The organism is Paraburkholderia sp. SECH2 (assembly GCF_030464795.1).
Classification (GTDB): domain Bacteria; phylum Pseudomonadota; class Gammaproteobacteria; order Burkholderiales; family Burkholderiaceae; genus Paraburkholderia; species Paraburkholderia aspalathi.
Map to the genome: position 1 here is coordinate 1 of NZ_JALPRH010000006.1, position 53,218 is coordinate 53,218.

General features: G+C 60.4%; 73 protein-coding genes, 1 tRNA gene and 1 pseudogene (1 of these 75 cut by a window edge). 49 read left to right on the forward strand and 26 right to left on the reverse strand.

Annotation, left to right across the window (positions count from 1 at the left end; all coding sequences use genetic code 11):
* Nucleotides 1-103: 103 nt before the first annotated feature.
* Nucleotides 104-1,303: an MFS transporter gene (locus tag M0D66_RS12870; RefSeq protein ID WP_266210790.1), complete on the reverse strand. Its 1,200-nt coding sequence runs from the start codon at nt 1,301-1,303 to the stop codon at nt 104-106.
* A gap of 180 nt (nt 1,304-1,483) precedes the next feature.
* Between M0D66_RS12870 and M0D66_RS12875 the strand changes: the two genes are divergently transcribed.
* A complete protein-coding gene (locus M0D66_RS12875) occupies nt 1,484-1,969 on the forward strand; it encodes a DUF2569 domain-containing protein (RefSeq protein WP_266210791.1) in 486 nt (161 codons plus the stop codon).
* Between the two features lie 18 nt (nt 1,970-1,987).
* On the opposite strand, the gene M0D66_RS12880 is transcribed toward M0D66_RS12875, so the two are convergent.
* From M0D66_RS12880 to M0D66_RS12905, 6 genes are all read right to left on the reverse strand, one after another.
* Nucleotides 1,988-2,815 (reverse strand): phosphodiesterase, encoded by an 828-nt coding sequence (locus M0D66_RS12880; protein WP_211709022.1) that lies wholly within the window; start codon nt 2,813-2,815, stop codon nt 1,988-1,990.
* 46 nt (nt 2,816-2,861) lie between these two features.
* Nucleotides 2,862-3,908 (reverse strand): ABC transporter ATP-binding protein, encoded by a 1,047-nt coding sequence (locus tag M0D66_RS12885; protein WP_266210792.1) that lies wholly within the window; start codon nt 3,906-3,908, stop codon nt 2,862-2,864.
* On the reverse strand, nt 3,905-4,819 hold the full coding sequence (locus M0D66_RS12890) for an ABC transporter permease (protein ID WP_200651134.1): 915 nt from the start codon (nt 4,817-4,819) through the stop codon (nt 3,905-3,907). Before M0D66_RS12890 ends, M0D66_RS12885 begins: the two co-directional genes overlap by 4 nt.
* Nucleotides 4,820-4,851: 32 nt before the next feature.
* On the reverse strand, nt 4,852-5,676 hold the full coding sequence (locus tag M0D66_RS12895; protein ID WP_266210793.1) for an ABC transporter permease: 825 nt from the start codon (nt 5,674-5,676) through the stop codon (nt 4,852-4,854).
* Nucleotides 5,673-6,752, reverse strand: coding sequence for an ABC transporter substrate-binding protein (locus tag M0D66_RS12900; RefSeq protein ID WP_266210794.1), 1,080 nt, complete (start codon nt 6,750-6,752; stop codon nt 5,673-5,675). The genes M0D66_RS12895 and M0D66_RS12900 overlap by 4 nt, the downstream gene beginning before the upstream one ends.
* Nucleotides 6,753-6,833: 81 nt before the next feature.
* On the reverse strand, nt 6,834-7,874 hold the full coding sequence (locus M0D66_RS12905; RefSeq protein ID WP_266210795.1) for a LacI family DNA-binding transcriptional regulator: 1,041 nt from the start codon (nt 7,872-7,874) through the stop codon (nt 6,834-6,836).
* 182 nt (nt 7,875-8,056) lie between these two features.
* Here M0D66_RS12905 and M0D66_RS12910 point away from each other — a divergent pair.
* Both M0D66_RS12910 and M0D66_RS12915 read left to right on the forward strand, forming a co-directional pair.
* Nucleotides 8,057-8,141, forward strand: a tRNA-Leu gene (locus tag M0D66_RS12910).
* Nucleotides 8,142-8,294: 153 nt separating this feature from the next.
* Nucleotides 8,295-9,344, forward strand: a complete 1,050-nt coding sequence (locus tag M0D66_RS12915) for a tyrosine-type recombinase/integrase (RefSeq protein WP_266210796.1) — start codon at nt 8,295-8,297, stop codon at nt 9,342-9,344.
* On the opposite strand, the gene M0D66_RS12920 is transcribed toward M0D66_RS12915, so the two are convergent.
* From M0D66_RS12920 to M0D66_RS12980, 13 genes are all read right to left on the reverse strand, one after another.
* Nucleotides 9,341-9,592, reverse strand: a complete 252-nt coding sequence (locus M0D66_RS12920; protein ID WP_266210797.1) for a DNA-binding protein — start codon at nt 9,590-9,592, stop codon at nt 9,341-9,343. The two genes, M0D66_RS12915 and M0D66_RS12920, sit on opposite strands and share 4 nt — an antisense overlap.
* Nucleotides 9,589-9,990, reverse strand: coding sequence for a class I SAM-dependent methyltransferase (locus tag M0D66_RS12925; protein ID WP_266210798.1), 402 nt, complete (start codon nt 9,988-9,990; stop codon nt 9,589-9,591). Before M0D66_RS12925 ends, M0D66_RS12920 begins: the two co-directional genes overlap by 4 nt.
* Before the next feature lie 95 nt (nt 9,991-10,085).
* A complete protein-coding gene (locus M0D66_RS12930) occupies nt 10,086-10,631 on the reverse strand; it encodes a hypothetical protein (RefSeq protein WP_266210799.1) in 546 nt (181 codons plus the stop codon).
* Nucleotides 10,628-11,647 (reverse strand): RNA-directed DNA polymerase, encoded by a 1,020-nt coding sequence (locus M0D66_RS12935; RefSeq protein ID WP_266210933.1) that lies wholly within the window; start codon nt 11,645-11,647, stop codon nt 10,628-10,630. Before M0D66_RS12935 ends, M0D66_RS12930 begins: the two co-directional genes overlap by 4 nt.
* Nucleotides 11,648-11,966: 319 nt before the next feature.
* Nucleotides 11,967-12,338 (reverse strand): four helix bundle protein, encoded by a 372-nt coding sequence (locus M0D66_RS12940; protein WP_266210800.1) that lies wholly within the window; start codon nt 12,336-12,338, stop codon nt 11,967-11,969.
* A 17-nt stretch (nt 12,339-12,355) separates the two neighbouring features.
* Nucleotides 12,356-12,814, reverse strand: coding sequence for a DUF1566 domain-containing protein (locus tag M0D66_RS12945; protein WP_266210801.1), 459 nt, complete (start codon nt 12,812-12,814; stop codon nt 12,356-12,358).
* Nucleotides 12,815-12,843: 29 nt separating this feature from the next.
* Nucleotides 12,844-13,209, reverse strand: coding sequence for a DUF1566 domain-containing protein (locus M0D66_RS12950; protein ID WP_266210802.1), 366 nt, complete (start codon nt 13,207-13,209; stop codon nt 12,844-12,846).
* 36 nt (nt 13,210-13,245) lie between these two features.
* Nucleotides 13,246-13,605 (reverse strand): DUF1566 domain-containing protein, encoded by a 360-nt coding sequence (locus tag M0D66_RS12955; protein WP_266210803.1) that lies wholly within the window; start codon nt 13,603-13,605, stop codon nt 13,246-13,248.
* A gap of 560 nt (nt 13,606-14,165) precedes the next feature.
* On the reverse strand, nt 14,166-14,294 hold the full coding sequence (locus M0D66_RS12960) for a hypothetical protein (protein WP_266210804.1): 129 nt from the start codon (nt 14,292-14,294) through the stop codon (nt 14,166-14,168).
* Nucleotides 14,294-14,443, reverse strand: a complete 150-nt coding sequence (locus tag M0D66_RS12965; protein ID WP_266210805.1) for a hypothetical protein — start codon at nt 14,441-14,443, stop codon at nt 14,294-14,296. Before M0D66_RS12965 ends, M0D66_RS12960 begins: the two co-directional genes overlap by 1 nt.
* A 2-nt stretch (nt 14,444-14,445) precedes the next feature.
* The gene (locus M0D66_RS12970) at nt 14,446-14,709 is read right to left on the reverse strand and encodes a hypothetical protein (protein WP_266210806.1); all 264 of its coding nucleotides are present in this window, start codon (nt 14,707-14,709) and stop codon (nt 14,446-14,448) included.
* Nucleotide 14,710: 1 nt separating this feature from the next.
* Nucleotides 14,711-14,851, reverse strand: a complete 141-nt coding sequence (locus M0D66_RS12975) for a hypothetical protein (protein ID WP_266210807.1) — start codon at nt 14,849-14,851, stop codon at nt 14,711-14,713.
* Nucleotides 14,852-15,194: 343 nt separating this feature from the next.
* Nucleotides 15,195-15,674 carry a helix-turn-helix domain-containing protein gene (locus M0D66_RS12980; RefSeq protein WP_266210808.1) on the reverse strand — a complete coding sequence of 160 codons (480 nt, stop codon included), beginning with the start codon at nt 15,672-15,674 and terminating at the stop codon, nt 15,195-15,197.
* 69 nt (nt 15,675-15,743) lie between these two features.
* Here M0D66_RS12980 and M0D66_RS12985 point away from each other — a divergent pair, with 69 nt between their 5' ends.
* From M0D66_RS12985 to M0D66_RS13205, 45 genes are all read left to right on the forward strand, one after another.
* Complete coding sequence (locus M0D66_RS12985; protein ID WP_266210809.1) at nt 15,744-16,019, forward strand: hypothetical protein; 276 nt, start codon at nt 15,744-15,746, stop codon at nt 16,017-16,019.
* Nucleotides 16,020-16,069: 50 nt separating this feature from the next.
* Nucleotides 16,070-16,294 (forward strand): hypothetical protein, encoded by a 225-nt coding sequence (locus M0D66_RS12990; protein ID WP_266210810.1) that lies wholly within the window; start codon nt 16,070-16,072, stop codon nt 16,292-16,294.
* Nucleotides 16,291-16,503 (forward strand): hypothetical protein, encoded by a 213-nt coding sequence (locus M0D66_RS12995; protein ID WP_266210811.1) that lies wholly within the window; start codon nt 16,291-16,293, stop codon nt 16,501-16,503. Before M0D66_RS12990 ends, M0D66_RS12995 begins: the two co-directional genes overlap by 4 nt.
* Before the next feature lie 3 nt (nt 16,504-16,506).
* Nucleotides 16,507-16,737 (forward strand): hypothetical protein, encoded by a 231-nt coding sequence (locus tag M0D66_RS13000; RefSeq protein ID WP_266210812.1) that lies wholly within the window; start codon nt 16,507-16,509, stop codon nt 16,735-16,737.
* Nucleotides 16,734-16,859: a hypothetical protein gene (locus tag M0D66_RS13005; RefSeq protein WP_266210813.1), complete on the forward strand. Its 126-nt coding sequence runs from the start codon at nt 16,734-16,736 to the stop codon at nt 16,857-16,859. The genes M0D66_RS13000 and M0D66_RS13005 overlap by 4 nt, the downstream gene beginning before the upstream one ends.
* Complete coding sequence (locus M0D66_RS13010; protein ID WP_266210814.1) at nt 16,856-17,119, forward strand: winged helix-turn-helix domain-containing protein; 264 nt, start codon at nt 16,856-16,858, stop codon at nt 17,117-17,119. The genes M0D66_RS13005 and M0D66_RS13010 overlap by 4 nt, the downstream gene beginning before the upstream one ends.
* A 164-nt stretch (nt 17,120-17,283) precedes the next feature.
* Nucleotides 17,284-17,547, forward strand: a complete 264-nt coding sequence (locus M0D66_RS13015; protein WP_266210815.1) for a helix-turn-helix domain-containing protein — start codon at nt 17,284-17,286, stop codon at nt 17,545-17,547.
* On the forward strand, nt 17,544-18,500 hold the full coding sequence (locus tag M0D66_RS13020; protein WP_266210816.1) for a helix-turn-helix domain-containing protein: 957 nt from the start codon (nt 17,544-17,546) through the stop codon (nt 18,498-18,500). Before M0D66_RS13015 ends, M0D66_RS13020 begins: the two co-directional genes overlap by 4 nt.
* 2 nt (nt 18,501-18,502) lie before the next feature.
* Entirely contained in the window at nt 18,503-18,940 is a 438-nt protein-coding gene (locus tag M0D66_RS13025; RefSeq protein WP_266210817.1) for a DUF1064 domain-containing protein, read from the forward strand.
* Nucleotide 18,941: 1 nt separating this feature from the next.
* On the forward strand, nt 18,942-19,328 hold the full coding sequence (locus M0D66_RS13030) for a hypothetical protein (protein ID WP_266210818.1): 387 nt from the start codon (nt 18,942-18,944) through the stop codon (nt 19,326-19,328).
* 25 nt (nt 19,329-19,353) lie between these two features.
* The gene (locus tag M0D66_RS13035; protein ID WP_266210819.1) at nt 19,354-19,647 is read left to right on the forward strand and encodes a hypothetical protein; all 294 of its coding nucleotides are present in this window, start codon (nt 19,354-19,356) and stop codon (nt 19,645-19,647) included.
* Nucleotides 19,644-19,943 (forward strand): hypothetical protein, encoded by a 300-nt coding sequence (locus tag M0D66_RS13040; protein WP_266210820.1) that lies wholly within the window; start codon nt 19,644-19,646, stop codon nt 19,941-19,943. Before M0D66_RS13035 ends, M0D66_RS13040 begins: the two co-directional genes overlap by 4 nt.
* A complete protein-coding gene (locus M0D66_RS13045) occupies nt 19,940-20,338 on the forward strand; it encodes a hypothetical protein (RefSeq protein WP_266210821.1) in 399 nt (132 codons plus the stop codon). The genes M0D66_RS13040 and M0D66_RS13045 overlap by 4 nt, the downstream gene beginning before the upstream one ends.
* On the forward strand, nt 20,335-20,547 hold the full coding sequence (locus M0D66_RS13050; RefSeq protein WP_266210822.1) for a hypothetical protein: 213 nt from the start codon (nt 20,335-20,337) through the stop codon (nt 20,545-20,547). Before M0D66_RS13045 ends, M0D66_RS13050 begins: the two co-directional genes overlap by 4 nt.
* A gap of 2 nt (nt 20,548-20,549) precedes the next feature.
* On the forward strand, nt 20,550-20,726 hold the full coding sequence (locus M0D66_RS13055; RefSeq protein ID WP_266210823.1) for a hypothetical protein: 177 nt from the start codon (nt 20,550-20,552) through the stop codon (nt 20,724-20,726).
* A gap of 34 nt (nt 20,727-20,760) precedes the next feature.
* Nucleotides 20,761-21,264 (forward strand): terminase small subunit, encoded by a 504-nt coding sequence (locus M0D66_RS13060; protein WP_266210824.1) that lies wholly within the window; start codon nt 20,761-20,763, stop codon nt 21,262-21,264.
* A 2-nt stretch (nt 21,265-21,266) separates the two neighbouring features.
* The gene (locus M0D66_RS13065; RefSeq protein ID WP_266210825.1) at nt 21,267-21,521 is read left to right on the forward strand and encodes a hypothetical protein; all 255 of its coding nucleotides are present in this window, start codon (nt 21,267-21,269) and stop codon (nt 21,519-21,521) included.
* Nucleotides 21,521-21,766, forward strand: coding sequence for a hypothetical protein (locus M0D66_RS13070; RefSeq protein WP_266210826.1), 246 nt, complete (start codon nt 21,521-21,523; stop codon nt 21,764-21,766). The genes M0D66_RS13065 and M0D66_RS13070 overlap by 1 nt, the downstream gene beginning before the upstream one ends.
* 2 nt (nt 21,767-21,768) lie before the next feature.
* Complete coding sequence (locus tag M0D66_RS13075; protein ID WP_266210827.1) at nt 21,769-23,262, forward strand: phage terminase large subunit; 1,494 nt, start codon at nt 21,769-21,771, stop codon at nt 23,260-23,262.
* Between the two features lie 11 nt (nt 23,263-23,273).
* Entirely contained in the window at nt 23,274-23,483 is a 210-nt protein-coding gene (locus tag M0D66_RS13080) for a hypothetical protein (protein WP_266210828.1), read from the forward strand.
* Nucleotide 23,484: 1 nt separating this feature from the next.
* Nucleotides 23,485-23,802 carry a hypothetical protein gene (locus M0D66_RS13085; protein WP_266210829.1) on the forward strand — a complete coding sequence of 106 codons (318 nt, stop codon included), beginning with the start codon at nt 23,485-23,487 and terminating at the stop codon, nt 23,800-23,802.
* A gap of 1 nt (nt 23,803) precedes the next feature.
* Nucleotides 23,804-25,486 (forward strand): portal protein, encoded by a 1,683-nt coding sequence (locus M0D66_RS13090; protein ID WP_266210830.1) that lies wholly within the window; start codon nt 23,804-23,806, stop codon nt 25,484-25,486.
* Nucleotides 25,486-25,935 carry a hypothetical protein gene (locus tag M0D66_RS13095; protein WP_266210831.1) on the forward strand — a complete coding sequence of 150 codons (450 nt, stop codon included), beginning with the start codon at nt 25,486-25,488 and terminating at the stop codon, nt 25,933-25,935. Before M0D66_RS13090 ends, M0D66_RS13095 begins: the two co-directional genes overlap by 1 nt.
* Nucleotides 25,932-26,207 (forward strand): hypothetical protein, encoded by a 276-nt coding sequence (locus M0D66_RS13100; RefSeq protein WP_266210832.1) that lies wholly within the window; start codon nt 25,932-25,934, stop codon nt 26,205-26,207. Before M0D66_RS13095 ends, M0D66_RS13100 begins: the two co-directional genes overlap by 4 nt.
* Nucleotides 26,197-27,138 (forward strand): hypothetical protein, encoded by a 942-nt coding sequence (locus M0D66_RS13105; protein WP_266210833.1) that lies wholly within the window; start codon nt 26,197-26,199, stop codon nt 27,136-27,138. The genes M0D66_RS13100 and M0D66_RS13105 overlap by 11 nt, the downstream gene beginning before the upstream one ends.
* Nucleotides 27,135-27,383 (forward strand): hypothetical protein, encoded by a 249-nt coding sequence (locus M0D66_RS13110; protein WP_266210834.1) that lies wholly within the window; start codon nt 27,135-27,137, stop codon nt 27,381-27,383. The genes M0D66_RS13105 and M0D66_RS13110 overlap by 4 nt, the downstream gene beginning before the upstream one ends.
* Before the next feature lie 104 nt (nt 27,384-27,487).
* Complete coding sequence (locus M0D66_RS13115; RefSeq protein ID WP_266210835.1) at nt 27,488-28,378, forward strand: phage capsid protein; 891 nt, start codon at nt 27,488-27,490, stop codon at nt 28,376-28,378.
* 65 nt (nt 28,379-28,443) lie between these two features.
* A complete protein-coding gene (locus M0D66_RS13120; RefSeq protein WP_266210836.1) occupies nt 28,444-28,950 on the forward strand; it encodes a hypothetical protein in 507 nt (168 codons plus the stop codon).
* A 69-nt stretch (nt 28,951-29,019) separates the two neighbouring features.
* A complete protein-coding gene (locus M0D66_RS13125; protein ID WP_266210837.1) occupies nt 29,020-29,250 on the forward strand; it encodes a hypothetical protein in 231 nt (76 codons plus the stop codon).
* Nucleotides 29,251-29,289: 39 nt separating this feature from the next.
* The gene (locus M0D66_RS13130; protein ID WP_266210838.1) at nt 29,290-29,862 is read left to right on the forward strand and encodes a hypothetical protein; all 573 of its coding nucleotides are present in this window, start codon (nt 29,290-29,292) and stop codon (nt 29,860-29,862) included.
* Nucleotides 29,859-32,399: a hypothetical protein gene (locus tag M0D66_RS13135; RefSeq protein WP_266210839.1), complete on the forward strand. Its 2,541-nt coding sequence runs from the start codon at nt 29,859-29,861 to the stop codon at nt 32,397-32,399. Before M0D66_RS13130 ends, M0D66_RS13135 begins: the two co-directional genes overlap by 4 nt.
* A complete protein-coding gene (locus M0D66_RS13140) occupies nt 32,396-32,818 on the forward strand; it encodes a hypothetical protein (RefSeq protein ID WP_266210840.1) in 423 nt (140 codons plus the stop codon). Before M0D66_RS13135 ends, M0D66_RS13140 begins: the two co-directional genes overlap by 4 nt.
* Nucleotides 32,818-33,387 carry a hypothetical protein gene (locus M0D66_RS13145; RefSeq protein WP_266210841.1) on the forward strand — a complete coding sequence of 190 codons (570 nt, stop codon included), beginning with the start codon at nt 32,818-32,820 and terminating at the stop codon, nt 33,385-33,387. Before M0D66_RS13140 ends, M0D66_RS13145 begins: the two co-directional genes overlap by 1 nt.
* A gap of 9 nt (nt 33,388-33,396) precedes the next feature.
* Entirely contained in the window at nt 33,397-36,078 is a 2,682-nt protein-coding gene (locus M0D66_RS13150) for a transglycosylase SLT domain-containing protein (RefSeq protein ID WP_266210842.1), read from the forward strand.
* Nucleotides 36,078-37,493: a hypothetical protein gene (locus M0D66_RS13155; RefSeq protein WP_266210843.1), complete on the forward strand. Its 1,416-nt coding sequence runs from the start codon at nt 36,078-36,080 to the stop codon at nt 37,491-37,493. Before M0D66_RS13150 ends, M0D66_RS13155 begins: the two co-directional genes overlap by 1 nt.
* A gap of 137 nt (nt 37,494-37,630) precedes the next feature.
* Nucleotides 37,631-40,756 (forward strand): hypothetical protein, encoded by a 3,126-nt coding sequence (locus tag M0D66_RS13160; RefSeq protein WP_266210844.1) that lies wholly within the window; start codon nt 37,631-37,633, stop codon nt 40,754-40,756.
* Nucleotides 40,757-40,807: 51 nt separating this feature from the next.
* A complete protein-coding gene (locus M0D66_RS13165; protein WP_266210845.1) occupies nt 40,808-43,168 on the forward strand; it encodes a right-handed parallel beta-helix repeat-containing protein in 2,361 nt (786 codons plus the stop codon).
* A gap of 10 nt (nt 43,169-43,178) precedes the next feature.
* Entirely contained in the window at nt 43,179-44,171 is a 993-nt protein-coding gene (locus tag M0D66_RS13170; protein ID WP_266210846.1) for a hypothetical protein, read from the forward strand.
* 113 nt (nt 44,172-44,284) lie between these two features.
* Nucleotides 44,285-44,473 carry a hypothetical protein gene (locus M0D66_RS13175; protein WP_266210847.1) on the forward strand — a complete coding sequence of 63 codons (189 nt, stop codon included), beginning with the start codon at nt 44,285-44,287 and terminating at the stop codon, nt 44,471-44,473.
* Nucleotides 44,470-44,757 (forward strand): hypothetical protein, encoded by a 288-nt coding sequence (locus M0D66_RS13180; protein ID WP_266210848.1) that lies wholly within the window; start codon nt 44,470-44,472, stop codon nt 44,755-44,757. The genes M0D66_RS13175 and M0D66_RS13180 overlap by 4 nt, the downstream gene beginning before the upstream one ends.
* Nucleotides 44,750-45,253, forward strand: coding sequence for a glycoside hydrolase family 108 protein (locus tag M0D66_RS13185; RefSeq protein ID WP_266210849.1), 504 nt, complete (start codon nt 44,750-44,752; stop codon nt 45,251-45,253). The genes M0D66_RS13180 and M0D66_RS13185 overlap by 8 nt, the downstream gene beginning before the upstream one ends.
* Nucleotides 45,250-45,474 (forward strand): hypothetical protein, encoded by a 225-nt coding sequence (locus M0D66_RS13190; protein WP_266210850.1) that lies wholly within the window; start codon nt 45,250-45,252, stop codon nt 45,472-45,474. The genes M0D66_RS13185 and M0D66_RS13190 overlap by 4 nt, the downstream gene beginning before the upstream one ends.
* Nucleotides 45,471-45,770 carry a hypothetical protein gene (locus M0D66_RS13195; RefSeq protein WP_266210851.1) on the forward strand — a complete coding sequence of 100 codons (300 nt, stop codon included), beginning with the start codon at nt 45,471-45,473 and terminating at the stop codon, nt 45,768-45,770. Before M0D66_RS13190 ends, M0D66_RS13195 begins: the two co-directional genes overlap by 4 nt.
* 7 nt (nt 45,771-45,777) lie before the next feature.
* Nucleotides 45,778-46,080: a hypothetical protein gene (locus tag M0D66_RS13200; protein ID WP_266210852.1), complete on the forward strand. Its 303-nt coding sequence runs from the start codon at nt 45,778-45,780 to the stop codon at nt 46,078-46,080.
* On the forward strand, nt 46,077-46,877 hold the full coding sequence (locus M0D66_RS13205; RefSeq protein ID WP_266210853.1) for a patatin-like phospholipase family protein: 801 nt from the start codon (nt 46,077-46,079) through the stop codon (nt 46,875-46,877). The genes M0D66_RS13200 and M0D66_RS13205 overlap by 4 nt, the downstream gene beginning before the upstream one ends.
* Here M0D66_RS13205 and M0D66_RS13210 read toward each other — a convergent pair.
* A complete protein-coding gene (locus tag M0D66_RS13210; RefSeq protein ID WP_266210854.1) occupies nt 46,831-47,640 on the reverse strand; it encodes a methyltransferase domain-containing protein in 810 nt (269 codons plus the stop codon). The genes M0D66_RS13205 and M0D66_RS13210 overlap by 47 nt on opposite strands.
* Nucleotides 47,641-48,431: 791 nt before the next feature.
* Between M0D66_RS13210 and M0D66_RS13215 the strand changes: the two genes are divergently transcribed.
* A complete protein-coding gene (locus M0D66_RS13215) occupies nt 48,432-49,160 on the forward strand; it encodes a cysteine hydrolase family protein (protein WP_266210855.1) in 729 nt (242 codons plus the stop codon).
* A 100-nt stretch (nt 49,161-49,260) separates the two neighbouring features.
* Here the strand turns inward: M0D66_RS13215 and M0D66_RS13220 are convergent, their stop codons facing one another.
* The 5 genes and pseudogenes from M0D66_RS13220 to M0D66_RS13240 form a co-directional block, all read right to left on the reverse strand.
* Nucleotides 49,261-50,136 carry a lipid A biosynthesis lauroyl acyltransferase gene (locus M0D66_RS13220; RefSeq protein WP_093633632.1) on the reverse strand — a complete coding sequence of 292 codons (876 nt, stop codon included), beginning with the start codon at nt 50,134-50,136 and terminating at the stop codon, nt 49,261-49,263.
* Between the two features lie 14 nt (nt 50,137-50,150).
* Nucleotides 50,151-50,492 carry a hypothetical protein gene (locus M0D66_RS13225; protein ID WP_093633631.1) on the reverse strand — a complete coding sequence of 114 codons (342 nt, stop codon included), beginning with the start codon at nt 50,490-50,492 and terminating at the stop codon, nt 50,151-50,153.
* 175 nt (nt 50,493-50,667) lie between these two features.
* Nucleotides 50,668-51,324 (reverse strand): annotated as a pseudogene (locus M0D66_RS13230) (VacJ family lipoprotein); the annotation flags it as partial.
* A gap of 375 nt (nt 51,325-51,699) precedes the next feature.
* Nucleotides 51,700-53,055 (reverse strand): HAMP domain-containing sensor histidine kinase, encoded by a 1,356-nt coding sequence (locus tag M0D66_RS13235; RefSeq protein ID WP_211701092.1) that lies wholly within the window; start codon nt 53,053-53,055, stop codon nt 51,700-51,702.
* Nucleotides 53,042-53,218, reverse strand: partial view of a response regulator transcription factor gene (locus M0D66_RS13240; protein WP_093633662.1) — the 3' end only. The gene runs 507 nt beyond the window's last position; the window shows 177 of its 684 coding nt (coding positions 508-684); the start codon falls outside the window, past its right edge; it ends in the stop codon at nt 53,042-53,044. The genes M0D66_RS13235 and M0D66_RS13240 overlap by 14 nt, the downstream gene beginning before the upstream one ends.

Below are 53,218 nucleotides of genomic sequence, written 5' to 3' on the forward strand. Positions count from 1 at the left end.
GTGCCGCCCCGCACAGGGGCAACGCTAATAGACCACTAACAAATCAAGGAAAGGCACCAAAGCCAGAACACAGACAAAAAGCGCCGCGCAGGCAAAAAAAACCTTAACCCTGAACCCCGGCTGGAAGCCTCAAATGATTCCAAGCCGCCAGCCCGGCAAAAACCATCCCCGCAACACTAACCCCGACCCACCCAAAGGTCGGCCAAACCGCAGCGCCGACCCCCGACCCGACAGCACCGCCAATAAAATAAGCCACCATATAAACCGTATTCACGCGACTCCGCGCCTCAGGCTTCAACGCATAAATCCGCGATTGATTGGAAATCTGCGCAGCCTGCACACCAATATCAAGGACGATCACGCCAATTACCAACCCGGCAATACTCTTCGCCGACAAGGCAAAAACAACAAACGACACAGCCACCAGCGCGATCGACATCGTGATAATGGCTCGCGGTCCGCGTCGATCGGAAAACTTGCCGGCGAGCGGCGCGGCCATTGCCCCCGCCGCACCGACAATACCGAACAGGCCGGCCGCCTGCGGCCCGAGGTGAAACGGTGCGCCCGCCAGCAACAAGGCCAGCACCGACCAGAAGATGCTGAAAGCGGCGAACATCGCGGCACCCGTTAGCGAGGCCTCACGCAGCGCGCGATGCTCGACCACCAGATGCCACATCGAAACCAGCAACTTGCCGTAGGGGAGCGTCGACGTCGGCTTGCTCTTCGGCAAGCGCAAGATGATCACGACGGCCAGCACCAGCAGTGCGACTACCGAAGCGAAGAATACCGTGCGCCAGCCGAAATACTCGGCGATCAGGCCCGCCGCGGTCCGCGCCAGCAGAATGCCGAGCAGCAGGCCGCTCATCACCGTGCCGACGGCTTGTCCCCGCTGCGCTGGCGGCGCGAGTTCGGCGGCGAACGGCACAGCCTGTTGCGCGATGGTGGCGAGCACGCCGATGGCGAGGCTCGCCGTGATCAACACGGGCAAGTTCTGCGCCGCAGCCGCGATCACGAGCGTGACGCACATGCCGGCAGTCTGCAGCAGGATCAGGCGGCGCCGATCGAAGCGGTCGCCGAGCGGCGCCAGCAACAGCATCCCGGCTGCGTAGCCGAGCTGCGTCACGGCAGGCACCACGCCGACCCACGATGCGCTATTCGGAAACGACTGGCGGAAATTGTCTAGCAGCGGCTGGTTGTAATAGATGTTTGCGACTGCCACACCGGCAATCGTCGCGAGCAGAAGCAGCAAGCCGCGCAACGACCGGTCGGCGGAAGCGGGAGTGGAGGCGTCGGATGTGGACATGAGAGGGGGCGATCGATGGACCGGCCCATGCGCGGTCCTCAAGCGTGCCGATCATACCGGAGCAGGGAGGATCGTGCTGACGGCCCAACATGCGCTCCCTCGCAGACAAAATGAGATGGTCGTTCGGTTTTCGTTCGTAGAATCGGCGCGCGCAACGCGATCCATTACGTGACCGATCTCATGAACACACCCTCGATACTCGAACCTCGACGCATCAGCGGCTGGCTGCTCCTCGCCTTGATCTCCCTCGCTGCATGGGCGCTTTCAACCGCATTCGCCTTGCGCGATCCGCTCAAGCTGATGCTCGAATGGGAGCTGCTGGCGGTATTCGTGCGCCCTGAAATGCACGGCTGGTATCGCACCGTGATCGCGATGGTGGGCTGCGACGTGATCATCGGGATGTTCATCGTCACCGGCGCAGGCTGGCTCGCGCTGCTCGTGCGGCGCAAATCGGCGCGTTTTCCGTTGCAGGTGCAGGCGTGGCTGTTGGCCATCCTCGTCATGCGAACCATCGCCTACCTGCTCGGCGATCACATGACCCATGCCATTGGCATTGCCATCGCCATTCCGTTCGACGGCTTCATTCAGGCCGTCGTCGCTGCCGCGCTCGGGATACCGTATTTCAGGCTGTCCCGGCGCGTCCGGCAAACTTTTGTTGCGGTCTGAACCGGTGAGGCGAAACCCTCAATCGATCAACTCGCCTTCAGGTTCGTAAAAAGGATACGGACCATCGGCTTTATCAACATACGCATGGTGCGTGACGATGCCCGTCGCCGGATCGTAGCGATGCAGCGCATACGCAGGCGGCTCCATCACGAATGCAGAGGGCGCATCTTCGCGTAGATCGAGCCCGACCTGATGCGCGGGCGCCGGCACCGCGGACGCAATCGTGCCGCCAAAACGCACGAACATCGGCCGATGCACATGGCCGCAGATCACCCGCTCCACGTTCGGATAACGCGCGATCAACGCGGCAAGCTTGTCGGCGGCAGCGGGATCGAGCCGCAATTCATCCATATGCCCGATTCCGCAGATGAACGGTGGATGATGCAACGCGACCACCGTCGGCTTGCCTTGTGCCGCATCGAGTTGCGTCTCGAGCCAGTCGAGACGTGCGTCGCATAGATTGCCGGCGCTTTCGCCCGGCACCATCGAATCGAGCGCTATTACGCGCAGCGGTCCGACATCGACCGCGTAGTGCACGAACTCGCCACCACTACGCAATTCGGCGCGATCGGGAAACGCCGCGCGCAATGCAGCACGTTCGTCGTGATTGCCCACCATCAGGAAGTAGGGGATCTCGAGCGGCGCGAGCAGCGTCTTGAGGTGTTCGTATTGTTCCGGATCGCCCTGATCGACGAGGTCGCCGGTCATGATTACGGCGGCCGGACGCGGCTCCAGTGCATTGAGCGCGGCGACAGTGCGCGCGAGATAGGCGCCGGTATCGACGCGGCGGTAAGCCAGCGCGCCGGGCCGTTTGATATGGAGGTCGCTAATTTGAGCCAGCAGCATGGGGATGTCCTTCTTTATGGCGCGCTAGAAACGCAGCGCTGTGTCATTACGATAGCGCAATCAGCGCGTCCTGCGCGATTGAAATCCCGACCGGCGTGCCGCGCGCGAGTTCGACGCGGCCCGCGACATCGATCAGTAGCGCGTCCGGTGCGGCGCCACCGATCGTCAAACGGGTGCGCTCGCCGAGAAACGCCGTGCTTTCGATGTTGCCGCGCAATTGGGCGGTGGCCGGGTCGGCGAGATACGCGTCTTCGGGGCGGAAGAAAAATTCGTGTGCCGTGCTAGCGTGCCCGGCGCTTGGCGGCAGCGGTACAGCGCCGCCGGTTGTCGCCAACAGACCATCACGCCGTTCACCAGCCAGCCGGTTGATCGTGCCGACGAACTGCGCGACCGTGCGGTTCGCCGGACGATAGTAGATGTCGCGCGGCGAGCCGATCTGCTCGATGCGCCCGGCGCTCATCACGACGATGCGGTCGCCGAGCTCCATCGCTTCGGCCTGATCGTGAGTCACGTAGACGGTCGTGATGCCCAGCTCGCGCAGCAACGTATTCATCTCGCTGCGCAAGGTGTCGCGCAAACGCGCGTCGAGCGCTGTGAGCGGTTCATCGAGCAGCAGCACACGGGGTTGCACGGCGAGTGCGCGCGCCAATGCCACGCGCTGGCGCTGGCCGCCGGAGAGCTGATCGATGGGTTTGTCCGCGTGCGCGGTGAGACGCATCATCGCGAGCAATTCGTCGACGCGTTGCCGTGCGGTTTCAGCCGGCACGCGTTTGATCTTCAGGCCGTAGCCGATGTTGCCGCGCACGGTCAGGTTCGGAAACAGCGCGTAGCTCTGGAACACCATGCCGACCTGGCGTTTTTCGATCGGCAGGGCGGTGACGTCTTCGTCGCCGAACGCGATGCTGCCGCCGGCGTCAGGTGTCTCGAGGCCCGCGATCATGCGCAGCGTCGTGGTCTTGCCGCAACCAGACGGGCCGAGCAGCACCAGCGTCTCACCGGCGCCGATGTGCAGATCGAGCGGTTCGAGCACACGCGTGCCGCGAAACGTTTTCGCGCACTGTGTGAGCGTGATGGGAACGGAGTCGAGTTTCATGGCGTGGACGTCGGTATAGGCTTGGAACGGGAGGCAGTGTTGCGCTGTTTGCCCGCGCTGCGCTGGCCGGTCGCATCGACGCCGAGCCATTGCATCGCGACGAGCAGCGGCATCGTCATGATGAAAAACAGAATCGTGTAGGCGCTGCCGATTTCGATGCGTAACGACGCATAGGTGTCGGCGAGACCGACCGGCAGCGTTTTGGTATCGGGCGTATGCAGCATCCACGTGAGATTGAATTCGCCGATCGAGAGCGTAAGCACCGCCAACGCACCGGCGACGATCCCCGGTCGCGCATTCGGCAAGACGATCGTGACGAAGCGTTGAAAGAAGCTCGCGCCGAGGCTCGCCGCGCCTTCTTCGAGTGTGCGCAGATCGCTGCTCGCGCACACGGCCGCAACCGCGCGCACCATGAACGGCAGCGTGAACACCACGTGTCCGACGACGATAAACGCGACGCTCATGCGAAACATCGTGAAGCCGCCGTAGACCACCAGCAGCGCTAGCGCGGAAGCGAGACCGGGCAGGGCGATCGGCAGCACCAGAAATTCTTCGATGATGCGTGAGAGCCGTGTCTTGCTGCGCGCTAGTACGTAGCCGGCGGGCACGCCGGTCAGCAGTGTGATCAGCAAGGTCATCGCCGCCACTTCGAGCGAGAGAAATACCGAACTGTGATACTGCGTCCATACTTCGCCGAGCCAGCGCAGCGTGAGTCCGCTCGATACACCTTTGAAGTAGTTGACTGTGAGGCCGGCCATGATCGACATCACGACCGGCACGATCAGAAAGGCGCATAGCAACAGCGTAACGAACCACTGTCCGGCTGCGAGCCACGTGCGTGATGTGAGCAACCGGCGGCGCCGCGCGCGCGGTTTTGCGGGCTGCTTGATTGGAGCACTGATGGAGTTCATCGAAGTTTTGTCATCGGGTTTGGACACGCCACTCATGCGCTTGCCGCGACAGCCGAACCGCTCACGCTGCGAGCGAACGCCAGCACGGCCCATGTGACGATGCCGAGCACGATCGAGAGGCCCGCCGCCGTCACCATGTTCGCGTTCAGCGTGAACTCGGTGTAGATGGTCATCGGCAATACGTCGATGTCGGTGGCCAGGGTGAAGGCGGTGCCGAAGGCGCCCATTGCGGTCGCGAAACATACCGCGCCGGCTGCGATCAAGCCCGGCGACAACGCGGGCAACACGATATCGCGCGTAATACGCCATGGCGATGCGCCGAGCGAACGCGCGGCTTCTTCGAGCGAGGCATCGAGCTTGGTCGCCGATGCCATCACGGTGACGATCACGCGGGGAATCGAGAAGTACAGATAGCCGAGAAAGAGCCCGCTCATCGAGTAAGCGAACACCCAGCGATCGCCGGTGAGTTTCAGCGATAACGCACCGATCAAACCTTGACGTCCCGCCAGCATAATCACCATGAAGCCGACCACGACGCCTGGGAATGCCAATGGAAACGTCAGCAGCGCGAGCAGCGTGCGCTTGAGCGGAAACTCACGGCGCGCCAGCAGCAAACCGGCGATCACGGAAAGCACAAGCGTCGTCGCCGTGACCGCTGCGGACAACATGACCGTAGCGCCGAGGCTCGACATGTAGCGCGGATTCGTCAGCATCGCGCGATAGGTCGTGAATGCGTGGCCGTCGCCGCTGATCTGTGCGAGCGCGCCCATCGGCAGCAGCCAGAACGCGATGAAAACCGCCAGCGCCGGCGCGATCAAAGCGATGCGCCAGCGCAGCGGGAACGTGACGTCGTTCAATGCATCACCTGTAGATAACGCTCGCCGAAGCTCGACTGCTTCTCGGCCATTTTGCCGAAGTCGACCGGTTTGGCGCGGGCATAGTCGCTTGCGGGCAGGAATTTGGCGGCGGTTTCCGGGCTCATTGCGTTTGCGCGCACCGGACGCAGATAGGCGTCGGCCCACAGTTTCTGGCCTTCGTCAGACAGCACGAAATCGAGCACCTTCTTGCCGTTCGCTTCATGCGGCGCGCCCTTCACGAGACTCATCACGTACGGTACCGAGATCGTGCCTTCCTTCGGAATCACGAATTCGACGTTGGCGTGATCCTTATACTTCGCGCGGTAGGCGTCGAAGTCGTAGTCGAGCAGGATCGGGATTTCGCCGGACATCACGCGCGCATAGGCGGTCTGCTTCGGCACGATCGGCGCGTTGGCCTTCAGCTTGCGGAACCAGTCGAGGCCTGGCTCGAAGTTATCGAGCGTGCCGCCGAGCGCCTGATTTACCGCGACTGCGCCCGCATAGCCGACAAACGCGCTCGACGGATCGAGGTAACCGATCATGCCTTTGTACTCAGGCTTCAGAAGGTCGGCCCACGAACGCGGGACCGGTTTGCCTTCCAGCGCGTCCTTGTTGACAAAAAAGCCCAGTGTGCCCGAGTGGATCGTGAACCAGTAGCCTTGCGGGTCCTTCATGTTGGTTGGAATGTCGTCCCAGTGCGCCGGCTTGTACGGCTGGATGACGCCTTTGTCTTTCGCCTGGAACGCCGACGAAACGCCGAGATAGACCACGTCCGCAACCGGGCTCTTCTGCTCGGCCATCAGTTGCGCAATCGATTGACCGGAGTTCTTGTTGTCGAACGGCACGCGGATGCCGGTCTTTTGCTGGATCGCCTTGATCTGGCTCGCCCAGTCGGCCCATTCGGGCGGGCAGTTGTAGCAGATCGCGGTTTCATCGGCATGGGCCGCTTGCGGTGCAAGGGCGGCGAGCGCGGCGGTGACGATCATGCCTGCCGACAGCGCGGTGGCCGTAGTGCGGGCGAGACGGCGCCAGAGCGGGTTGATCGAAGAAGCGAAACGTGTTGAAGAGCGGATCACTGCGGGTCTCCTGGAGAGGAAGAGAGCGGGTGGTTCGGGGTTCGAATTGGATGTTTATGCAAGCGACTATGCGAACGGCCTCTAGGTCGCAGCGGATGTTTCTGTGCGGTTCGAAATCGCCGCGATGGTGGCGCCTTCGCGCAAGCTGTGCGGCAAGGTCAGCTTGGGCGACGTTTCCTCATGCGTTTCGTCGGTGCCGGTTACGCGAGCTAGCAAACGCCGCCAGGCGGCGCAGCCGATCTCGCGATTTGGCGCGCAGACGCTTGCCAGCGGTGGCGACAGCAATTCGCCCATGGCGAGTCCGTCGAAGCCGAGAATCGACATGTCGTGCGGAATCTGCAGACGCGCGCGGCGCAGGCCGCGCATCACGACCATGGCGAGCAGATCGTTGCTGCAGAAGAGGGCGGTCGGGCGGTTCGGGCCGTTGGTCAGATGCGCGAGCACGGACGGCGCGAGTTCGTCCGCGTTGAAATCGACTTCGAGCGCGGGCGCAGGGGTGAGGCCGGCCTGCTGCATCGCTTGCGCGTAGCCGAGATGCCGCTGGCGCGCGCGGTCCGAAGCGGCGAGCGTGCCTGCCAGCATCAGGATGCGGCGATGGCCGTGCGCGATCAGCATGCGTACGCCATCGAACGCGGCGAGGCGGTTGTCGACCGAGACGGACGGACGCCGCACGGTGTCGTTATGCATCAGCACGTAGAGCAGACCGGAGCGGTCTAGGTCGTCGAGCAGCGGATGCGTGTCGGCATCGGCGACGGTCAGGATCAGGCCTTCCACGCGATGTTCGCGCAGCGTTTCGATGGCGTGGCGTTCGCGGTCGGCATCGTACTGGGTGGTCATCAGCATGAGCCGGTAGCCTTGCGCCGCGGCGAGTTCGTCGATGCCTTGCAGGCATTCGGCGAACACCGGGTTGGCGAGCGTCGGCAGGATCACGCCGATCAGGCGCGTGCGCTCGCCGCGCAGCTGCCGGCCGAGCGGGCTGGGGCGGAAGTTAAGGGCGTCGATGGATTGACGCACCTTGTCGAGCGTGACCGGGTTCACAGTATGCGGCGCGTTGATCGCGCGCGAGACCGTGGCGATGGAGAAGCCCGCGTGGGCGGCGACGTCTTTGATCGTTGGGATCATGATTTCCGCGCGTGATGTAAACGTTTTCGTCAGCGGATTATCGGGAACGTTTGTGACTTGCGGATGACTCCAATTTTTATGCCTGGCGGGCGAGGGTGGGGATGGGGCGCGGCTGGATTGCGCCGGTTTGGTGTGCCCGCCGGGCAATGGTAGAATTCGCGTCCAGCGTGGTTCTGACCCCTGCCGGGGTGATGAAATTGGTAAACATAGCGGACTTAAAATCCGCCGCTTCACGGCTTGCCGGTTCGAGTCCGGTCCCCGGCACCAGAGGCATTAAGCGCGCTTCAACTCTGTATGTGTATCTCTGTGGAATCAATGGCTTAGAAGTAGCGTATTGCTGTTTCCCCGCACATCTTCCCATACCGAAAGATGTAAAATGTTAGCAAAACTCCCCATTTGCTACCCACGGGACTCCCCACGATGGCATCCATCACCCCCCACAAAGACGGCTTTCGAGCACAGGTTTATGTGCCGGGAAAGAGCGGCTCTAAACCACTGCGCGACTCTAAAGTCTTTCGCGTCAAGCGAGACGCAAACACGTGGGGAGCTCGCCGCGAGGCAGAGTTAATGGCACAGCGAGATACGCCGCCGGCGGATCTGCACACTCTGGCTGAAGCGTTCGCCACCTACGCCGATCGCGTCTCGACGAAAAAGGAAGGGGCGAAGTGGGAGCAGAACCGTCTCAAGTCGTTCGTGAAAAACTTTCCGGAGTACGCAGAGCGCCCACTTTCTCGGGCCGATACGCCGATGTGGGCAGAGTGGCGAGACAGACGCCTAACTGGCTACACGGACCCGGAAGGAAAGAAGAAACGCCCGATCTCGAGCGGGTCAGTGCTGCGCGAGATCAATCTCTATCGCAACGTATTTACGATCGCACGCAAAGAGTGGAAGTGGATCGATGGGAGCCCGTTTCCTGACATGGGCATGCCGGAAGATGGGGCGCCGCGTGACCGGCGGCCGGACCCATGGAAGGAGATCCGGCCTATCGTTCGTTGGCTGGGCTATCGGACGGGCGAGGCGCCCAAAACGAAAAGCGCCGAGGTTGCGCTCGCCTGGATGGTTGCGCTGCGCAGCGGGATGCGCGCGAAGGAACTGCGCGGCCTTGGCAAAAAGACGTTGAATATGAAAACCGGCGTTGCCAAGGTTGCGCACAAGATGCAATACCTCACAAAGCGCCCGCGGGAAATCCCTCTTCCGCGAGACGCAATGCGATTGCTGGCGCCGGTTGCGCACCTTGAACAATGCTTTTCGGTGTCGGCTGAATCCATGTCAACACTGTTTCGCAAGGCAAAGACGGCGCTGCTAATCGGTGATCTAACGTTTCACGACAGCCGCGGCGAAGCGCTTACCAGGCTGTCGCGAAAATACGACGTGCTCACGCTTTCACGGATATCGGGTATCAAGGATTTGAAACTACTGCAAGAGCATTACTACCGCGAGACAGCCGAGCAGATCGCCAAGCGCCTTTAAACTGCCTCGAGCGCCGCATCAACCTGCTCAATCGGAATCAGGCCGCATTTGTTGAGCTTGAACTGACCGGCCTTGACCATCTTGCTTATCGTGTACCGACTCAGGCCGAGCATTTCGCCGGCCTGGATCATCGTCACATGCGGGGGACGCGGGTGCCGCTCCGCATAAAGCCGTACCGCGCGGATCGCGACTTGAATGTCGGTGTTCATCACTGCTCCTGCGTCGAGCTTGTTAGTGGGGGCGGTCATGGCGCTGAGGACTCCGTTTTCATGAAGCAGATCCAGTGTGTGTCGGCACGCTTGCCCGACTTGTGACCGAACAGCGGCGTACGCTCGGTCAGCGCCAAAATCTCGCCCACCTTGATCTGCGTCTCGTTCCATTTGAAGATCAGCACGCCATGCGGTTCAAGCACCCGGAAACACTCTGCAAAGCCTTTACGAATGTCCTCACGCCAGTCGGTGCCGAGCTTTCCATATTTCGCCGCGAGCCAGCTTCGCGGGCCGGCGCGCACTAGGTGCGGCGGGTCGAACACAACCAGCTTGAACGAGGCGGGCGCATACGGAAGATCTCGGAAGTCCATGAGAATGTCCGGCGCGATATTAAGCATGCGCGTGCCATCCTGATCGTGTGAGCGGTCCGTGACCACGATGGATTAAGACCGCACGTCACCGAACACCGCGTTCGGATGGCTGCGATCAAACCAGAACATGCGGCCACCGCAGCACGGGTCGAGAATCGTTTTCACGATCCCACCTCCTGATCCCCGGTAGATGAAGCGGCAAGCCGGATGATTTCCACGACCATTTCGACGCAATCGACCGGAAGGCATATTCCGTGCGCCTCGCAAATCGAGACCACGCGATCGTAATCCACCGGTACCAGAACCGGCTCTGCCTCCGTTTCGGGACTGGCGAACAGCGCTACTGGCTTGTAGTTGCACACCTCGTCGAATTCATGGTTAGGGAATTCGTCCCATGCAATGCATGCCTCGCAGTCGTTATCGCCATAGTCGTGGTCAGGATGCGCGCCGCACGGTTGCGGCTTCTTTTGAACATCGCACTGCTCGACGGTGTGCGTAACGACGCCCGAAAAAATCTGTTCGACTTCTTCGCTCCAGCCCTCGTCGCACCACGCTGCGATGGCCTCTTTCATTGCCGCATCGCGCGCGGACTCGGTACCGAAGAAACGCGATCCGTCGCCCGACGGGTCGGTATAGAAAAATCGGTTCTGCGAGCTCGGAAAAAGAGAACTGGCCTTGGTCGGCACTGCATCTGTATTAGTGGTCATTCCTTCCCTCGATAGGTTTTGGTCAGCGCATGATTAACCGCGTGTCCGCGGCGGCGCGCGGCATTCCCGAGCTGCGCCCGGTCGTGATGGCTGCTCGACGCCTGACCGACTAGGCCGAAATAGCTGTTCGACACGGCGAGGAAATCGGCCGAAGCGACGCTGCTGATGCGTCTGATAGCCTCGCTGACGGTGCGGCGGCGCGTTGATCGGGACCATGGCTTGATAACCTGCCCAACGAAGTCCACGCCGCGTGCGATTGGCTGCAGGATCGTCTTGCTGGGATTGAGACGCACCCCGAGGCGCTCGGGCAGGAAAGCGCCGACGTCGGCTAGCGCCGCATTCAGCCAGTCTGGTGATTCGTGCAGGAACAGGAAGTCATCGACGTATCGGATGTAATGCCGCGCGCCGAGGTGATGCTTCGCGCGCTGATCCAGTACGTCGAGATAGACGTTGGCGAAAAACTGCGACGACAGGTTACCGATCGGCAAGCCACGGTTCGCCGTCTGCTCCATCAGACGTTTATGCGGCGGGACGCGCGCCAGCAGATCCCGGTCTCCGCGGAATTCGAAGTCCGTCCGCGGATCGTGCATCAGCACGAGTTTGGTCAGCGCCGCCCAGAAGGGCTCGCATATCTGCGCAAGCAGCAGCTCGAGCAGGACATGCTTGTCGATGCTGACGAAGAAATTCGCGAGATCACACTTCAGGTAATAGGCCGGCCGCGACCAGTTCTGCGTGATTGAGCGGATCTTTGCTTCGAGGCGCACTGCGGCGTACAGCGTGCCGCGGCCCTTGATGCAGGCGCACGAATCGGCAATGAATGAGCGCTCGAAGCGTGGTCCGATCCGGTTGTATAGCAGGTGATGCACTATGCGATCACGGAAGTCCGACGCCCACACCTCCCGTGGCTTCGGCCGCGTGATCACAAAGCAGATCGAGCGGCCAGGCGCGTAACTGCCGTCAGCCAGTTCGTCATACAGGTTTCGGAGGTTGCGTTCCAGATTCGCTTCGAAGGTCAGCGCGCTGGCGCTGTTGCGCTTCGTCCGCCGGCAATCGAAATAGGCTTCTACGAGTTCGGTGAAGGTGAAATCAGCGGGTGCGTTCCAATCTGCGGACGGCTCGGGCGCGGAGCTTGTTGTTCGTGTGGTTGTTGTTCTGGTTACCGTTGTTGAAGTTCTGATACCAGGCCCAACCGCATTGTTCGTGCTATCTACGTCGCCGGGCCGATTGCTCAGCCAGGAAACTGCGCTGGACCGTTCCGCACGCTGGCGGTCGGTATCCGTGATGCGCATGGCGGTGGCCTCGTGAGCCAGCGGCACGACCAGATTGAAAGTTCGCTCAGTCATGACGGCCTTGACCTCCATGAAGCGGGCGATTCGCGGACCGCCACCCATTTGCCTGCTTCCCGATGCTGGTCGTGAGTTCGATAGTGTTGGCATAACCTTCTGTGGAAAGAAGTCGCTTATCTCTCGCGAGCCGAACCAGCAACTCGATCACCTGCAGGCGCTCGATCAATTCAGTAAGGTGCGGCGACTTGTCCTGCGCGACATTGGCGCGGAAGACCAGAACCATGATTTCGATGCACTCGGCGTTGATCTTCTCGCCGATAGACCGTTTGAAATCACGCTGCATGTTCTTGACCAGATCCGTGACCACGTCGAGCAAGTCGTACGCGACCTTGTAGATGGGAAGTTTCGTGTGGATGGCCATGCTGATTAATAGCTAAATTACTGAAGAACTAATCTGCGGACGGCTCGGGCGCGGAGCTCGGTGAGCGTGTGGTGGCAGCCCTGGGTACCGTCGCCGAAGTACTGAGACCAGGCCCAACCGCTGTTGGTCTCATGCTGCTGACCTGACCAGTAATACGCCGACTGGAATTCACCCTTCAGGTTTGCGAACAGCAGCGATTGCTCGCGCCGAGTCGGCAGGACGCAGCCGTGCTCCGCTGCCCATTTACCGGCGCTTTCCCAGTTGACTTCTTCGACCTCACCGGGCAGCAGGATCAGGTGGTAGTCGGCCTCGCCGTTCTCGCCGAGAATCAACCCGGCATAGCGTTCACCGGGCGCGAGCTCGATGGCGTGAGCTTCGATGTGGTAGACGGTAGTCGCGGCCTGTCTTTCGAAGGCTGCGATCATTTCGCCAACCTTCGTGTGCTCGGCCTTGATGGCCTCAAGCGTAATCGTCATTGCGAACGCTCCAATAAATTGCTGAATGGTTAAATGGGCAATCTGCGGACGGCTCGGGCGCGGAGCATGGTGCCCGTGTGGTAGCTGAGCTGGAAACCGCCGTCGAAGCCCTGATACCAGGCCCAACCGCTGTAACCGGGATCAGTGTCCGGCGTGTTGGACCAGTAAGCATCTCGCTCGAACTGGTCGCGGAAGTTCGCGAAGAGCATGGCCTGCTCGATCCGGTTGGGCAGATCGCCGCCGATGCTCTTTGCCCACTCCAACTGCTTTTTGAAAGTCGCGTCGTCGCTGTCGCCCGGCAGCAGAATCACGTGGTAGACGTCGCCGGTCTTGTCACCGATCGCACCGATGTAAAGTTCGCCTTCGGCGAGCGGGGGAAGCTGCAGCTGCTGCATGCCGGCTCTCCTGGGTAAAGAAAATTGGTAAATGGATTAATTTTTAAATCTGCGGACGGCTCGGGCGCGGCGCTTGGTGTCCGTGTGGTCGTAGTACTGGAGACCGTTGCCGAAGTACAGATACCAGGCCCAACCGGGATCGTCAGCGTCTTCCTCGTTTGACCAGTGAGCGGCCTTCTGGAAAAGCTCACGATGCTTTGCGAAGGCGATGGCCAGCTCGGGCCGCGTCGGCAACTCACCGCCGATGCTTTTCGCCCATTCGATCTGGGTCTGCCACGCCGCGCGCTCACTGTCGCCGGGCAGGAGGACGGTGTGCTCGACGTCACCATTCGCATCGACCAATCCGCAGAGATAGATCTCGCCTTCGGCGAGGGGAGGAATCTGAAGTTGTTGCATTGCGTTTCCTTGTAGTCAACCAAAGTCATTTGCGGCGCGGGACTTGGCATCGATTGAGACAGGCTGCGCCGAACCTGCCTCGCGGGCAGCACGCACCTTGGCGCCCAGCTCGAGCGCGCGGCGCACCGCAGGGTTCGTGATTGCTTCGACTGCTGAACCACTGCAGCGCTGCAAACGAAACTCCCGGGCAACCATCGCGTCAGTAACTGAGATAGGTGAACGCATGCCTCTACCTGTTAAAAATCCACGCCAGCAGAACACCTGCAGCGATTGCGCCAAAGAAAGCGATCACGAGCAGTTCGCCAGCGTCCACGTCATTTCCAAAAAAAGGCCGCACGTACAGGCCGGCATCAAAACCGCTCCGGACCAATGGAGCGGCGGGGGTTACTCGTAGAAGCGCGGATAAGGCGCGTCAGATTCGTGCTCACCGAAGACAATGTCGTGCTGCTTCGCCGCGCGGACCAAGCCGCCAAGGATCAGCCCAGCACACATGCCGGCCATGAACGCGCAGAGGACTACTAAGGACGAGTGAAGGAGATTCATGGTGAGCCTTTACGGGATCAGGTACTGCGCATCGACGCACGAACGTGTTCGGTCTGGGCATCATCCCATTTCTGGGCGAGCCCCAACACCAGCACGATCGCAACAAAAGCCGCGCATAGGCGCAGCAGAAACTTTAGATCTCGCATCACAGCGCCCCGGCGCGCAGCGCAGCGCACAAATACCAGACACCGCCGATGGCGACGCCGGCCGCGAAGCATGCGCAGATTTTCGCGAACAAGCCGAGTCCGACGTAGGTCGCCGCCAGCAGGTCGTTGTGGGGATAGTGGTGGCTCACGGTCACTTCCCGGCGAACGACGCGAATTCAGGCTTTTGAAACTGCTTCATTTCCGCCTGCGGCCACGGCTGGTAATCATCGACCAGTGAGTAACGGCCGCCCTTGCCGCCAGCCGCCGCCGCAGATGCGGCTGGCGAACCAACTGAAGACTGGCCGCCGATCGCGCCATTACCAAGGCCACCGTGATGCCCGTGATTGGCAGAAGCGGTAGACGCGTAGGTGTGCGAGGCGACCAGCATGAGGATCGCGAGAAGAATCGGTCTCATGTCAGCACCACACGATCTGGTCATACCCAACCGAGCGCACAAAGTGCGCGTTCAGGTACTGGTCGAAATGCGCGGCGAACCGCAGGATGTAATTCGAGGCGCGGACCCTGTAAGTCCTGACGCCGTAGTCGCTGTAGAACATGACTCACCCCACCTCAGTTTGATAGACGGGAGAAGCGCTGAATGCAGTGGACTGGCTCAGTCCGCTTCGATCAGTGCTCTCGCCGGTTGACTGAAGCTTAGGCGTGGCTAACAAACAAGTCAAGCATAAATTAGTTGTACCTAAGTATGCGGGCGAAAAAAATCCCGCTCTCTCAGGCGGGATTTCTTGCTAGTGGCGCGGCCGTCGAATTGCCTGGGCGATCAGGAGAACGTATCTCGCGATCTCGGTGATCGTTTCTTCCGCATCGATCTGCACCGGTATCTCGCTGGGTTTCAGGGACTGTCTTTTGGTCTCTCGGTAGGTAGTCAGGTCAACGATGGCTTTATGGTTTGTGCTTCTTGTTTGCACGCTCTTTCCCCTCGGTGTGTGCGATGTGGGACGTCACGAGCGCTGCAGCTTCGGCCGCATCCGCATCCGCATCCCTTGGGGAATTCTGCGCCTGAGTAAGAGTGCCCGCAACCTGCAATGCGGCATATATATAACTGAACAATTTTCGGGCCGGATCGCCAAGGGCGTCTACACGTTCGATCCACGAAACGAGTCGGAACGCTTCGTTACTCAGAGGGGACTTGTCCTCTGTAATCGGAGCTTTGCCGTTAGGTGGGCCTAAGACGAGCCACCACGGATCGACGTCCAAAACCTCGCATATCTTGAGCATGTTTCCGGCTTCGAGCGTCTTTATGCCTCCTGATTCCCAGTTGGAGACAGTCGGCGCGGACACGCCGCAGAGGCGCGCGAGCTCTGCTGGCTTCATTCGCCTCGCCTCGCGAGCCTCGACAATACGGGAGTTCCAAGTGTTCATTAGTTTAGGCTAACAAAAAAAGGGTTATGTATGCCTTGCATTGAGTGTTAGGCATGGCTAAACTTAGGCATGGACAAGAACCGCGACCCCTTCGCAATCGCCGTAATCAAGGCACTCGACGGCACCGCCGCGACCGCCAGACTTTTCGGCATTGAACCGCCCTCAGTGAGCAACTGGAAGAAGACGGGCATTCCACCGGCACGCCTCATGTACCTCGAGGTTGCCAGACCCGAGGTGCTTGCTCAGGTTCGCGCGGAGTTGCGCAAGGAGAAGGAGATCCCGGCGGTTGCCGCCGCGGATGATGTTCAGCCTCCTGTGGGTTCGCCAGAAGATCCTAAAAAATAAGGCAGTCAGTTTCATTTTCGATTCCTTCAACTTTTACGAAAGGAGGTCCCATGCGCCGCCGATCCGAACGTCACAACGAAGTCAAGACTGGTCTGACAGACCGGGTATATGACGCCATGCAGCAGTACAAGGTCTTGCAGGGCATTGAGAGCGATTCCGCCGCGCTGGCTCGCATCGCCGAACTGATGCTGCTTGGCGTTGTAGGTAATTTGCCAGCGAATCTGCTTGATCGCATTGACGAAACGTCCCAATCCGGGACAAGGATGGCCGCATGACACGATGCAAGACCAGCTTCGAAATCCAGCTTCCTGGACCGGAGGCGGCTGATCTGGCATTGCAAGCAGCAAAAGAGGGCGTTTCAACGATCGACCTGATCGTTTATCTCGTGATCAGGAGTGCTTTCGGGTTGCTTCACCCGATGGTGACCGAATACGAAACGCGGCCGAAGCTGGGACAGGTTGGGCCAAAGCAGGACGCGGAGTAGCGAGTGATCGAGCAGATTGCAATTGGGCTATGCGGTGTAACGGCGGTGTTCCTGTCGCAGGATCCACGCAGCAGCCGGCGGCGTTGGTCGCCAGTGTTCGGGCTGGTCGCGCAGCCGTTCTGGTTCTACACGACGTGGAAGGCCGGGCAATGGGGCATCTTCGCGTTGTCTTTCTTCTACACCTTCTCCTGGGCGCGCGGCCTGATTGCGCACTGGGTACGGCAGCGCACATGAAAAGAGTTTTCTCGACGGTCGGAATCATCGTGACGGTGCTGGCGATTGCTGGCGCGTTGGGAATCGGCCACTTCCGCCTTTACTACGGACCGACTCCAATAGCTTGCGGAGGCGGCCAGTGAGTCTCCACCACGAAAACATCGCCTGGCGCTTCGAGATCCCGGGTCTGAAGAAGATCGTGCTGCTCGCGATCGCCCGCAACGCCCACCTGACCACGCAGGAGGGCTTCATCACACACCAGCGCCTGTCGCACGAATGCGGCGTCAGCGAGTCGGCGGTCCGCAAGTTCGTCACCGAGCTGGAGCAGGAAGGCTACTTCGTCCGCATGCGCGTGCCGGGCCGCGGCGTGCAGTACCGATTGACGCTGAAGGAACAGCCGTGAACAGCGCCAGCGACCTTATCCGCGATCAGGCCAAAGCGATCCGCGAGGAAGTCGACCGCCGACCCGTCGCGCCCAACGAGACACCGAGAGAAGCGCGTTGGCGGGCTGAGCGCGAAAGAGCGCAGCGAGACGTGAAGCAGAACCCGCACAAGGGGTATTGAGCTATGAGCGTGATTCTGGTTGATCTGGCGTTCGAGCAGAACGTCAAGACGTCTGCAAAGACCATTCTGGTTTATATGGCGTGGCGCGCCGACGAAACGGGCCGCTGCTGGCCTTCCATCAAGGAACTGCAGCGTGTGACGCGGATAACCTCGCAGGCCGTCTACACGGCGATTAACACGCTTGAGGCTGCAGGCCTGATTACGCGCGAGAACCGGACGCCGAACACGAACCTGTATCGGCTGCATCTGAGCGGGGCGGCTGAGTGAGCGTAGAAGCCATCACCTGGGCACTAGGACAGCGCGTAGGCCGTTCGACGGCCAAGTTCGTCCTCACCATCCTCGCCAACTGCGCGGACGGCAAGGAGTTCCTTTGCTTCCCGTCTGTGGCCTATATCGCCGAAGCGACCGATCAGGACCGTAAGACAGTGATCACCGCGATAGCGAAGCTCGTTGAGATGGGCTTCGTTGAGGACAGCGGAGAACGACGCGGTAGCACAGCGCAAATCATTGTTTACCGGCTTCTCGTTGGGAAAAACGGGACTGTTAAAGAGTCCCATAAACGGAACAGTTCCAAAAACGGAACAGTTCCAAAATCCCCGAGTAACAGTACCAAAAACGGCGGCAAACAGTCCCGAAAACGGATGGAAACAGTACCGAAAACGGGACACGGAACCGTCAGTAAACGTAAAGAACCGTCAGTAAGCAATTCCGCGCCTTCGTCGCGAGTTGCATTGCATCGAGAACTTCGTGATTTTGAACTTCCGGCGTGGCTCTCACGCGCCGCATGGATCGAGTGGTGCGAGCACCGCGAAGCAAAGGCTGCCGACGCGCCGTGGACGCGCGGGGCGGCGCGTGTGTCCGTGAAGAAGCTGGATCTGCTTCGCGTTCAGGGTCAAACACCCGAAACCACGATCGAGGAAGCGCTGATGCGCGGCTGGACGGGCCTGTTCCCGGTGAGGAAGATCGACCCGCTCGGCGACGCATTGAACCAGACCATTACGCCGAACTGGTGGAAGAGCGCGGTCGGGATCGATGACCGCAGCAAGCAGCTCGGTATCGGCCGTAAGGACAACGAAAACCCGGAACGCTTCAAGGCGCGCGTGTTCAAGGCGGCGGGACCGGGGGAATGGATGGAAGAGATGCTGCGTACGGTCGGGCGCGAAAGCGAAGAACGCTATGAGCAGCTGTACGCGTACTTCAATAACGTCAAGCAGGGGTGAGGATGAAAGGCCTTCGAATGACGCAGGAAGAGTACGACGCATGGGTATCGCGCGGCGTCGTTAAGAAGGCCGCGCCCGTCTTGCCAAAGTCGACTGAATCGGCTGCGCAGGCCATGCACCGATCGCTCGGCCGCATGGGCGGCGGGAAGATGAATAAGTCTGAAGCAGCTTATGCAGCGCACCTCGACGCGCTCAAGTCGGTAGGGCAGATCCTCTGGTATCGCTTTGAGGGCATGAAGTTCCGGCTTGCCGACAACACGTTTTATACGCCTGACTTCGCGGTGATCGTTGCAAGCGGCGCGCTCGAGCTGCACGAGTTCAAGGGTTTCATGGAAGAGGACGCGAACGTCAAGATCAAGACGGCCGCGACGCAGTACCCGTTTGTTTTCAGGCTCGTTCGCAAGGCGAAGGGCGGCGGTTTCGATATTAGGGGGGTGTGAGATGGGACGTAGACCCGAGACTAAAGGGGCGATTATCGCGCTCATGTCGGACGGCGTGGCGCGAACCTCGCTTGAGGTTGCCAATATCATCGACTGCGAAAAGAAATACGTGCGCGCGGTGTTTGCTGATCTGGTGGCAGATGGCGGCGCACATATTCCGGAATACCGCGGTGCGAATCACGAGATGGTCTACAGACTTGGCGAAGGGAAGAATGCCAAGAAACCGGTCAACAGAACCCCCGAGTATCTACTGGCACGAAAGCGCGTGAAGGATTCGTTGAAACGTACCGGGAAAAGGCAACTATCTGAGCGTGAGCTCGACCGGCTATACCGCGCACGGATGCCTGGTGGCCGCGCGCTGATCCTGTTGTGGTCGGTGCGATGGTAGCCATGGTTCGCACTGGGCAGTCGGCGTGAAGCACAAGCCGAACAAGCGCGAGAGCACTCACATGGGCCGGATCGCCGCGATGCCGTGCATCTGCTGTACGTTGCTTGGCCGCAAGCAGGAGAGCAGGACGTCGGTCCATCACGTGCGTGTTGGTCACGGTGGTGCGCAGCGCGCGGGCGACTTCTGCACCGTGCCGCTGTGTCTTGACGATTGTCATCAGGGAAAAAACGGCGTTCACGGAGACCAGACGTACCTGCACATCCTGAAAATGACGCAGATCGATCTGCTGAACGCCACGCTTGAGCGGTTGTACGGATGAGGCTGCTCGTTCGCATGGTGTTGCCAATCAGCCTGGCAAGCGGCCGCGGGAATTCGTATGAGACGTTCGAGTGCGTGGTTCAGCGGGTGCACAAGCCGGTCCACTGGAATGGCCGCACGGCGTTCGTGCACGTCGACGTTGATTTGCCTGACCAGTTTAGCGCCATTGCACCGCCGGCGCTCCGTAATCGCGACGGCACCTACCAACTCGAGGCGGTGATCGCGTTTAATGCGAAATCGCTGGGGGCGTTTCTCGCGAGCGATGCCGCTGTGCTTGATCTGAGGGATCCGAAATGAAGATTGATGACCTGATTGGCGCCGAGCTTGATTACTGGGTAGCGCGCGCCGAGGGTTTCACGGCGGAGCTGCGTGGCCTGTATGGGCAGCACTATTGCCGCATCGACGTGCAACAGGTTGGCTTCCAGATTTATGCGCCGACCGAGAACTCGCAGCTGGCGGCGGATCTGGCCTTTCGCCGTAATTACACGCTGTACCCGCATCCGTGCCTCGACGATATGGGCACCCAGAAGACCTACTGGCTCGCCGAAGCGCAGATGAACAAGCGCTTCCACGGCATGTTCCGTGATCTGCAGCCACGCGTGGCGATCTGCCGCCTGCGCGTGGCTGAAGCTATTGCCGAGCGTGCGTTGGATGCGAAAGATTTTGTTGGTGTTATTGGGGAAAAACCATGAGCAAGGTAACAGACTGGATTCCATGCACGACACCGCCGGTCCGCAGAGGCCCGTACGACGTTCAGCGCCGCAACATGGATGGCAGCGTCAAGGATGAGATCCGGGCCGTCTGGAGGCCCGGCAAGCAGCGGTTCGAACACAGAAAGGGTTGGCCGATCGGCGTCATCGACACGCAGGACTATTGGCGCGGTCTCGCGCGTCCGGCGTGATCATGATCGAAGAACTGCAATCCTTCACGAGCAAGGGCGTGCGCAAGAACAGGAAAGGGCCACGCAAGCTGAATGCTAATGAGATTAACGAGGTATGGGAACAGGTTCAGGCCAAGCACAGAGCGGGTTTGGGCTGGAAAGTGCCTGAGCCGATTGCGCAGGCCTTAGCATTGAAGTAGTGTAAAAGCTAAGTTCTCCTGCGTTATGGCTAAGATGGCTACTAAACTCACACCCAAACAGGCTAAGTTCAAGCTTGAGTACCTGAAGGATCACAACGGTACGCAAGCTGCGATCCGCGCCGGATATGGCTCTGCTGGCGCCAGCGTGGCCGCGTCCCGGCTGCTAAAGGACCCTAGGATATCCAGTGCCATCGACGAGAAGGTCGCGAAAACGATGCATTCGCTCGAGGTGACAGTCGAGCGCGTGATCGCCGAGCGTGCACGGGTGGCGTTCTTCGATCCTCGCAAGCTGTTCGCATCCAACGGTCAGCCAATTCCGATTGGTGAGCTTGACGATGACACCGCTGCTGGGATCGGGGGAATCGAAGTCCTCGAGGAATATGAAGGAAGCGGCCAGGATCGTGTGTTCGTTGGGTACACGAAGAAATACAAGGTGTGGGACAAGAACGCCGCGCTGAACGGCCTGGACCGTTACTTAGGCATTGGCAAGGAAGACAACACGTCTGGCGTGTTGAACATCGTATTGAACCTGGGGTAGCCGTGAAAATAAGCCACATCGCGATCGAGCGCTCGCTCCTGGACGTTGGTGCGTGGAAGTTCGAGCTTGAGATCAACCAGTGCCGCTTCGAAGGTCACTTCGACGATTTCGGTGGATTCATCACCATGATCACCGAGGCCGCGAAGTTCTTTAGCGTCCGCGCAGGCCTGCTTCGCGTGACGGACGCGCGCTTTACGCGTGAGGTTGCACCCGGCCGCATGGGTGACGAGATGATCCTGCCGGGCGACAAACACTGATGTCGAACCTTCGCGAATTGCCCCTGACCGGTTTCGCGCCGTCAAATGCCGACATCGCGAAGCATCTTCGCGAACAGGCTGACTGGATGGACGAAGAGGGTGCCCCTGCGATCGTGAATGTGTTTCTGGTGATCGAATACGCTGATGGGCAGATCCGCCGGCAAACGTGTGGCAAGCCTTGCGATCTGGCGCGCGCGTTGGGTATCTTGCAGATGTCGATCATTCGTTCGACCGCCGGCGTATAGCCATGGTAGTCAAGCAACGCAGCGATTTGATCGAAGAAAAGAAGATCGTCTATACGCCTGCAGGCCCTGTGTGCAAGGCGTTCATCAAGTCAGACGCGTTCGTGTGCGGCATCAAAGGCCCGATCGGATCAGGTAAATCTGTTGGCTGCGTGATGAAGCTGATCCGCAACCTGCAGAAACAGAAACGCCAGAAGGATGGCTGGATACGCCGCCGCACGGCGATCATCCGCAACACCTACCCCGAACTCAAGACCACGACAATCAAGACGTGGCACCAGTGGATTCCCGCGTCGACGGGCAAATACGTCGACGATGGTCCGCCGACGCACCATGTCATCGATGAGGTCAACAAGGTCGACTGGGAGGTGATCTTCGTTGCTCTGGACCGCCCGAAAGACGTCAAGAAGCTCCTGTCGATGGAGCTGAGCGACGCGTGGATCAATGAAGCAAAGGAGATGTCAAAGGCGATCCTGGACGGCCTGACGGGTCGCGTGGGTCGCTTTCCGCGTGTTGAGGATGGTGGTTGCACCGATCCGCAGATCATCATGGACACGAACCCGCCTGACACCGATCACTGGTGGTACAGGCTAGCCGAAGACCCCAGCCCTGAGGACGTTGAAGCCACGCACGAACTGGAATCGACATTGCGCGAGATGGGTGCGCTGCGCCGCGACCAGTCGCTGTTCGAGTGGTACAACCAGCTAGGCGGTGAAGATCCGGGCGCCGAGAACATCAAGAATCTTCCGCCGGGCTATTACCAGAAGGCCAAGGCTAACAAGTCGGTCGAGTGGATCAACGTCTATGTGAACGGCTGCTACGGCTACGTGCTGGATGGCAAGCCGATCTACAGTGACTATCGCGACAACGTGCACTGTCGTGACTTTGAGGCGAACAAGCGCTTTGCGCTGGACATTGGAATGGACTTCGGGCTAACGCCGGCAGCTGTGTTTGCGCAGCAGATGCCGAACGGGCAGTGGCGCAAGCACAGCGAGCTGGTGACTGAAGATATGGGCATCGTGCGCTTCGCCGAGTTGTTCAAAAATCATCTGGCGCAGGTGTACCCGGGGTATAAGATCCGTTCGATCACAGGTGATCCAAGCGGTGACGCGCGCGGCGATGACGAGAGGACCACGTTCGACATCCTGAAAGCCGCCGGGATCATCGCGAACCCGGCAAAGACCAACGATCCGATCCTGCGCATCGAGGCTGTTTCGGTCCCAATGCGCCGCCTGATCGACGGTGAACCTGGGATGCTTGTGCATACACAATGCAAGACATTGCGCAAGGGTTACGCAGGCGGGTACAATTACAAGCGAATTCAGGTGGCCGGGATGGAGCGTTACCGGGATGTGCCGGACAAGAACATGTTCAGCCACGTGTGTGACGCCGACCAGTACATCATGATCGGTGCGGGTGAGGGAAGGCAGATTGTGCGGCGCGAGCCGAATGCAAACCGTCCGAACTTTGCGGTTTCTGATTATCAGGTTGACCTTTAGGAGTACGGATTATGGGCGGAGGTGGCCCGAACATCCCAACCCCGACACCGCCGCCTCCGCCGCCGACGTATGACGATGCCGCGGCCAAGGCGCAGCAGAACGCAGCGGGTCTGGCAAACCGTCGCGGCATGGCGTCGACGATCCTTGCGGGTCAGAACCAGAACACGTCGGCTGTTCAGCCGGCAGTGAGAACTGCAGCTTCTTCGCTGCTCGGAGCCTGACATGGCACGTCGCGTACAGCACACAATGGCAACCGCCGCAGGCGTTGGGCAAACAGCGCCGATCGACTGGGAGGGCGGGGAGGGAACGCTGTACATCCATTCGGCGACGTGGGGTGGCGGCACGGCTGTGCTTCAGTCTATGGCGCCGGATGGCAATTACTACACCCTCCAGAATTACGCGACCGTCACGCCGATCTCAATCACGGCGGATGGTACTGCGAACTTCCGCGCACCTGCCGGGAAACTGTCGTTGTTCATCACGACGGCAACCGGTGTGAACGCGTGGGCAGTTGGCGTACCGTCGAACGCCGCAGGCTGACATGACCGAGACGCCCGGCCAGATCGACCCGAAAGCCGAAGAGATCCTTCGGCTGCATTCCAATCTTGCGGCGCGCCGCGGGATCTGGGAGGGTCACTGGCGCGAGGTAGCGGAGCGTGTACGTCCGCAACAGAACATCTTCCAGCAACAGCGGCCAGATGGTGACAAGCGGAACGAACGAATTTTCGATGCGACTGCACCGTTAGCACTGCCGAAGTTTGCCGCAGCAGTGATCTCCATGTCTTTCCCTGCCACGCAGGCCTATCACAAACTGGCGGCGCACAACATGGCGCTGGCTGATAATACGTCGGTGAGGCGTTACCTCGAGGAAGTCAACGACATCCTGTTCAAGGTGCGCTACGCGCCACATTCGAATTTCCAGTCCCAGTCCGGCGAGGTCGTGCTGGATATTGGCGCGTTCGGCACAGGTGTGCTGTATGTCGACGATGTCCCGGGTATCGGCATCCGCTACAAGTCGTTTCCGCTGGCGGAATGCTGGATCGCCGAGGACGCGCACGGTCGCATCGATACGTTGGTGCGAAAATTTGAATGGACCGCGCACCAGGCTGTGACGGAATGGGGATACGCGAACTGCCCGCGGGAAGTCCAGGAAGCATTCGAGAAGCAGTTCCAGACGAAGTTCTGGTTCATGCACGCGGTGCAGCCGAACCGCAACCGTCTGTTTGGCCGCCGCGACTATAAGGGCATGGCGTTTGAAAGCTGCTATCTGAGCGTAAACACGCGCCAGATCATCAGCGAAGGTGGCTATCGTACCTTCCCGTTCTGCGTGCCGCGCTTCGAGACGGCCCCGCGCGAAGTGTACGGCCGCTCGCCCGCGATGTCGGTTCTGCCTGACATCAAGATGCTGAATGAGATGGCGAAAACCATCATCCGCGCGGCTCAGAACGTCGTGGCGCCGCCGATCATGCTCACGGACGATGCGAGTCTTCAGGCGTTCAATGTCCGCTCCAACGCCCTGAATTACGGGTATGTGGACTCGAATGGCCGTGCGGCCGCAATCCCGTTCGAATCGAAAGCCCAGGTGAACATCGGGCTGGACATGATGAACCAGCGCCGCGAGGTGATCAATGACGCGTTCTTCGTCACGCTTTTCCGCATCCTCGTTCAGGAGCCCCAGATCACCGCGACTGAGGCCATGCTTCGGGCGCAGGAGAAAGGTCAGCTTCTGGCTCCAACGATGGGCCGCATTCAGGCTGAACTGCTTGGCCCGCTTGTTGAGCGCGAGATAGACATTCTTTCGATGGCTGGCGTATTGCCGCCGATGCCACCAGAACTGATTCGCGCCGGCGGTTCCTTCAAGATCGAATACCAGTCTCCGCTGAACCAGGCGCAACGCGCTGGTGTCGGCGTCTCGATCCTGCAGACCATCCAGTCGATAGCGCCGCTCGCGCAGATCGATCCGACCGTGATGCAGATCTTCGATCTGGACAAGGCAGCACGCCTGATTGCAGAAGTGGGCGGTGTTCCGGAATCGGTGATCCGTACGGACGAAGAGCTCGTCAAGCTTAAAGAACAGGCCGCCACGGCTGCGCAGGCGCAACAGCTCCTCGCCGCTGCACCGGTCGCAGCAAGTGCCGCAAAAGACTTCGCGCAGGCTCAAGCGACAGCAGGCAATAACCAGCAGGCCCCCCAACTCGGCTTACCCACCGGAGCACCAGCATAATGGAACTCAACTACACGCCGCTCTCAGACGGCTTCAAGGTTGCCAAAGACGACAACGGAAACATCGTCTTTGCCCGCAACGACACCACACTATTCGTCGCGAGCCCCGATGATCTCGTTACGACGCTGACGCCGCTGGTTGGCAGCATTGGTACCGCAGGTCAGGCCGTTGTCGATACGACCACGGCGGACGCGTTGACGGCTGCAAACGCAAAGATCGCGCAACTGCAGTCCCAGCTCGCTGACGCAAATACTGCCGCACTGGCTGTGAACGATCAGATGGCTGCGCTGCGCGAGCAGATTACCGCTGACAAAGCTGCTGCGGCAGCAATTGCCGAGGCGATGGCGAAGGCCCAGACGCCATCGCCTGTTGACGCGGCCCCTTCATCGACGGAGCCGCCTGTTTCGCCCACGATCGCCCCGAGCAACACCGGCATCAGCGGCTCGTGAGATCGTATTTCGAGAAGCTGCTTCGACGGCGCTCGTTCTACCGGGCGACGTTCGAATCACAAGCTGGCCGCGCAGTACTTGCGGACCTGCGCCGGTTTGCACGCTTCACGGAAAGTCCGCTCGTAGTGTCGACAGTACGTCAGCAGGTCGATCCTTTCGCCACAGCGGTGAAGATCGGCAGACAGGAGATGTTCCAACGGATCATCCATCACCTGCATGTTGACGACGCCCAACTGATCAAGATGATGGAGCAGGAACAAAATGACGACTAATTCTGCAGCTGCAGCGCTGGGCGGTGGTGCAGCCCCGGCACCGTCTCCCGCGCCGGGGGGCGGTGCACCTTCGCCCAGTCCCGCACCGAGCCCGTCTCCCGCAGCGGCCCCCGCGCCTTCACCAGCACCTGCTGGTGGCGCCGCGAATGCGGACTGGTACTCAGGCATCGCCGACGAATCGACGCGCACGTGGGTGCAGGCAAAGGGCTGGAAAGATCCGTCCGCGCTTGCCGAGTCCGCGTACAACCTCGAAAAGCTGATCGGCCACGAGAAAGCCGGCCGCACGGTTGTGATTCCTGGTGACGACGCGAAGCCCGAAGAAATTCAGGCGTACCGCGCGAAGATCGGTATTCCGGCCAATGCAGCGGATTACCAGCTTCCGGTTCCCGAAGGCTCACCACCTGAGTTTGCCGAGCAGGCCAAGCAATGGTTTCACGAAACTGGCATTCCGCCGAAGCAGGCGCAGCAGCTGACCGAGAAGTGGAACGCGTTCTCGCTTGCGCAGCAGCAGGCCGCTGACCAGGCGTATGTGACGAAGGCGGATCAGGACTTCACACGGGTGGTTGGGTCGTGGGGGCAGGAGGCGGATGCGAACCTCGAAGCAGGCAAGCGGGCATCCATGCAGTTCGTTCCGGCTGCAAATGGCGATGAGCGCGCGGACATCATGAACCGGATCGAGCGCGCGATCGGGACCGAGACGATGCTGAAAATGTTCTCCTCGATCGGCAAGGGTCTAAGCGAACATCGCGCAGTGGGCGGTGAAGGTGGCAATGCCGGATTCGGCGGAATGAATCAGGCGGCCGCGCAACAGCGCATCACGGAACTGAAGTCTGACAAGGCATGGACAGCCGCCTACATCGCGGGTGACAAGGCCAAGTCGGCGGAATTCCAGCGCCTGTTCGAGATCGCCTACCCTGAGTCGCAGCAATGAGTGCGAAGCCGGGCCTGCCGGTGGCCAAAGAACAATCCGGAGTCCTAACACAATCTCAGTTGATTCGGTTAGAATGTCTGCGTCTGGTTTTCAATCCTGCAAAGGATGCGCAGTATCTGATCACAAAGGCGCTCGAACTTGAGCACTACGTGTCGGAAGGAAGCCAGAAGGGAACTGAGGTTTGGGTATTGACCCACGCATCAGGCGAAACTGATCGGCAAGACGACCCGAACGCCCCGATCTGAAACTGGTAATCCAGTAGCCTGCCCCGGCTCACAGGGGAAGAAGTTGGCCCGGCAACGGCAAGCCCTTCGAAACGTGATTGAAACCACTTTTCCCGGAGCTTGCCATGTCACAGGCCGTAACCACATTCTTCGTGCAGCAGTACACGACGAACGTCCAGCTGCTCAGTCAGCAGTTGACGTCGCGTCTCACGAACTCCGTCACTCATGGCGCGTACGTTGGTAAGCAGGGCGTGCCGGTCGACCAGTTCAAGCCGACCGTCGCCACGATCCGCACGACGCGCTATCCCGCCCTCACCCCGGTCGAAGAACAGACCGACCGGCGCTGGGTGTTCCCGGTCGATTACGACTGGAACGACCTGATCGACCAGATCGACAAGCTGCGCATGCTGATCGACCCCCAGTCGAGCTATGTGCGTAATGGCACGGCCGCCATGAACCGCGCGAAGGACGACCAGATCATCGCGGCGTTCTTCGGCACGGCCCAGACCGGCACGAACGGCGCGACCGCAACGACGTTCCCTTCCGGCCAGATCATCTCGGCTTCGGAAGGCGCGTCGAGCGCGACCGGGATGAACGTCGAAAAGCTCAAGGCCGGTATCCAGCTGCTTCTGCAGAACGAAGCCTGGGACCCGTCGAGCGGCCAGCGCATCAACTGCGTGATCAGCGCCAAGCAGAACCGCAACCTGATGGATGAAGTCCAGGTCATCAACGCCGATTACAACGGCGAGAAGGCTGTGGTGAACGACGGCTTCGTGATGCAGTGGGGCAAGGTCGACTTCATCCACTCGGAGCGGCTGCCGAACAACGGTTCCTCGCAGGCGATGGTGCCCTTCTACGTGAACGAGGGCATGCACCTCGGCATGTGGCAGGACATCAGCGCTGACGTGTCGCAGCGTAAGGATCTCGCCGGCCTGCCGTGGCAGGTCTACCTGTTCGGTACGTTCGGCGCGACGCGGATCGAAGAAGCCAAGGTGGTTCAGATCCCCTGCGCGTAAGCAGGGAATGCCCGGTCTAGGCCGGGTTTTTCACATATTCGCAGGGATTTGAAAGGAGTTTCATCATGGGTGTCAATGTCTACAAGAGCGCGACGATCACGAACCGGGACTCCATCCCGAGCGCGATCAACGATGCTCGCCTCGAGCGCGGCGTGTTGCGTTCTGCGCACGGTCAGGTGACAGCGGTCAACGCTGACTCGATCGGTTCCACCTACATCCTGGCTTCGCTTCCGTCGACGGCGATGGTTCGGAAGGTCTTGCTGTCGTGTGCGGCTCTCACGTCGGGCGCCGCGAACATCGGTGTGTCGCAGCCGACTGCAAAGAGCAACACGGCGATTTCCGCTGCGCTGTTCGCTGCTGCGCAGTCGCTCGCGTCCGCCCTGTCACATACGGACGTGACGAACCAGTCTGGCACTTACACGATGGCGCTCGAAGAACAGCCGCTGTGGCAGGCCGCTGGCCTGTCGGCTGACCCGGGCTATGCACTCGACATCGTGGTGACGCTGACGGCCGCGCTGACGGCTGGTGGCCTGCTGGGTCTTTCGGTCGATTACGTCGACAACGGTGCGTAAGTAATTCTCCGTGGGGTTGGGTTTTCCCGGTCGGCTTCGGCTGACCGGGTTTTTTGATAGGAGAAGCACGTGGCTACCCGACGTTATTCGCTGAACCCGGAAACGCGCATCGACCAGATCATCGACGCGGCCGGCATTGCAACCGTCGCTGGGCAGATCGAGGTGACAGTCGACTGGACCGCATTGGTGACGACAAACGGCATGAGCGCGGCGCAGGCAAAGATGCAGGTGCAGCAGGCCCTGAACAAGGTTGAGTCGTACCTCGAATCCGAGATTGCCAAGCTGAACCTGCCTGGCTAAAGGAGTGGCGTCGTGAGCAGCCAGACCGACATCTGCAATATGGCGGCCACGCTCATTGGTGTCGGCCGCATTACCGCGATCACCGATAACTCCAAGACCGCGCGCTCCATGACCGCGGTCTATGACATGGTGCGGCTCGGTGAACTCCGGAAACACTTCTGGTCGTTCGCCTCGGCGCGTGCGATGCTTCCCGCGCTCGCAACACCACCGGCATGGCAGTTCGGCAACGCCTGCCAGCTTCCTGCTGACTTCGTTCGCCTCATTCAGGTGAATGACTTTTACGCTGATCCGGCGATGATGGACTATCGCAACCAGGACGACAGCGCCTACACGATAGAAAACGACAAGATCTTCACGGACTTCCAGGTCCCGCTGAAAATCCGCTATATCCAGGATGTCACCGACACGGGCCGCTTCGATCCGCTGTTCTGTCTCGCTATTGCCGCGCAGCTTGCGTGGTACACCTGCGAGGAACTGACGAACTCCGATGCCAAGCGCCAGACCTGCCTGAAAGCATACGCGCAGGCAATCCAGGACGCGATGCGCGCCAACGCGTTCGAGAAAGCACCCGAAGGCATGGCAGACGACAGCTGGATGCTGATCCGGCTGTGAGGCAGTCACCTATTCAAGGCTCGTTCAATGCTGGCGAGCTGTCGCCCCGCATCGAAGGTCGCGTCGACGTGCCGAAGTACGCGCAGGGAATGAAGACCTGCGAGAACGTGATCCCGCTGATTCAGGGACCGGCGATGCGCCGCGGCGGCTTCCGTTACGTCGGCGCAGTCCAGAATTCGAATCAGCGCGCGTGGCTGGTCAAGTTCGAGTTCAATGTGTTTCAGGCCTACGTGCTTGAGTTCGGGCCGAACTACATTGCCTTCTGGGCCAACCAGGGTCGCGTGTTTAACGGGGCAATTCCATATACGATCACATCGCCCTACAGCGCGTCTGATCTGACCGATGCAAACGGCCAGTTCAATCTGCGCTTTACGGAGTCGGCTGACGTCGTTTATATCGCGTGCGGTACGCAGCCGCCGCAGACGCTGTCGCGCCTTGGCCCGACCAACTGGGTCATCGCGCCATTCGCGACCGTAGGTGGACCGTTCGAAGATCAGATCGGCATCAATACTACTGCCGTGCAGGCGAGCGGCCAGACGGGAACCGTTACGCTCTCTGCTTCCGCTGCGCTGTTTAATGCGGCCGACGTCGGCACGCTGTTCTATCTGGCACAACCGACCTCGTTTGGCACTGGTGTGTGGACGGCAGGCAATACATCATCGATCGGTGGTCTCGTCACATCGAACGGCAAAACATACGTGGCGGCGTCGACCGGCACGAATGGTGGCGATGCGCCGGACCATACATCCGGGACGCGGCCGGACGGTAACCCGGGCGTGCAGTGGACCTATTCTGATCCTGGCTGGGGCATCGTGCTGATCACCGGCGTGACAGATTCGCAGCATGCCACCGGTACTGTAGTCCCGGTGAGTACTCAAACGGCAACCGCGAACATCCCGTTCACCGCATCCGCATCCGGATCCCCCTCCACCAACTGGCGCAAGGCCGCATGGTCATCGACCAATGGCTATCCTACGCAAGTCGCGTTCTTTTCCGGTCGTCTCGCGTGGGCCCGCGGCGTGGAAGTCTGGTTGTCGGTCGCGGGCGACTTCGTCAATTACAGCCTTCAGGATCTGAATGCGCTGGTGACGGACGACATGTCGATCGATATCACGCTTCAGGGTCAACTGGTCAACAACATCCAGTGGATGACACCGCTGACGACCTCGGTAAGTGCCTTGATCTGTGGATGCGCCGGTACCGAATTCTCGGTGGCTGCCGCGAGCGCGTCTGCCGTATTCAGCCCGTCCAACGTGCTGGCCGCGCCGATCTCGTATCTGGGTTCGAAGAACGCCACGCCGGTGCTGATCAACCACGTGTTGCTGTTCCTTCAACGCGCCGGCCGCAAGCTGCGCGACGTCTCATACGACATTTTCTCGCAAACGTACCAGTCGATGGATCAGACGGTGCTGGCCGATCACATCATGTCGCCAAGTACCATCATCCAGGTCGATTACGCGCAGGAGCCGTACTCGATCATCTGGGGGGCGCGTTCGGATGGCCAGCTGGTGGGTATGACGTACTCGCGCGAGGAATACCCCGAAGCGCCGCATGGTGGCTGGCACCGTCATCTGATCGGCGGCGGCGGCGCGATCCAGGCGCTGTGCGTAATTCCGGCGCCGGATGGCACGTACGATCAGCTGTGGGCGATCATCCAGCGCACGGTGAACGGTCAGACAGTCCAGTCGATTGAGTACATGAACCCTCCGCATCAGCAGGGCGACGACCCGGAAGACGCGTTCTACGTCGATTCAGGCGTGACGTTTAACAATCAGATCAACGCGGTGCTCACGCCGGGAGTTGGCGCGAACGTCGATGGGCAGACGGGTGTGCTGTTCGCCACCAGCGCGGCAATTTTCCAGCCTACTGATGTCGGCCGATACATACATTACCGGTACACCACGCAGGGGCTTGACGGTTCTGGCAACCCGGTCACCGAATTTGTTACAGCCAAGGCAATCATCACGGCTTACTCGTCTGCAACCAACGTTCTCGCTACGATCACCAGCGCCTTTCCTTCACTGGGAATGATCCCGGCGAATGGCTGGCGCATGACGGTGACTACGATCACAGGACTGTCATGGCTTGCGAACCAGACCGTCAGCATCCTTGGCGACGGCGCGGTAATTCCGCCGCAGGTCGTGTCGAACGCGGGTGTGCTGACTCTGCCGACAGCAGCCTCGAAGGTTCAGGTAGGGTATGGCTGCCCGGCCAAATGGCAGACGATGCGGTTTAACGCCGGATCAGCCGATGGTACCGCGCAGGGAAAGCTGTCACAGATCAACCGCGCCGTCGTGCGGGTGTGGGAAACGCTTGGCCTGCAGTTCGGAAAGAACTTCGCGGCCATGGACACAATCAATTTCCGCGACCCGGCTGACCTGATGGACAACCCGGTCCCGCTTTATACGGGGGATATTCTGCTCGAGGTGGATTCGGACTGGGACCGCGACCCGTGGATGTGTTTCATGCAACCCGATCCCCTGCCGGCGATGATCGTTGCGATCATGCCGCAACAATCGACGAACGACTTCGCATGATCATCGTCCCGTTCTCGGCATCGCACATAGGCGCACTTAATGTGCAGCCAGCCCAGGAAAAGATGCGGCCGTATTTCAGCCTCGAATATGCCGAGGCGCTTTCGAAAACGGACGCTTTCACCGGTTTCATAAACGGGCGCATTGTGGGCTGCGCCGGATTTATCCCGCAGTGGGAAGGCCGCGCAGTTTGCTGGGCGCTGGTTGCGCGCACGGTAACGAAGCGTGACTGGGTTGAGATAGATCGCGCTGTGCGTCGCGCGATTGAGATGCGACATGAGCATCGTCTTGAAGCGACTTGCGATACCGACTTCCCTGGTGGTCACACCTGGCTGCGACATCTCGGTTTCGTCCGGGAGGGAACGTTGAAAGCGTACACGCCAGACGGACGTGACAATGACTTGTATGCACGGGTGAAATAATGGCCTTCCTCGCGGCAATTCCGGTTGCTTATATCGCAGCTGCTACGGCGGCTGCTTCCGTCGCTTCAGCGATTGCTGCGGCGAGCGCGCAGCATGCGAGTGCGGAATCCGCCGAAAAGGCTGCGCAGTACAACGCGCAACTGAATGAGCAGAAGGCGGTGGTCGCGACGCAGCAGGCAACTGCGAATGCCGACCAGTCTTCGCGTCAATCCGATCTCGCGTTGGGTACCGCGCTTGCAGCGGGTTCGCAGAACGGGACGGGTCTTGGTGGGTCGACAGGCGCGCTTTATGAGCAGGATGCGACGAACGCCGAACTCACCGCCATGAACATCCGCTATGGCGGCCAGATGCAGGCCGCTGCGCTTGAGAGTGGCGCGCAGCTGGACACCTATCAGGCCAGCGTCGATTCATCGAACGCGAGCAGTGCGACCACTTCCGGGATCATCGGCGCCGGTGCTGGTGCGCTCAATGCGGTCGGCAGCTATGCAAATACAAACGCGCGGCTCGGTTATTACGGGACGCGCTACGGCGGCGCGTTTTCATCGCCGGCAGGCGGCCTTTCCCAATAAAGGACCAGAATGCCTACCATCCCGATTTATGAACAGCAAGCGGGTGTTGGAGGTGGCTATCAGGCGCCAGAAGCGCAGGGTGGTCAGTTTTCGACCAGCGTCGCGCAAGCCGCGGGGGAATTGACGGGTGGACTTCGCGAGCTGACCGAAGCCGACCTGATGACGCAGAAAACCAATGAGCGCGTGCTAGGTGAACAGCAGGAGCAGACTGCGCGCACATGGGCCGGTAATGCCGCATCGCAGGCGACACTCGACTGGACGCAGCAACTCGATGCGAAGAAACAGGCAGCGAGCGGCGCGGCGGTGGGCTTTACGCCCGCTGTGCTGGGCGATTTCGATGCCTACGCCAGCAAGACTCTGGAGAACGCCCCGACGCCGCTTGCGCGCAATTTCTTGCAGCAGCACCTGACGAACCTGCGCACGAACATCGGGCAGCAGGCGATCTCGTTCGAGGCGAATGCAGCGATTGGTGACCGGATCACCACGACCCAGAATTCGATCGACAACTGGGCGAACGTCGTCGCGAAAGACCCGTCTCAATATACGACAGCGCTCGCAACGATCAATGCGACGATGCCAGATGTCGGCCCGGAAAAGAAGCAGCTGCTCGCGCAGAAGGCGCAGCAGGCAATCGGCAACGCCGCGGTGCAGAACCTGATCGCGACCGATCCCGTCGCGGCGAACAACCTGATTCAGACGCGCCTGTATGGCAAGCCGCTCGGCGGCCCGACTAGCGGCAACGGCCCAGCGGCTTCGCCTGACTTTGAAGGCGCGATGGAGACGGCCGTGCTCCCGGATAACCTCAAAGGCGTCGCGCGTTCAATCTATCAGCAGGAGACATCGAGCGGCACCAACCCCGCGATGAACACGCCGAACAGCTCGGGCGTGACCGGGCCGATGCAGGTTGCCCAGACCACGTTCAACAGCCTGCAGAAACAGGGGCTCATTCCGGCTGCGGCCCAGTGGACGAACCCGGCAGATAACACGAATGCCGGGCTGGTGCTGATCAAAAAGCTGGGGGGTGAATATAACGGCGATGCATCGAAGATCGCTGCGGCCTATTATTCTGGCGAGAAGGCCGTGAACCCGGATGGTTCAATCAATAACTTCCACGATCCGCTGCATCCGAATGCCCCCGACACGAACGGGTATGTCAGCCAGGTGACTGGTCGCCTGAATGCCAGCAACTCGGCCGTCAATCTGACGCAGCCTTCTATTCAGCCAGTCGGCGACGAACCGGCGGCGAAGTCGGGAAATCCGGCGCTCGACGCGATGAACATCCATGAGTTGCTGGGGTATAGCCACCAGGCCGTCGAGGCGAGCGGCAAGGTTCAGGCGCAAACCCGCATCGCGGTTGAGCAGCAGGCAAAGGATCAAAGCGCCGCGGCGCTGAACGGGCAACCGCCCCAGAACCCTTTGCAGATGCACGACTTCGTTGCAGCTTACGGCACAGCCGGGGCGGCGCGCTATCAGGATTACGCGAACACCATGACGCTCGGTGCGAACATCGCGCGCGTGGGAACTCTCCCGGCAGATCAGCAGCAGGCAGTCCTTGCCAGCATGACGCCAAAAGTCAGCGCAACGGATGCCGGGTATGCCGACGCGCAGAAGAACTACACGCTGATGTCGAACGCAATCGACTACGCGAACAAGCAGCGCGCCAACGACCCGGTCGGTTACGCCGCGTGGAAGGGTCTCGGGCAGGTGAACCCGATCAACTGGAGCGATCCAGCCAAGGCGCAGGCCGAGCTCGCGAACCGTCAATCGATCGGCACAATGATGTCGACAAAGTTTGGCACCCCAACTGCCATCCTGACGAATCAGGAAGCGCAGGACCTGAGTCAGCAGATCGACCAGTCACCCGTCTCCCAGAAGATCGGCATCATCAAGTCGATCCGCGCCGGTGTAACCGACCCGATAGCATATCGGCAGGCGATCGCGCAGATCGCGCCGAATGCCCCGATGGTGGCGTTCGCGGGCAACGCCGCTGCTGCCCAACCGGTGATGATCAACGGCCAGCCGCAAACCGGTACGCAAATCGGCGCGCAGATCCTCGAAGGTGAGGACATGCTGCGCGTCACAAAAAAGGGTGGTGATTCGGCTGGAACCCAATCGCCGTCAAAGATCGACGAGACCACATTCAAGACGGTCTATCAGTCGCAGACCGCCGGCGCTTTCCAGAACCTGAACGGCCCGTACGGCGCCAAAGCAAACGATGAGGTGTATCAGGCGGCCCGGGATTATCTGATGGCCGATGCGCAGCACCAGGGCATGACGTTCGAGAAAGCCAGCGAAGACAGCGGCATGGTCAAGAAAGCCATCACCGCCGTAACGGGCGGCGGCGTGGTCCCAGTGGGTTCGTGGGGCAACAAATCGAACCTGCTTGTGCCGTGGGGAATGGATCAGCAGGCCTTCTCTGATCAGTTTCCGGCTCGAGCGCAGGCGACGCTCGACGCTGCGGGCCTGAAAAAGGAAGAAGGCTTCGACGCCTCGCGCTACCAGTACGACAACATTGGCGATGGCAAGTACGCCTTCCGGGTGGGCGGCAAATACGCGCTTGATCCGAAGAGCGGCCAGCCGCTGATGATCGACTTCAGTAAACCCCTGACGCCGAACCCGGTACCGGTTCAGGCATCGCCCGCCAATAGCGATCAGGTGTTCTCTGGCGCCGTGACGCCGCAGGGGACGTAATGGGCTATCTGAACAGCTTCAGCTACGACGATGAGGACTTCGCCGCAACCGCTGCGACGAACGGTACGACTGATCCGCCGACGCCTTCCTGGACGAGTGGCCTTGCGACTGCAATACCGCGTGGGTTGCTGAGTGCATTGGGTAAAACGGTCGCCGCCAGCGGTGAGCTTGGCCAGACTGGTTCCGGTCCCGGGTCGATGGCGCCGGAACTAGAAATGGCGCAGCAGGCTGGCACGGCAGGAAATCCGTTCACCGACTATTCGAAGCTGGCGCCTGAGGTATCGAAAGCGGCCGGCGATGCAATGACACAGTTCGCAACGCCCAGGCCCGGCACGCAGGGCGGTGCGGCCCAGATGGTTCAGGGAATTACGGAGGGTGCCGCGCTGGGCGTCGGCGGCTCTATCGCGACCGGTTCGCCGATTGGCGGCGCGGTACTGATGGGCGGCGTCGAAGGTGCCAGCACTTACGACGAAATGCGCAAACAGGGCGTCGACGAAAATACCGCGCTCGAGGAAGGTCTGGTGAGCGGCGCCGTCAATGCAGCTAGCGCGTTCATTCCGATGCGCTTCGCCTCGAGTGGGCTGGTGACGTCCCTACTGACCGGTGCCGGGGTAAATACCGTGCTGGGTGCCGCACAACGCGGCACGACGGGCGCAATTCTTCAGGCCCACGGTTATACCCAGATGGCTAGCCAGTACAAGATTCTTGACTGGAACTCAGTCGCTTCCGACGCATTGCTGGGCGCAGTGTTTGGCGGTGTTGGCAAGGTCATGCATGGGATCAACCCGCAGGAAGTTCTGCCGACCGATATCGATCAGGCGCAAGTCATCCAGTCGGAGCAGCACCTGACGCGCGACGGCGCCCCCGGCATTCCGACTGATCCGCAGACCGAGGCATTGCATGCTCAGACCTCGCAGGACGCGCTGGAAGCCCTTGCACTGCGCGGCGAGGCCCCGGATATCCAGTCCGAGCACGCCGAGTTGCTGGCGAAGGATCTGGTAGCCGATCCGCGCAAGGATGACGCGGCGCCGCAGGCATTAGATGAGCAGTTCACGAAAGACATGCCAGGCGTTGATCTGGAAACGGAGGCGCCGCTGATGCGCCCAGCTGACGAGCTGGAGGCTGAGCGAGTCGCTGCCATGCCGCCGGCGCGCGCGGAAGTCGAGGAAACGCCTGAAGCGCTCGCGGGTCAGCCAGTCGAGCAGCAGGCACAAGGGCCGCAGATGAGCGGCATCCACCAGGAAATGCTCAGTCAGCTTGAGACCGCGCACGGCGACATGCCAATCGACTTCGGCGACGGCGTGCCGCGCACGATCGCTGATGTCCGGCAGCTGCTCGCTGACAGCGGCGTCCAGGCTCAGAAAGATTCGGCGCTGCACGACGTTGCAGCAGCCTGCTTCATGAGGGGTATGTAATGCGGCCGGAATGTATCGATGCAGTGAACAAGGCCGCAGGCCGAACCCTGTCCAAGGAAGAGCTGGACGGTATCGATTCGCGGATGCTAGGCGCACTGCGTAGCTTGAGTCGTACACGGCCTGAGGAATTTTCCGGCATGACGCCGGCAGAGCGGGTAGGCCGTGCCGCGCAGACCGCCAAGCAACAGATGATCGAGGCGTCGGTCCGTCAGCACGAAAACGCGGTCGAACACGTCGCCAAGGTCGCGCAGCTCGCGGAGTTCCGCAACCAGTTTCAGCCAGGCCTGCAGGGCCGCGTTGCGGCCGTCATGCAGCAGGCTTTCCACCGCGCGGGCGCTTGGATCGGCAATACCTCAGTCGAGAAAAACCGCGAAGCCGTGCTGTCTCACTATATCGCGCAGCTGGATGACGTGTCGCACTTCGGTCAGAAGGGGTGGGGCTTCACAATGGACCTGACGAAACAGCAGGCGCTGATGCGCGAGCTGTATGGTGAGAAGTCGGGTGACGCGGAAGCGGCGAAGTATGCCGGCCAGATCAAGGATGTGCTGACGCGGATGAACCAGCACGCCGCGCTCTCGAACGTGGACGTGCACGAACTGTCAGGTTGGAACGCCCCGCAGCCCACCGACTGGACAAAGATCGGAGGTGATTCGGACACATGGGTAAAGGCGAACCTCGACCGCGTCGACCCGAATGCCTACGTAAATCCGGACGGTACCCGTCAGACCCGAGAACAGCTTCAGGCAACGCTGCGCGAGGTACACGAGACCCTATCGACGAATGGCGCCAACGCGCGCGCTGAAGAGCCGCAGTCGGGCTTCAGCAGTTCGCTGGGTAACAAGCGCAACAAGCCGCGCGAGCTTTTCTTCAAGGACGCGCAGAGCTACATCGATTACATGCACGACTACGGTTCGTCGAACAACGTCTATTCGATGGTGAGGTCGGTTGTGCACCGCACGGCGACCGACATTGCCCTTTCCGACACGTACGGCCGGCAGGCCGAGAAGAATTTCCAGCAACACCTGGAATCGGCGTTCGTCGACGATCGAAAGACGCTGACGAAAGAAGGGGACCTGCGCAAATTGCAGGCCATGAAAACAACGGCCGAACGCCAGTTCGACGTTCTTCTTCACGGGGAAGGCACCGGCAACGCGCTGTGGGCGAACCGTATGGCCAATGCACGCGCGTACGTGTCAGCGACGAAACTGGGCGGCGGCATCCTGTCGGCGCTCACCGATCCCGGCATGGTCATGCTCAATGCGCGCGTGAACGGCATTTCGGAGATCAAGGCGCTGTCGAACACGATCCGCGCGGCGTTCCCCGGCAAGATGCACCGGGCGGCGCAAGACGCCGGTTTGCTGGTGCACGGCATCCAGGCGGCAAACAACCGATTCGGCCTTGAAGATCTCGGTGGCCGCGTGCCGCGTTTCATGGGTCAGATGGTTCATCATCTGTCGGGTCTGTCGGTGCTCGACTCGGGTATTCGCGGCGGTATCGGGCTTTCGATGATGGATGCGCTGGGGCGAATCACCCGTTCTGCCGACTTCGAAGGCGCGAAAGGCGACCACGCCTACCTGCTGAACGCGCACGGCGTCGATCAACGGATCTGGGACGTCTGGCACGCCGCAGAGCCTGATCGCGGGCCGGATGGAAAAAACACGCTCCTGACGCCCAAGAGCATCTATGCAATCCCTGACGAAAAGATGCGGCCGGCTGTGGAGCAGCGCATTGCCGAGAAGAGTGACGTATTCAAGCAGGGGCTTGAGAAGGCCCAGAAACGCACCGAGCAGGAAAACGAGTGGGTCGAGAAGCGTCTCAATAAATTCATTGACGTCCGCGATCGGGCGCAGGACACGCTTGGCGAATATGCGTCACGCCGCGATGCCGAGACGGAGGCGGCGCGAGCTCGCGCCGATGCGCAGGCCGAGGTGCTGCGTGCATCAATCACGAGAGCGGAAGTCGAACATGACATCGCTGCCTATCTGAAAACGAAAGACATCAATGGCCAGATTGGCGGTTTCCTACGCGAAGTGGAAAACGGGGCGACAGCCGAACGGGCCACGATCAAGCGACGCGTGCACGCCGACAACCTGCCCGATGCAGTCGTTGAGCAGTCGACCAAGGGTGCGGGCGTGCGCGAGCGCGCAGAGGCTGCATTGGTCCGCTATGGCACGCGGATTAATTCTGCGGCCGAGAAGCTCGGCGCGCGCCGAGCACAGGCCGAAGAGAGCATCCGTCAGGCCCAGGTAAAGGCTGCGGCGGTCGAGAAAGCGAACACCGCAGACCTCGAGACGCGTAACGCCGATCTCGACAAGCGAACCCGGACAAAGGTGCAGGAGCTGAATGATTTTGTTGATGAGGTGCAGGAGCGCAACCAGAAGCGCGCGGAATACGCGGCGGAGTACCAGCGTCAGATCGGCTCCGTTGCCGACAAGGAAGTCCAGCGCGCGCGAACCGATGCGGCCATGAAACTGCTGTCGACCGTCCTTACCGAGCAGCAGGTTGGCGCGCGCGGCGCGTCGACGCAGACGGTGGGCGATAAGGATGCAATGGGCCTTCTGAAGAACGAGAAGGGCACCTTCAGCGGGGAATTGTTCCGCACGCTGCTGCACCTCAAGTCTGTCCCGGTGGGGATTCTCCGGCAGCATTGGCAGGAATCGGCGGGGCTTGGCAATCCAAACATGGCGAAGATCGATCCGCGCTTCGGCAGCATGCGCTCGACATGGTCATATCGCGCCCGTTACCTCGCGTATTCGATGGTTCTCGGCGCGTTGTCGTACCAGCTTAAAACCATGGTGCGCGGCGAGAACCCGGAGGATATGACCAGCCCCGACTTTGCGCTGAAGGCTGCGGTGTCAGGGGGTGGCTTCGGGATGTACGGTGATCTGCTGCTGCGGGACCCAACGACCAAGGCCCAGGACCTGGGTGCGTTCGCGCTCGGGCCCGCCGGCGGCACGGTAAACGACGCCTATAAAATCTATACCTCAGCGCTGCACGATCAGGCGACGCAGGGCCGTTACAACTACGGATCGCATCTACTCAGCTTCGTGCGCAGCGACCTGACGCCGATGATGAACATCTGGTATCTGAAGGCCGCGTTCAATCATTCGATCTACCAGCAACTCCAGAACACCCTGAACCCAGGCTGGGCGGCGCGCTCAGCCAATCAGGCGGCACGTCAGGGAAAGTCGTTCTGGTGGGCGCCCGGTGAGGCCGCGCCGTCCGGTGCGCCGGACTTGTCTGCAGCTATAGGATCAAATTAGGCATAAGCAACTTTCGCGCTATAATTTCGCAACTTTGATCAGGATACCTAAATGTCCGTCACCACATCACAGAGCCGGATCGCTTATACGGGTGACGGGATCACTACGGTTTTCGCGTTCCCGTATCTGTTCCAGAACAATGCCGACATTAAGGTATGGGTCAACAATGTCGAGGTGGCTTCCGGCTTCACTACGACAGGGGCCAGCAATGCGTCTTTGCCGACCGTGGGTGGCCAGGTTGCGTTTACGACGCCGCCGGCGCTTGGCGCGAATGTCTTGCTGCTGCGCGACCCAAGCACCCTACAGAAAACCGTTCTTGCACCGAACGACCCTTTCCCGGCTAAGACAGTCGAGACGATGGTCGACGGAGCGATGCTTGCCATCCAGCGCCTGAACGATATCCTTGCGCTTGAACCCGACCAGAATCAGCTTCCTGTCGCGCTGTCTTACCCGTTTCAGGAAAGTGGACTGTCCGGCACATTGCCGGTTGCGGCGACGCGCGCGAATGGGCTGCTCGGCTTCGACGCGAATGGGTTGCCGGTCATCAATCCGCTCACGGCCAGCGTCGGTGCGGGGAATCTGACGATCGAGGGCCCCTTCATCGCTGGTACGAACTTCGCTGCCGGTACGTCAAACTCGGTGACGCTCAGCCAGGCGTACGGTAGCAAGGCGAATCTCGGCACCGTGGTGATGGCTGGTATCGCACAATCGCCCGATAGCTACACCCTTTCAGGGAATCAGCTGATTTTCAATGCGGTGATCCCGCAGGGCGTCGACAAGATCTGGTGCATCGGCGGCACGACGCTATCGATCTATGTGCCGGCCGCTGCATCGGTGGATGACCCGCAGCTCGCGTGGGGTTCGCCGCTGCGGCGCAACTTCACTTCGATCGCGGCACTGCGTGCGGCGAATGACGCCCGATATATCAGCGCGTGGGTTGAAAGCTACTATGGCGACCGTGGCAATGTTCAGGGCGCCTACGATGTCGACGCGAGCGATACGACCAGCGCCGACAACGGCGGCTCGATCATCGTCGACCTGCTGGGGCGTCGCTGGAAAATGTCGACGCCTTACAGCCTGAAGAAGTTCGGAGCGAAGGGCGATTGGAACATCGGAACCCAGACCGGGACGGACGACAGCGCAGCATTCAACGCTGCAGTTGCTGCGACGCAGCTGACAGCGGATCCGGTCCTCATCATCGATGCTGGAAATTTCTACGTGCCCGGTGCCAGCTCGCTGACAGGGCGGCTTTTCCTGAAAGGGAACTGCGATGGGATGCTGGTCGGCGCGCTCGTGTACAGCGACCTCGCATTTCCGACGTCCGCCGATACGGTCACGCCGCTCACGAATACCGCGCCGTTCTTCCGCGTGGACGGCGTCAATTTCAGCACTCATGGCGTTGTGACGTCGGCCACCGCGCTGACGGTAGCCGCACAAGTAACGACCAGCTTTATCGATACGTTCGAGCTATTCAATTGCCGCTTCTATGGCTGGAATGGGCTGCTCGCGCAGAGCCTGACGTCCGCGAATCTCGACAATTGCTGGTTCTATACGAACCTCACGGGCGTCATCGCGTCCGGCTGTGTCAATTGGAACGTAAGTAACTGCCGCTTCCGGCAACAGGTTCAGTACGGCTTCGCTATCAATCCCTATGCACCTAACCCGGTGCGAAACGGCGGCGAGAACATCCGTTTCAGCAACTGCGAATTCGTGGTGTGCGCGACCGGTGTGCTGCTGCAGCAGTGCCTGTGGGCTCGCTTCACCAACTGCCTGTTCGACTACTGCGTGATGCCGCTGAACGTTGACGGCTCAAAGTACGTCAAGCTGATCAACACCTACCTGGGCGTTTCTAACCAGGCATCGGTGACGGGCAATGCGAACTATCAGGCGCCCCCTGTTCTGGGTTGCGCCTTGTATGTGCACGGCCATGCGGGCACATCGTACGTGACGGCTTCCGTTGATGCGATGAACTGCGAGTTCATTTCGTACATCGGCGGCGCACAGCCGATGGTGACCTGCGAGGGATCAAACGGCAGCTTCCCGGGCGTCAATGGCATTGACTGGCTTTCATTCATCAACTGCCTGTTCTACGCGAGCGCAGCGCATAGCATGCCGGAGTTGCTGTACGTCGACATGTCTACGGTTCTGAAAATGTATTCGAACATTTTCCAGTCTCTCAATCTCTCATCCACGCTGGTTGGGCCGTACACGACGGCGAATGTTTCGTCTCCGACCATCCTCGGGTCGGATACCACCTTCTGTCAGCAATCGAGTGTGTCGTTGCCAGTCGGCGGTGAGCGCGCGCTATTCAACGAACTCGACATTTACAACGGCGCATCCCTGCGCACCCTTGCTTTTGGCGCATCCAACAGCGGCGGCGCGGGATTCCGTTCCGTGCTGATTGCTAATTAGGAGCCGGACCATGAAGCGGATCATTGCTGCACTCAGCCTTGCGCTCTATGCGGCCCTGTCGCTAGGCGCGACGCTCAACCCGGTTCAGTTGCTCAATCCGACCGGCTCGACCGCGGGGCAGGCGATTATCTCCGCGGGCGCGACGGCCGCGCCAGGCTGGGGCAATGTCACAGCGACCGCTCTCGCCGCACAAGCGGCAAATACGGTTCTGGCGAACATCACCGCTTCGTCTGCGCCTCCAACTGCCGTCGCGATCCCGACTTGCAACACCTCGACCAGCGCGCTGCAATACGCGCCCGTAACGGGGTGGACGTGCTATGCGAGTTCTGCGACAACGACCGGCACGCTTGCTCAGTTCGCTGCGACGACATCGGCGCAATTGGCCGGCGTGCTGTCGGATGAAACAGGTACGGGCGCCGCAGTGTTTGGCACGTCGCCAGTGATCGGCACACCGGCTATCTCGGGCGGAACGGTCAGTGGCGCAACGATCAATAACACCACTTTGGGTTTGACGACGCCACTCGCTGCCAAGGTCACGACGCTCCAGGCGACGGGTCTGATTACACCGACATCAACGATCGGCATTGCTGGCACTGCGACGAACGATAGTCCCGCCGCTGGCAGCATAGGTGAAGTTCAAACCGGCAGCACCGCCAGCACTTCACTAACCACGGTAACTCCAGCGAATTGCGCAAGCGTCCCACTGACTGCGGGGAATTGGGCGGTATCGGGAGTTATCACGTACACCGCAGCCGGATCGACGACCATCAGTTCTTTCGCAAACGGAATCAGCACAACCTCCGCGGCGTTTGGGGCGGCCAATACGGGTAGCTACACGCAACAAACCGCGACATTCACGACCGGAAATATCAACGCGTGGAGCACGCCCGTTGTCTTTATCAAGCTTGCGTCCAGTGGAACGGCTTATCTGGTTGGGCAAGCCGGGTTTGGCGTGAGCACGATGACCTGTGCAGGGTTTATCTCGGCGCAACGCATTCGCTAAGGCAGATATGAAAACCATCGCCGAGCTAGAGCAGGCCCTCGTTGAGTATCGCAGTGGGAAACGGGAATTGCCCTCATATGCAGAACTAATGGAACTTGTAACTGGGGAAGACCATGACAATCGACGCAGCGAAAGCCTGCAGGTTCTGCGGCCATTACCACGGGGACCTTTGTCCACAGGTTAAGGCCTATGAGTACAACGCCGACGGGTCCGTGAACCGCGTTGAGTTTTTCGCTCCGGTCGATCACGTGCATCCCGAGTTACTCGAAGCCGCGCGCAAGATCGTGGAGAGCCAATCGTGATGACCTGGGATAGCGGCGGCGCGATCCTGCTTGGGTCTTTCGGCACGGTCGTGATGGTTTGGATTGGCAGTCTCGTGGTTAAGCACTTCAGCAATAACGAGGACGCCGCCGAAGAAGCGCACAAGCGCATTACCGACCTCACCGGGAAGATCACGGAGGTAGCAATGGATCTTCTCAAGCATCAGCGGTATGTAGCCGAAACCTACGTTCCGAAGCAGGCCTTCGACCGGATCGAGGCGAAGCTCGACCGGCTGATAGAAAGACAGGGGAATACCCATGACTAGCTTCGATGACGCCTTTGCTGCGCTGATGAATGTTGAGCGCGGCTTTACCGACAACCCGATGGACGCGGGCAACTGGACCGGCGGCCGGGTCGGTATTGGCGTCTGTCGCGGCACGAAGTACGGCATTTCGGCAAAGAGCTATCCGAACCTCGACATCAAGAATCTGACGCTGGATCAGGCGCGGGCGATCGCGAAGCGCGACTACTGGGACGTGTACCACTGCGATCAGTACGACCCGCGCATCGGATTCCAGGTGTTCGACGCTGCCTACAACGGCGGTCACGCCGCGCGGTGGTTGCAGCAGGCTGCCGGCGCCGACGCCGACGGCGACATCGGCCCTGCGACGGTGGCCGCCGTGATGGCAGCGGAGCCGATGAAAGTGATCATGCGGATCGACGCCTATCGGCTCGAGTATATGGCCGATGTTCCCGGGAACGCTTTTGACGACGGCTGGATGCGGCGCATCGCGGCCAATCTTTTAAGGGGCGCGTCGTGAACGCAAATAACCTGATGAAGTATCTCGCCGGCGCATTCCTGTACGGGCTCTGGGCATCGCTCGTTTTCACGGGCCATGCCGATCCGCTGCCACTGGTCGCCGCGATCGGCGCGGGTATCTCCGCGCTACTCGGCTATCACGCCGTTACTAACCTGCAGGCCGTCGCGCCGACGTCGATCCTGCCGCCGCTCCCGACCCTGCCACTGGACGCCGGGAAATGAGATGGCTCCTGCTACTCGCGCCGCTGCTGCTGGGCGCCTGTGCGTCTCTCTGGTACGCCGGCGAGTCCGACTATGCCGTGACCCTTCCGGACGGCGTGGTGGTCACGATTCACAGTGGCAAGCAGGAACAATCGGTGAACGCGGCCTTCGTGCAAACGCCGAGCGGCTATGTGATCACGCTGCAGGAGACGGGCGTGGAAGCTTTCAAGGGGCAGGCCGTCGCAGCCGGTGCGGCGTCTGATGCGGTAGGTGCCGCGACCACTGCTGTTGTCACCGGCCTGAAACTTATCAAGTGAGAACGCTATGAAACGTATCCTCCTGGCCGCCGCCATTTGCGGCGCCCTTTCGGCTTGCGCTGCCGCGCCAACTCAGGCCGACCTTCAGGCGCAGGTTGATCTGCTGTGCCCGACCGCGCAAGCCGAGGTACTGACACTTCAGTCGGTAAGCGCCGAGTTGCCGCCGGACGTGAACGCCGCAGTGTCGACGGCGTCTCCGGTTATCGCGACGGTGTGCGCGCCCGGTTTCCTTGCGACGTCGTCCAACATCGCGACGTTCCTGCCGGCCGTCACGGTGATCGCCGTGCAGTTCGCCGCAAACCGCAAATGAGCCCGATCCGCGTCGCCCTGTCGGGTTCTGGATTCCTGCTCCCGGCGCACGTTGGCGCCCTGCAGGCCGTCGCGGATGCCGGGTTCACTCCGGTAGAGCTGGCTGGTACATCGGGCGGCTCGATCGTCGCCATCCTCGCTGCGACGGAAATGCCGCTCGACGTGATGAAGCAGATCGCGCTGACGCTCGACTGGTCGCCGATGATGTCGGCATCGCTGCTCAATATCCTGCGCGGTAAGTCGCTGTCGTCGGGCGCTCGTCTCCTGGATTTCCTCACCCAGATCACAAAAGGGCTGGAGTTCCGCCAGATGGAAGTCGAGCTGAAGGTGATGGCGTCTAACATCGGCACCAAGCAGCCGTTCGTGTTTAGCAAAGCCACAACGCCCGATACGCCGATCGCGCTGGCGGCGCGCGCGTCTGCCGCGATCCCGGTGATCTATGAGCCGGTCATCATGGGGAACGCAATCCTGTTCGACGGCGGCATGGTGAACAACATGCCCAGCGATATCCTGGTTCGCGACGGAATCCCGCGCATCGGCGTCGACCTGGTATCTGACGAGTCCATCATGCTTCCGGAGGAATACTCGCTGCTCGCCGCAGCACCGCGGTTCATCGACATGCTGCTCGCCTCGAGCGAGGCCGCGCACATCGCTGACGGCGTAGAGTCAGGCGTCCACGTTATCCCGGTGCGGACCGGCTTCGCGTCTAGCCTTGACCGCACGATGTGCCTCGCGACCCGCCAGCGTCTGTTCAGCGTGGGCTATGAGACGACGCTGCTTGTGCTGAAGACCCTTTGATCGCGCTGGCGGCGCGTCGCCCGTAGAACTTCGGCACATCGGCCGCGACCATCGATCCCATGAGCGCCAGTGCCGACGCCCTGCTGCGAACCGGGTCAGGCCATTTGAGCGGCCCGGCGGCGTGCTTCTCCAGCACCACCAGATATTCGAATCCTGAATCGATCAGAAACTGGTCGACAATCCGCAGTCCAATCCCGGATTTCTCAGCGGCGAGCTCCAGAACGTCGCGGAGTGCGAACTCGTCATAGACGTGATAGTGGCTCCGGTCGCCACGCTCGATCCACACGTCAGCCGTGGCCGGGATGACGGGGTCGTCCTCGGGAAAGCCATAGATCGACTGAACCAGTTCGCAGTAGTGGTCCCGTTCCGAAGCCGCGCGGTGGTCGGCATCGAGGTAATCGCGCTCAAAATGGCGACGCGTGGGCGGCCGCCGGCGGAAGTCGAACTGATTGTTGCGATAGTTGGGGAGGGTGATCAGCAACCGGCCCGCTGGCGCGAGAACCCGCAGCCATTCGATCACGGCGCCGACCGGATCGTCGAAGTGCTCAAGCACGTGGTTGGCAATCAGGTAATCCCGCGATGCACTGGGAAATGAGTCTAAGCGCCCACCGTCCGTCAGGTGCGTCACCTTCACCAGTGTATCGATTGGAATGCCGAACTGCACCGACGTCTGCTCGGCCGTCAGGCGGTCGACATATTCGGTCTGGGCCGTTCTAGCGTTGACCTTGGTCGGTACGTTCTGCGCGCCGATCTCGAGCCCCACGCCTCGCAGGCTGCGGCTGGCAATCCTGTTGCGAATAGCGAGGCGGAATCTTACCGAGAGACCATAGATTATGCGAGCGCTGCGCGGCCTCGAAAACATCTCATCCCAGAACGCCCGATCCCACGGCGACGGTTCTACGCCTGGTAGAGCGTGCATGTGTTCGACCAACGCAGAGCGATAAGCACGGAGCATATTTTACCTTCTGGAATTCGCCAGATATTACAATCCCTTCCCGATTCTTGTAAACCAGGCGCCGTACCGTATGCCGTATTTGCCAGCTTTTAGCCAGCATGGCCACGAAGAGTCCCTGTTTATAATGAATTGTAGGGGTTCGAGTCCCCGACACCCATCTTCGAATCCCATCCCCGAACGCCGGTTCGAGTGCCGATCCCGGAATCGAACCATATTTTGCGCTGACTCCCCATTTACTCCCCTCAATACCCATAAATCGTTTGGTGATATAGAAGTTCGAGTCCGGTCCCCGGCACCAAGTTGTATTCCGTCCGATTCCCGGAAATTCCTTGAACCCTCGATGCAGCAATGCTTCGAGGGTTTTTTGTTCCGGCATGTCTCGCAGGGGCAAACATGCGGAATTCAGTTGGTTGCATCGATCACCAAGGCTGACGGATACAGGTGTCGCTGCAACATATTTGGCCGTCGCTTTGACGCATGCCCGTGTTAACCGATATATGCACAATGGCAGCCACGATCAAGTGTCCCGCATGGACGACGTGAATACGTACCGCCGTCGTGACGGGGCGATACGTTCAACCTGAATCGAGGACCCCGGCATGCATGAGTCAATTCCTGCGCAGGTGGCGTTTGAAAGCCTGTCATCGACGATTCCAGACATCGACTTCACGGATTGCACCGCCACGGCGCTAGTCGTGGTCGATGTTCAGTACAGCGACGCTGCGCCCAACCGTGGCTGGGTCAAGGCATGCGAAGCGATAGAGCCCGGTTCGATGCATTACTACCTCGACAGGCTCGAGCGCACGACCATTCCTGCAATTCGCACGTTGCTCGATGCCTTTCGTCGAATGGGAAGACCGGTCATTCACCTTGCAATTGGGTCGGCGTATCGAGATATGCGCGATTGCCCGATACGGTTTCGCGAATGGTCGGGCATGCTGGAAAGGGCCAGCGGCGTCGAGAACTTATGGTGGACGGGAAATCCGGACTATGCGTTCCGCGAGGAGGTCGCCCCTCTGGATGGAGAGACTGTGATTCGCAAGACCACGCAAGGTGCGTTTAACGGTAGTGAAATACAGAACGTCCTGGATCGTATGGGGATCAAAAATCTGGTATTCACTGGCGTGGTGACGAGTTGCTGTGTCGAGACGACAGCACGGGATGCTGCCGACCGGGGTTTCGGCTGCGCGCTGGTTTCAGACGCGTGCGCCGATTGCGATCCGGTCATGCATGATGCCGCGCTCTCTAACTTCGGGCTTTACTTCGGCAAGATTGTGCCCACTGCGGATGACCTCGTCAGGACGTTGACCGAAAAGGGGCGCATGTAGCTGATAACTGGAATCGCTCACACCGACGCTAATAACTGGCGCATTCGTGGGTGGCGCGGTGTGTTTCTGGTCGTTCACCGCAGCTGTCGCAAGCAAAATGTCAGTAGACTGCGGGCATACCTGCCGGGCGGTGTTTGAAGCGCCTGTGGACCCAGTAGTACTGATCGGGAAAGCGCAGGATTTGCCTTTCAAGAAACGCGTTCATCGTGCATGCGTCAAGCGCTTCGCTGTCCGTGGGAAAGTTTTCGAGCGGATCGAAGATCGTCAGCTTATAGCCGCGAAATGCGGGCAATACCTCGGTCACAAAGGGCACCACGCGTGCACCGCCCAATTTGGCGAGGCGTGACACGGAAGTGAGCGTGCAGGCCGGCACACCGAAGAACGGCGCGAACACCGAACCCGTTGTTCCGTGGTCCATGTCCGCCGCCAGCATCACGGGAACGCCTGAGCGCAGCAGCCGGACAACTTGTTTCGCACTTGCGCTGCGCTCAATCATAGCTGCTCCGAACCGTCCCCGTTGACGCCGTGCGAGTTCGCAGACACGCGTGTTCGACATGCGCGTGTACAGCGCGGCGACCGGCAGGCGCGACGAATACAGCATGCAACCTACTTCGATTCCGACGAAGTGAAAGCCCATGAATATTGTGGGCGGTGCGTGCGGATCGTGCAGATCGATGCGACTGTCCATCTCGACCAGTCGCTCGATCGTGCGCAAACTGCCGAACCATTGAAAGCCGCGCTCCAGATAGCTGCGCACAACATGCTGTAAATGGGCGAGCGCGAGTTCTTCGCGCTCGCGCTCGGTCTTCAGCGGAAAGCACAGGCGCAGATTGACGAGCACCACGTGCCTGCGGTGGCTCGGCAGCTTGTACAGCGCGGCGCCAAGCGCATTGCCTGCTCTTGCAACTAGCGCGTACGGCAGAACCGACAGTAGCCGCAGCAAACCGAGCAGCAACCAATAACCGAGACTTTTCATGCTTACACCTGTTGTCAATGGATACATTGATGACCACGCAGTTCGAGGTGCAACTGGACCAGCCACGCAAAGGGGCAGTCATCGGCAATCGATGCCACAAGATCGTGCTTCCCGATCAGTTGAACCTTATGCGCGAGCCTCGCTGCGTCGAACGCTTGCCGCGCACGCCAGCGCAGCGCCAGCATGATCACGGCACCGAGCAGAAAAATGCTGCCCTGGTAAGGCAATGTAGGCGTGCCGTCGTCGAGCAGGCCGAGCAGCGATGCGAAACTGACGCACGGAACGATCGCGATAGCTGTCGAAATCGAAAAGAGCACGAGGTTGGCGCGCACTGCGGTCGCAGTACCGGCTTTCATGGACACGCTCCCACAGTCAGATGAACTCGGCCTTCATGATGGACGCGCATGGCTTACCAGACACTTAACGGTGAGCTGCGCAAACTGTCATGCGTCGGCCATGCAGCTATTGAGGTGAGGGATCTGGGTAGTCCGGTAACTTGTCGGCGTCGGCGGATCTCGTCGAGAGCATGTGGCGCCTCTGCAGGTAGAGGTCGCGAGTGAACGAATAGGGATCGATCGCGGCCTGTGAAAGCAGGTCCGAGGCGCTTAGAAGATCGGCGCGTTTGCTGACAATACGAGTGCCGGTCACCGACGCCTGAACGGCGACTGGCGCGGCCACGAACGGGTTGAGCAGAACGCTTACCGCGACGTCGCTGACATCCCGCACGCTGCTCGGGCCGAACAACGGCATCACCAGGTATGGCCCAATCGGTACGCCATAGTGCGCAAGCGTCAGGCCGAAGTCCTGATGGTGCTTGGGCAAACCCGCAGGCGTCGCCCAGTCGATCAGGCCACCAATCCCCAAGGTGGAGTTGAACGCAAAGCGCACTACATCCTCGCTCGCGTCTGTCGCTTTCAGTTGCAGCAGGTCATTGGCAAAGTTGCCGATATCGCCGAGATTGGAAAAGAAATTCCGGACTGCCGTCTGTACTGGCGTCGGCGTCACCTTCTGATAGGCGGTTGCTACTGGTTTGACCGCGTATCTGTCGACCTTGTCGTTGAACGAGTAGATGGTCCGGTTCATCGGTTCAAGCGGGTCGCCTGCGGTGCGCCCGGGCCCCGTTGCGCATCCCGATGAAAGAAGCACCGTGGTGGCGAGCGCCAGAGTATTCAGATCGCGCCTTTTCATCGGGGGACTCCCGGTACAAAAATGACAAAAGAGGTACTAGCCATACGGCGCTGCGGCCGTGGCGAAGGTCAGTCGATGGCATGGTGTGACCGGAACACTTACCGGCCACTTACTGGCCGCCTGGCGATTACATTGCAGTCCCTTACCGCCAACACAGCATGAATCGTTCTGATTGAAGCAGACGGCGCGATTCGGACGGCAAATGTCCGGTAGGTCGCCCAGCTGCACGATGCGGCTGGCCATGGAGTCCTGGCGTGATGACCGATCAGGTCAAAACGATCTTTTGATACAAACAGATAGCAATGTCAGCAACAAGCAACCGTCGCAACGAAGATTGCGATATCGATGATCGCTAGAAATGGATAAGCCTTTTCACTACTCGGTCGGTTTGTACAACAGGATTTCACATCCGGGTGTCGTGTCCTTGAAACGGATCGACATGCCGTGCATGCCCGCCACCGCCAGCACAAGGCTCAGGCCGAGCCCGCTGCCGGGCGTGTGACGGCTCGCTTCACCGCGATAAAAGCGCCGTAGCACCGCTTGCTGTTCGGCGGGCGCGATACCTGGCCCGTCGTCGGAAACGGTGATGCCTGCGCCGGTCTTGTTGCGGAACACTGTGATCCGCACATGGCCGCCGCGCGGTGCGAACTTGATGGCGTTTTCCACCAGGTTCGCCAATGCCTCGAATAACAGGTTCGGATCGCCCTGGATCTCAAGCGGCCCCGATACCGTTCGCTGCAATTCAAAGGCGATTTGCTTGTCTTCGGCAGTCGGATCGTAGAATTCGAAGACGTCGTCGGCGACAGCGGCCAGATCGACCGTTGCGAAACCCGCACGGCGCACGCCGCTTTCGATTTCCGAAATGCGCAGCAGCGCGTTGAAGGTGCGCAGCAGCCCGCTGGTCTCGATGATGGTTTCATCGATCGCCGCGCGATACTCCGCTTCGGTTTTGGCGCGCCGCTGCGCACGTTCGAGTCCGCCGAGCATCCGGGTGAGCGGCGTGCGCAGATCGTGCGCGATCGCATCGCACACACCCTTGACTTCGTTCATGAGCCGTTCGATTTCGTCGAGCATGCCGTTCACGACGCCTACCAACCGATCCACGTCGTCCCGTTTCGAATGCATCGGCAAACGCCTGCTGAGATTGCCGGCGACGATTTCTTCGATCGAGGCGGTCACCGCGTCGAGCCGCCGCATCGCCGAAATGCCGATCAGGCTCGCGCCGACGAGGCCGATCACGAGCGTGATCATGGCGGTGGAAAGCAGCGCGTGCAGCAGTTCCTCGTCGAAGTGGTCGAGTTCGCGGGTGTTCTGGCATTGCAACGCGATGCGGCTATCCGGCACGCGCGCGGCAATGCATCGGCCGGGCGGGTGGCCGGGCAGCTTCGCGAGCCGCATGGAAAACGGTTGGTCGAACACGGGGATAGCCGGTTGATCTCCCGCGTAGCCGCCGGCAAGATGTTTTCCGGCAGCGTCGAACAGACCGAACGGGCGCTGGTGGCGCGGATCGAACTGGTTTTGATGTTCGAATCGCGCCACCAGTTCGTCCGGCTCTTCGCGTGTCAACTGTGCGTGCTCGCGCATCAGCCAGTCGTCGATGCGTTCCTGTTCGAAGCCGGTGATCTCGCGGTACAGGTAACCGAACAACAGTATCGCGATCACGCCGAACAGCATCAGGAACAGCGTGGCGAGGCGAAAGCCGGTGGTGCGATGCAGGTCAGTCAGGCGCATGGAGCATGTACCCCGAACCGCGCACGGTATCGATCATCGGAGCCGTCCCGTCCGGGTCTAGCTTCTTTCTCAGGCGACTGATATGCACGTCGATCACATTGGTCCGCTCGTCGAGCCGGTAATCCCACACCGCCTCGAACAGCATGGTGCGGCTCACCACCTG

Bases quoted from the DNA above. Each gene is read 5' to 3' on its own strand.
- M0D66_RS12870 (WP_266210790.1), bottom strand. From the start codon at position 1,303: ATGTCCACATCCGACGCCTCCACTCCCGCTTCCGCCGACCGGTCGTTG.
- M0D66_RS12875 (WP_266210791.1), top strand. From the start codon at position 1,484: ATGAACACACCCTCGATACTCGAACCTCGACGCATCAGCGGCTGGCTG.
- M0D66_RS12880 (WP_211709022.1), bottom strand. From the start codon at position 2,815: ATGCTGCTGGCTCAAATTAGCGACCTCCATATCAAACGGCCCGGCGCG.
- M0D66_RS12885 (WP_266210792.1), bottom strand. From the start codon at position 3,908: ATGAAACTCGACTCCGTTCCCATCACGCTCACACAGTGCGCGAAAACG.
- M0D66_RS12890 (WP_200651134.1), bottom strand. From the start codon at position 4,819: ATGAACTCCATCAGTGCTCCAATCAAGCAGCCCGCAAAACCGCGCGCG.
- M0D66_RS12905 (WP_266210795.1), bottom strand. From the start codon at position 7,874: ATGATCCCAACGATCAAAGACGTCGCCGCCCACGCGGGCTTCTCCATC.
- M0D66_RS12915 (WP_266210796.1), top strand. From the start codon at position 8,295: ATGGCATCCATCACCCCCCACAAAGACGGCTTTCGAGCACAGGTTTAT.
- M0D66_RS12920 (WP_266210797.1), bottom strand. From the start codon at position 9,592: ATGACCGCCCCCACTAACAAGCTCGACGCAGGAGCAGTGATGAACACC.
- M0D66_RS12930 (WP_266210799.1), bottom strand. From the start codon at position 10,631: ATGACCACTAATACAGATGCAGTGCCGACCAAGGCCAGTTCTCTTTTT.
- M0D66_RS12940 (WP_266210800.1), bottom strand. From the start codon at position 12,338: ATGGCCATCCACACGAAACTTCCCATCTACAAGGTCGCGTACGACTTG.
- M0D66_RS12945 (WP_266210801.1), bottom strand. From the start codon at position 12,814: ATGACGATTACGCTTGAGGCCATCAAGGCCGAGCACACGAAGGTTGGC.
- M0D66_RS12950 (WP_266210802.1), bottom strand. From the start codon at position 13,209: ATGCAGCAGCTGCAGCTTCCCCCGCTCGCCGAAGGCGAACTTTACATC.
- M0D66_RS12955 (WP_266210803.1), bottom strand. From the start codon at position 13,605: ATGCAACAACTTCAGATTCCTCCCCTCGCCGAAGGCGAGATCTATCTC.
- M0D66_RS12960 (WP_266210804.1), bottom strand. From the start codon at position 14,294: ATGCGAGATCTAAAGTTTCTGCTGCGCCTATGCGCGGCTTTTGTTGCG.
- M0D66_RS12970 (WP_266210806.1), bottom strand. From the start codon at position 14,709: ATGAGACCGATTCTTCTCGCGATCCTCATGCTGGTCGCCTCGCACACC.
- M0D66_RS12975 (WP_266210807.1), bottom strand. From the start codon at position 14,851: ATGTTCTACAGCGACTACGGCGTCAGGACTTACAGGGTCCGCGCCTCG.
- M0D66_RS12980 (WP_266210808.1), bottom strand. From the start codon at position 15,674: ATGAACACTTGGAACTCCCGTATTGTCGAGGCTCGCGAGGCGAGGCGA.
- M0D66_RS12985 (WP_266210809.1), top strand. From the start codon at position 15,744: ATGGACAAGAACCGCGACCCCTTCGCAATCGCCGTAATCAAGGCACTC.
- M0D66_RS12990 (WP_266210810.1), top strand. From the start codon at position 16,070: ATGCGCCGCCGATCCGAACGTCACAACGAAGTCAAGACTGGTCTGACA.
- M0D66_RS12995 (WP_266210811.1), top strand. From the start codon at position 16,291: ATGACACGATGCAAGACCAGCTTCGAAATCCAGCTTCCTGGACCGGAG.
- M0D66_RS13005 (WP_266210813.1), top strand. From the start codon at position 16,734: ATGAAAAGAGTTTTCTCGACGGTCGGAATCATCGTGACGGTGCTGGCG.
- M0D66_RS13015 (WP_266210815.1), top strand. From the start codon at position 17,284: ATGAGCGTGATTCTGGTTGATCTGGCGTTCGAGCAGAACGTCAAGACG.
- M0D66_RS13025 (WP_266210817.1), top strand. From the start codon at position 18,503: ATGAAAGGCCTTCGAATGACGCAGGAAGAGTACGACGCATGGGTATCG.
- M0D66_RS13030 (WP_266210818.1), top strand. From the start codon at position 18,942: ATGGGACGTAGACCCGAGACTAAAGGGGCGATTATCGCGCTCATGTCG.
- M0D66_RS13040 (WP_266210820.1), top strand. From the start codon at position 19,644: ATGAGGCTGCTCGTTCGCATGGTGTTGCCAATCAGCCTGGCAAGCGGC.
- M0D66_RS13045 (WP_266210821.1), top strand. From the start codon at position 19,940: ATGAAGATTGATGACCTGATTGGCGCCGAGCTTGATTACTGGGTAGCG.
- M0D66_RS13050 (WP_266210822.1), top strand. From the start codon at position 20,335: ATGAGCAAGGTAACAGACTGGATTCCATGCACGACACCGCCGGTCCGC.
- M0D66_RS13055 (WP_266210823.1), top strand. From the start codon at position 20,550: ATGATCGAAGAACTGCAATCCTTCACGAGCAAGGGCGTGCGCAAGAAC.
- M0D66_RS13060 (WP_266210824.1), top strand. From the start codon at position 20,761: ATGGCTACTAAACTCACACCCAAACAGGCTAAGTTCAAGCTTGAGTAC.
- M0D66_RS13070 (WP_266210826.1), top strand. From the start codon at position 21,521: ATGTCGAACCTTCGCGAATTGCCCCTGACCGGTTTCGCGCCGTCAAAT.
- M0D66_RS13075 (WP_266210827.1), top strand. From the start codon at position 21,769: ATGGTAGTCAAGCAACGCAGCGATTTGATCGAAGAAAAGAAGATCGTC.
- M0D66_RS13080 (WP_266210828.1), top strand. From the start codon at position 23,274: ATGGGCGGAGGTGGCCCGAACATCCCAACCCCGACACCGCCGCCTCCG.
- M0D66_RS13085 (WP_266210829.1), top strand. From the start codon at position 23,485: ATGGCACGTCGCGTACAGCACACAATGGCAACCGCCGCAGGCGTTGGG.
- M0D66_RS13090 (WP_266210830.1), top strand. From the start codon at position 23,804: ATGACCGAGACGCCCGGCCAGATCGACCCGAAAGCCGAAGAGATCCTT.
- M0D66_RS13095 (WP_266210831.1), top strand. From the start codon at position 25,486: ATGGAACTCAACTACACGCCGCTCTCAGACGGCTTCAAGGTTGCCAAA.
- M0D66_RS13105 (WP_266210833.1), top strand. From the start codon at position 26,197: ATGACGACTAATTCTGCAGCTGCAGCGCTGGGCGGTGGTGCAGCCCCG.
- M0D66_RS13110 (WP_266210834.1), top strand. From the start codon at position 27,135: ATGAGTGCGAAGCCGGGCCTGCCGGTGGCCAAAGAACAATCCGGAGTC.
- M0D66_RS13115 (WP_266210835.1), top strand. From the start codon at position 27,488: ATGTCACAGGCCGTAACCACATTCTTCGTGCAGCAGTACACGACGAAC.
- M0D66_RS13120 (WP_266210836.1), top strand. From the start codon at position 28,444: ATGGGTGTCAATGTCTACAAGAGCGCGACGATCACGAACCGGGACTCC.
- M0D66_RS13130 (WP_266210838.1), top strand. From the start codon at position 29,290: ATGGCGGCCACGCTCATTGGTGTCGGCCGCATTACCGCGATCACCGAT.
- M0D66_RS13140 (WP_266210840.1), top strand. From the start codon at position 32,396: ATGATCATCGTCCCGTTCTCGGCATCGCACATAGGCGCACTTAATGTG.
- M0D66_RS13145 (WP_266210841.1), top strand. From the start codon at position 32,818: ATGGCCTTCCTCGCGGCAATTCCGGTTGCTTATATCGCAGCTGCTACG.
- M0D66_RS13150 (WP_266210842.1), top strand. From the start codon at position 33,397: ATGCCTACCATCCCGATTTATGAACAGCAAGCGGGTGTTGGAGGTGGC.
- M0D66_RS13155 (WP_266210843.1), top strand. From the start codon at position 36,078: ATGGGCTATCTGAACAGCTTCAGCTACGACGATGAGGACTTCGCCGCA.
- M0D66_RS13160 (WP_266210844.1), top strand. From the start codon at position 37,631: ATGACGCCGGCAGAGCGGGTAGGCCGTGCCGCGCAGACCGCCAAGCAA.
- M0D66_RS13165 (WP_266210845.1), top strand. From the start codon at position 40,808: ATGTCCGTCACCACATCACAGAGCCGGATCGCTTATACGGGTGACGGG.
- M0D66_RS13170 (WP_266210846.1), top strand. From the start codon at position 43,179: ATGAAGCGGATCATTGCTGCACTCAGCCTTGCGCTCTATGCGGCCCTG.
- M0D66_RS13175 (WP_266210847.1), top strand. From the start codon at position 44,285: ATGACAATCGACGCAGCGAAAGCCTGCAGGTTCTGCGGCCATTACCAC.
- M0D66_RS13185 (WP_266210849.1), top strand. From the start codon at position 44,750: ATGACTAGCTTCGATGACGCCTTTGCTGCGCTGATGAATGTTGAGCGC.
- M0D66_RS13195 (WP_266210851.1), top strand. From the start codon at position 45,471: ATGAGATGGCTCCTGCTACTCGCGCCGCTGCTGCTGGGCGCCTGTGCG.
- M0D66_RS13200 (WP_266210852.1), top strand. From the start codon at position 45,778: ATGAAACGTATCCTCCTGGCCGCCGCCATTTGCGGCGCCCTTTCGGCT.
- M0D66_RS13205 (WP_266210853.1), top strand. From the start codon at position 46,077: ATGAGCCCGATCCGCGTCGCCCTGTCGGGTTCTGGATTCCTGCTCCCG.
- M0D66_RS13215 (WP_266210855.1), top strand. From the start codon at position 48,432: ATGCATGAGTCAATTCCTGCGCAGGTGGCGTTTGAAAGCCTGTCATCG.
- M0D66_RS13220 (WP_093633632.1), bottom strand. From the start codon at position 50,136: ATGAAAAGTCTCGGTTATTGGTTGCTGCTCGGTTTGCTGCGGCTACTG.
- M0D66_RS13225 (WP_093633631.1), bottom strand. From the start codon at position 50,492: ATGAAAGCCGGTACTGCGACCGCAGTGCGCGCCAACCTCGTGCTCTTT.
- M0D66_RS13235 (WP_211701092.1), bottom strand. From the start codon at position 53,055: ATGCGCCTGACTGACCTGCATCGCACCACCGGCTTTCGCCTCGCCACG.